Origin of the sequence: Kribbella catacumbae DSM 19601 (genome assembly GCF_000372465.1) — a bacterium.
GTDB lineage: Bacteria > Actinomycetota > Actinomycetes > Propionibacteriales > Kribbellaceae > Kribbella > Kribbella catacumbae.
Map to the genome: position 1 here is coordinate 1 of NZ_AQUZ01000019.1, position 56,932 is coordinate 56,932.

The 56,932-nt window shown below is 67.5% G+C and carries 53 protein-coding genes and 2 pseudogenes (1 of these 55 cut by a window edge); 31 read left to right on the plus strand and 24 right to left on the minus strand.

The features are described 5' to 3' along the window. Window positions 1-255: MFS transporter (locus tag A3ES_RS47735; RefSeq protein WP_040455113.1), on the minus strand; the 255-nt coding region annotated here is incomplete at its 3' end. A 266-nt stretch (window positions 256-521) separates the two neighbouring features. On the opposite strand from A3ES_RS47735, the gene A3ES_RS56775 reads away from it, so the two are divergent. The 4 genes from A3ES_RS56775 to A3ES_RS51375 all read left to right on the plus strand — a co-directional run bounded on the left by A3ES_RS56775 (window position 522) and on the right by A3ES_RS51375 (window position 5,507). Further along, the gene (locus A3ES_RS56775) at window positions 522-803 is read left to right on the plus strand and encodes a heavy-metal-associated domain-containing protein (RefSeq protein ID WP_020388680.1); all 282 of its coding nucleotides are present in this window, start codon (window positions 522-524) and stop codon (window positions 801-803) included. 47 nt (window positions 804-850) lie between these two features. Continuing rightward, window positions 851-1,813, plus strand: a complete 963-nt coding sequence (locus A3ES_RS0120315) for a hypothetical protein (protein WP_020388681.1) — start codon at window positions 851-853, stop codon at window positions 1,811-1,813. Window positions 1,814-1,870: 57 nt separating this feature from the next. Then, window positions 1,871-4,171 (plus strand): heavy metal translocating P-type ATPase, encoded by a 2,301-nt coding sequence (locus tag A3ES_RS0120320; RefSeq protein ID WP_020388682.1) that lies wholly within the window; start codon window positions 1,871-1,873, stop codon window positions 4,169-4,171. Window positions 4,172-4,433: 262 nt separating this feature from the next. Further along, window positions 4,434-5,507 (plus strand): hypothetical protein, encoded by a 1,074-nt coding sequence (locus A3ES_RS51375; protein ID WP_020388683.1) that lies wholly within the window; start codon window positions 4,434-4,436, stop codon window positions 5,505-5,507. Window positions 5,508-5,692: 185 nt separating this feature from the next. Here the strand turns inward: A3ES_RS51375 and A3ES_RS0120330 are convergent, their stop codons facing one another. Continuing rightward, entirely contained in the window at window positions 5,693-7,243 is a 1,551-nt protein-coding gene (locus A3ES_RS0120330; RefSeq protein WP_202806549.1) for a plasmid pRiA4b ORF-3 family protein, read from the minus strand. 486 nt (window positions 7,244-7,729) lie between these two features. Here A3ES_RS0120330 and A3ES_RS47745 point away from each other — a divergent pair, with 486 nt between their 5' ends. Next, on the plus strand, window positions 7,730-8,314 hold the full coding sequence (locus tag A3ES_RS47745; protein ID WP_020388685.1) for a GAF domain-containing protein: 585 nt from the start codon (window positions 7,730-7,732) through the stop codon (window positions 8,312-8,314). 300 nt (window positions 8,315-8,614) lie between these two features. On the opposite strand, the gene A3ES_RS54130 is transcribed toward A3ES_RS47745, so the two are convergent. The 3 genes from A3ES_RS54130 to A3ES_RS0120355 are packed head-to-tail and all read right to left on the minus strand — an operon-like array spanning window position 8,615 to window position 11,053. After that, window positions 8,615-8,803, minus strand: coding sequence for a hypothetical protein (locus tag A3ES_RS54130; protein WP_157630637.1), 189 nt, complete (start codon window positions 8,801-8,803; stop codon window positions 8,615-8,617). Between the two features lie 16 nt (window positions 8,804-8,819). Further along, entirely contained in the window at window positions 8,820-9,806 is a 987-nt protein-coding gene (gene nrtS / locus A3ES_RS0120345) for a nitrate/nitrite transporter NrtS (protein WP_169501785.1), read from the minus strand. 53 nt (window positions 9,807-9,859) lie between these two features. Beyond that, window positions 9,860-11,053 carry a DUF3179 domain-containing protein gene (locus A3ES_RS0120355; protein WP_157630638.1) on the minus strand — a complete coding sequence of 398 codons (1,194 nt, stop codon included), beginning with the start codon at window positions 11,051-11,053 and terminating at the stop codon, window positions 9,860-9,862. Between the two features lie 83 nt (window positions 11,054-11,136). Here A3ES_RS0120355 and A3ES_RS0120360 point away from each other — a divergent pair, with 83 nt between their 5' ends. Continuing rightward, complete coding sequence (locus A3ES_RS0120360; RefSeq protein ID WP_020388689.1) at window positions 11,137-11,694, plus strand: redoxin domain-containing protein; 558 nt, start codon at window positions 11,137-11,139, stop codon at window positions 11,692-11,694. 5 nt (window positions 11,695-11,699) lie between these two features. After that, on the plus strand, window positions 11,700-12,575 hold the full coding sequence (locus A3ES_RS0120365) for a cytochrome c biogenesis CcdA family protein (protein ID WP_020388690.1): 876 nt from the start codon (window positions 11,700-11,702) through the stop codon (window positions 12,573-12,575). 646 nt (window positions 12,576-13,221) lie between these two features. Here A3ES_RS0120365 and A3ES_RS0120370 read toward each other — a convergent pair. Beyond that, on the minus strand, window positions 13,222-13,869 hold the full coding sequence (locus A3ES_RS0120370; RefSeq protein ID WP_026163043.1) for a winged helix-turn-helix transcriptional regulator: 648 nt from the start codon (window positions 13,867-13,869) through the stop codon (window positions 13,222-13,224). Between the two features lie 242 nt (window positions 13,870-14,111). Between A3ES_RS0120370 and A3ES_RS51380 the strand changes: the two genes are divergently transcribed. From A3ES_RS51380 to A3ES_RS0120425, 11 genes and pseudogenes are all read left to right on the plus strand, one after another. Beyond that, complete coding sequence (locus tag A3ES_RS51380; protein WP_020388692.1) at window positions 14,112-14,339, plus strand: hypothetical protein; 228 nt, start codon at window positions 14,112-14,114, stop codon at window positions 14,337-14,339. After that, window positions 14,302-14,700, plus strand: coding sequence for a tautomerase family protein (locus tag A3ES_RS47760; protein ID WP_157630639.1), 399 nt, complete (start codon window positions 14,302-14,304; stop codon window positions 14,698-14,700). Before A3ES_RS51380 ends, A3ES_RS47760 begins: the two co-directional genes overlap by 38 nt. 116 nt (window positions 14,701-14,816) lie before the next feature. Beyond that, window positions 14,817-15,827 carry a hypothetical protein gene (locus tag A3ES_RS0120385; RefSeq protein ID WP_020388694.1) on the plus strand — a complete coding sequence of 337 codons (1,011 nt, stop codon included), beginning with the start codon at window positions 14,817-14,819 and terminating at the stop codon, window positions 15,825-15,827. 204 nt (window positions 15,828-16,031) lie between these two features. Then, window positions 16,032-16,274 (plus strand): annotated as a pseudogene (locus A3ES_RS47765) (cupredoxin domain-containing protein); the annotation flags it as partial. 30 nt (window positions 16,275-16,304) lie between these two features. Beyond that, on the plus strand, window positions 16,305-16,994 hold the full coding sequence (locus tag A3ES_RS0120395) for a response regulator transcription factor (RefSeq protein WP_020388696.1): 690 nt from the start codon (window positions 16,305-16,307) through the stop codon (window positions 16,992-16,994). Window positions 16,995-17,398: 404 nt separating this feature from the next. Beyond that, window positions 17,399-18,363, plus strand: a pseudogene (locus tag A3ES_RS57115) (HAMP domain-containing sensor histidine kinase). A gap of 168 nt (window positions 18,364-18,531) precedes the next feature. Beyond that, window positions 18,532-20,112 (plus strand): radical SAM protein, encoded by a 1,581-nt coding sequence (locus tag A3ES_RS0120405; RefSeq protein ID WP_020388697.1) that lies wholly within the window; start codon window positions 18,532-18,534, stop codon window positions 20,110-20,112. After that, window positions 20,099-20,890 (plus strand): class I SAM-dependent methyltransferase, encoded by a 792-nt coding sequence (locus A3ES_RS0120410; RefSeq protein WP_020388698.1) that lies wholly within the window; start codon window positions 20,099-20,101, stop codon window positions 20,888-20,890. The genes A3ES_RS0120405 and A3ES_RS0120410 overlap by 14 nt, the downstream gene beginning before the upstream one ends. 104 nt (window positions 20,891-20,994) lie before the next feature. Next, window positions 20,995-22,356: a dihydrolipoyl dehydrogenase family protein gene (locus tag A3ES_RS47770; protein ID WP_020388699.1), complete on the plus strand. Its 1,362-nt coding sequence runs from the start codon at window positions 20,995-20,997 to the stop codon at window positions 22,354-22,356. Window positions 22,357-22,401: 45 nt separating this feature from the next. Continuing rightward, window positions 22,402-22,887: a hypothetical protein gene (locus A3ES_RS0120420; protein ID WP_026163046.1), complete on the plus strand. Its 486-nt coding sequence runs from the start codon at window positions 22,402-22,404 to the stop codon at window positions 22,885-22,887. 9 nt (window positions 22,888-22,896) lie between these two features. Continuing rightward, on the plus strand, window positions 22,897-23,703 hold the full coding sequence (locus tag A3ES_RS0120425; protein ID WP_020388701.1) for a Crp/Fnr family transcriptional regulator: 807 nt from the start codon (window positions 22,897-22,899) through the stop codon (window positions 23,701-23,703). Here A3ES_RS0120425 and A3ES_RS0120430 read toward each other — a convergent pair. The 3 genes from A3ES_RS0120430 to A3ES_RS0120440 form a co-directional block, all read right to left on the minus strand. Next, window positions 23,681-23,947 (minus strand): hypothetical protein, encoded by a 267-nt coding sequence (locus A3ES_RS0120430; protein ID WP_020388702.1) that lies wholly within the window; start codon window positions 23,945-23,947, stop codon window positions 23,681-23,683. The two genes, A3ES_RS0120425 and A3ES_RS0120430, sit on opposite strands and share 23 nt — an antisense overlap. Before the next feature lie 564 nt (window positions 23,948-24,511). Next, entirely contained in the window at window positions 24,512-26,425 is a 1,914-nt protein-coding gene (locus A3ES_RS47775; RefSeq protein ID WP_020388703.1) for an ABC transporter ATP-binding protein, read from the minus strand. 354 nt (window positions 26,426-26,779) lie between these two features. Beyond that, window positions 26,780-27,142: an ArsR/SmtB family transcription factor gene (locus A3ES_RS0120440; protein ID WP_020388704.1), complete on the minus strand. Its 363-nt coding sequence runs from the start codon at window positions 27,140-27,142 to the stop codon at window positions 26,780-26,782. Window positions 27,143-27,257: 115 nt separating this feature from the next. Here A3ES_RS0120440 and merA point away from each other — a divergent pair, with 115 nt between their 5' ends. From merA to A3ES_RS0120470, 6 genes are all read left to right on the plus strand, one after another. Next, window positions 27,258-28,697, plus strand: a complete 1,440-nt coding sequence (merA, locus tag A3ES_RS0120445) for a mercury(II) reductase (RefSeq protein ID WP_020388705.1) — start codon at window positions 27,258-27,260, stop codon at window positions 28,695-28,697. A gap of 15 nt (window positions 28,698-28,712) precedes the next feature. Further along, a complete protein-coding gene (locus tag A3ES_RS0120450; RefSeq protein ID WP_020388706.1) occupies window positions 28,713-29,159 on the plus strand; it encodes a MerR family transcriptional regulator in 447 nt (148 codons plus the stop codon). Window positions 29,160-29,238: 79 nt separating this feature from the next. Next, on the plus strand, window positions 29,239-29,910 hold the full coding sequence (locus A3ES_RS51385; RefSeq protein ID WP_020388707.1) for an alkylmercury lyase family protein: 672 nt from the start codon (window positions 29,239-29,241) through the stop codon (window positions 29,908-29,910). 11 nt (window positions 29,911-29,921) lie between these two features. Next, a complete protein-coding gene (locus A3ES_RS0120460) occupies window positions 29,922-30,914 on the plus strand; it encodes an ABC transporter ATP-binding protein (protein WP_020388708.1) in 993 nt (330 codons plus the stop codon). After that, on the plus strand, window positions 30,898-31,725 hold the full coding sequence (locus A3ES_RS0120465; protein WP_026163048.1) for an ABC transporter permease: 828 nt from the start codon (window positions 30,898-30,900) through the stop codon (window positions 31,723-31,725). The genes A3ES_RS0120460 and A3ES_RS0120465 overlap by 17 nt, the downstream gene beginning before the upstream one ends. Next, entirely contained in the window at window positions 31,722-32,570 is an 849-nt protein-coding gene (locus A3ES_RS0120470; protein WP_020388710.1) for an ABC transporter permease, read from the plus strand. The genes A3ES_RS0120465 and A3ES_RS0120470 overlap by 4 nt, the downstream gene beginning before the upstream one ends. Before the next feature lie 4 nt (window positions 32,571-32,574). Here A3ES_RS0120470 and A3ES_RS51390 read toward each other — a convergent pair whose 3' ends face one another. Then, the gene (locus tag A3ES_RS51390; protein ID WP_020388711.1) at window positions 32,575-36,141 is read right to left on the minus strand and encodes a M36 family metallopeptidase; all 3,567 of its coding nucleotides are present in this window, start codon (window positions 36,139-36,141) and stop codon (window positions 32,575-32,577) included. Between the two features lie 170 nt (window positions 36,142-36,311). Beyond that, on the minus strand, window positions 36,312-37,955 hold the full coding sequence (locus A3ES_RS0120480) for a hypothetical protein (RefSeq protein WP_020388712.1): 1,644 nt from the start codon (window positions 37,953-37,955) through the stop codon (window positions 36,312-36,314). 85 nt (window positions 37,956-38,040) lie between these two features. Between A3ES_RS0120480 and A3ES_RS0120485 the strand changes: the two genes are divergently transcribed. Beyond that, window positions 38,041-39,258, plus strand: a complete 1,218-nt coding sequence (locus A3ES_RS0120485; protein WP_020388713.1) for a hypothetical protein — start codon at window positions 38,041-38,043, stop codon at window positions 39,256-39,258. A gap of 8 nt (window positions 39,259-39,266) precedes the next feature. On the opposite strand, the gene A3ES_RS0120490 is transcribed toward A3ES_RS0120485, so the two are convergent. From A3ES_RS0120490 to A3ES_RS0120505, 4 genes are all read right to left on the minus strand, one after another. Then, a complete protein-coding gene (locus A3ES_RS0120490) occupies window positions 39,267-39,620 on the minus strand; it encodes an AMP-binding enzyme (protein ID WP_169501786.1) in 354 nt (117 codons plus the stop codon). A gap of 220 nt (window positions 39,621-39,840) precedes the next feature. Beyond that, the gene (locus A3ES_RS0120495) at window positions 39,841-41,730 is read right to left on the minus strand and encodes a copper resistance CopC/CopD family protein (RefSeq protein ID WP_083933562.1); all 1,890 of its coding nucleotides are present in this window, start codon (window positions 41,728-41,730) and stop codon (window positions 39,841-39,843) included. Between the two features lie 2 nt (window positions 41,731-41,732). Next, the gene (locus A3ES_RS47790) at window positions 41,733-42,554 is read right to left on the minus strand and encodes a M56 family metallopeptidase (RefSeq protein ID WP_237745003.1); all 822 of its coding nucleotides are present in this window, start codon (window positions 42,552-42,554) and stop codon (window positions 41,733-41,735) included. A gap of 101 nt (window positions 42,555-42,655) precedes the next feature. Then, window positions 42,656-43,027, minus strand: a complete 372-nt coding sequence (locus A3ES_RS0120505) for a BlaI/MecI/CopY family transcriptional regulator (protein ID WP_020388717.1) — start codon at window positions 43,025-43,027, stop codon at window positions 42,656-42,658. Window positions 43,028-43,206: 179 nt separating this feature from the next. Between A3ES_RS0120505 and A3ES_RS0120510 the strand changes: the two genes are divergently transcribed. The 3 genes from A3ES_RS0120510 (at window position 43,207) to A3ES_RS56135 (ending at window position 45,057) form a co-directional block, all read left to right on the plus strand. Continuing rightward, window positions 43,207-43,425, plus strand: coding sequence for a hypothetical protein (locus A3ES_RS0120510; protein WP_020388718.1), 219 nt, complete (start codon window positions 43,207-43,209; stop codon window positions 43,423-43,425). Continuing rightward, complete coding sequence (locus A3ES_RS0120515) at window positions 43,422-44,312, plus strand: F510_1955 family glycosylhydrolase (RefSeq protein WP_202806551.1); 891 nt, start codon at window positions 43,422-43,424, stop codon at window positions 44,310-44,312. The genes A3ES_RS0120510 and A3ES_RS0120515 overlap by 4 nt, the downstream gene beginning before the upstream one ends. 178 nt (window positions 44,313-44,490) lie before the next feature. Beyond that, entirely contained in the window at window positions 44,491-45,057 is a 567-nt protein-coding gene (locus A3ES_RS56135) for a YciI family protein (protein WP_237745004.1), read from the plus strand. 73 nt (window positions 45,058-45,130) lie between these two features. On the opposite strand, the gene A3ES_RS0120525 is transcribed toward A3ES_RS56135, so the two are convergent. Next, on the minus strand, window positions 45,131-46,111 hold the full coding sequence (locus A3ES_RS0120525; protein ID WP_020388721.1) for a calcium/sodium antiporter: 981 nt from the start codon (window positions 46,109-46,111) through the stop codon (window positions 45,131-45,133). Between the two features lie 127 nt (window positions 46,112-46,238). Between A3ES_RS0120525 and A3ES_RS0120530 the strand changes: the two genes are divergently transcribed. Both A3ES_RS0120530 and A3ES_RS47800 read left to right on the plus strand, forming a co-directional pair. Beyond that, window positions 46,239-46,541 (plus strand): Kelch repeat-containing protein, encoded by a 303-nt coding sequence (locus tag A3ES_RS0120530; protein WP_157630640.1) that lies wholly within the window; start codon window positions 46,239-46,241, stop codon window positions 46,539-46,541. Between the two features lie 202 nt (window positions 46,542-46,743). Next, the gene (locus A3ES_RS47800) at window positions 46,744-47,517 is read left to right on the plus strand and encodes a GAF and ANTAR domain-containing protein (RefSeq protein ID WP_157630641.1); all 774 of its coding nucleotides are present in this window, start codon (window positions 46,744-46,746) and stop codon (window positions 47,515-47,517) included. Between the two features lie 181 nt (window positions 47,518-47,698). Here A3ES_RS47800 and A3ES_RS54135 read toward each other — a convergent pair whose 3' ends face one another. Continuing rightward, complete coding sequence (locus tag A3ES_RS54135; RefSeq protein WP_157630642.1) at window positions 47,699-47,902, minus strand: hypothetical protein; 204 nt, start codon at window positions 47,900-47,902, stop codon at window positions 47,699-47,701. Window positions 47,903-48,694: 792 nt separating this feature from the next. Here A3ES_RS54135 and A3ES_RS47805 point away from each other — a divergent pair. Then, window positions 48,695-49,672, plus strand: coding sequence for a DUF1444 domain-containing protein (locus A3ES_RS47805; protein WP_157630643.1), 978 nt, complete (start codon window positions 48,695-48,697; stop codon window positions 49,670-49,672). A 95-nt stretch (window positions 49,673-49,767) separates the two neighbouring features. Here the strand turns inward: A3ES_RS47805 and A3ES_RS0120550 are convergent, their stop codons facing one another. The 7 genes from A3ES_RS0120550 to A3ES_RS0120580 all read right to left on the minus strand — a co-directional run. Beyond that, window positions 49,768-50,493 (minus strand): ABC transporter ATP-binding protein, encoded by a 726-nt coding sequence (locus A3ES_RS0120550; protein WP_020388726.1) that lies wholly within the window; start codon window positions 50,491-50,493, stop codon window positions 49,768-49,770. Beyond that, complete coding sequence (locus A3ES_RS0120555) at window positions 50,490-51,272, minus strand: ABC transporter ATP-binding protein (RefSeq protein ID WP_026163050.1); 783 nt, start codon at window positions 51,270-51,272, stop codon at window positions 50,490-50,492. The genes A3ES_RS0120550 and A3ES_RS0120555 overlap by 4 nt, the downstream gene beginning before the upstream one ends. An 11-nt stretch (window positions 51,273-51,283) precedes the next feature. Next, window positions 51,284-53,095 carry a branched-chain amino acid ABC transporter permease gene (locus A3ES_RS51395; RefSeq protein WP_020388728.1) on the minus strand — a complete coding sequence of 604 codons (1,812 nt, stop codon included), beginning with the start codon at window positions 53,093-53,095 and terminating at the stop codon, window positions 51,284-51,286. Continuing rightward, window positions 53,092-54,186 (minus strand): branched-chain amino acid ABC transporter permease, encoded by a 1,095-nt coding sequence (locus tag A3ES_RS0120565; protein WP_020388729.1) that lies wholly within the window; start codon window positions 54,184-54,186, stop codon window positions 53,092-53,094. The genes A3ES_RS51395 and A3ES_RS0120565 overlap by 4 nt, the downstream gene beginning before the upstream one ends. 66 nt (window positions 54,187-54,252) lie before the next feature. Further along, complete coding sequence (locus A3ES_RS0120570; protein ID WP_020388730.1) at window positions 54,253-55,527, minus strand: branched-chain amino acid ABC transporter substrate-binding protein; 1,275 nt, start codon at window positions 55,525-55,527, stop codon at window positions 54,253-54,255. A gap of 112 nt (window positions 55,528-55,639) precedes the next feature. Beyond that, on the minus strand, window positions 55,640-56,053 hold the full coding sequence (locus tag A3ES_RS47810) for an aconitase X swivel domain-containing protein (RefSeq protein ID WP_020388731.1): 414 nt from the start codon (window positions 56,051-56,053) through the stop codon (window positions 55,640-55,642). Next, on the minus strand, window positions 56,050-56,932 hold the 3' portion of the coding sequence (locus A3ES_RS0120580) for an aconitase X (protein WP_020388732.1). The gene runs 416 nt beyond the window's last position; only the last 883 of its 1,299 coding nucleotides appear in the window; its start codon lies beyond the right edge, outside the window — the gene reads right to left on this strand; its stop codon occupies window positions 56,050-56,052. The genes A3ES_RS47810 and A3ES_RS0120580 overlap by 4 nt, the downstream gene beginning before the upstream one ends.

Consider the following 56,932-nt stretch of genomic DNA (forward strand, 5'->3'; position numbering starts at 1 on the left):
CGAGAAGATCCGGCGTGCGCCGAAGAGGTCGGACAGCCGCCCGCCAAGGAGCAGCAGGCCGCCGAACGCGACCACATAGGCATTGAACACCCACGACAACGCCTGTGGGGAGAAGCCAAGATCCGCCCGTATCTCAGGGAGCGCGACTCCGATGATCGACGTGTCCATGATGACCATGAACTGCGCCGCGGCGATCAGACCGAGCGCCCACCAGCGACGCGACGCCGAACGCGTGACTCCAGCTGTAGTACTCATGACAATCCATCCCTTTCTAGTACCCCCCGGGGGTACCGAGGTCGAGACAGAACATAGCACGCCGGCCTTGATACGCAAAGGGGGTATATGTATCGGCCCATCTAGCGGAGCTCATCCCCAGCCGGAGCGCGACTAGCCTCAAGACTCGTTCCCTGTAGAGCATTCTGGCTCCCGAGTCGCTCACCAGGCGGCTCGGTGGCCAGACTTGCGCAATACCCATAGGGGGTATATGTTCTGTCGCATCAGCCAAACGAAAGGAAACGAAAATGTGCAACGCCTGCAGCTGCGGCACCACCGACGCGACCACGACCGAGGCCACGACGGAGTCACTCGCCGCCGCGGAGACGGCCGTCTTCTCGGTAACCGGCATGACCTGTGGCCACTGCGTCAGCTCCGTCACGAGTGAGGTCAGCCGGATCGACGGCGTCAGCGCCGTCAACGTCGACCTGGCGAGCGGCTCCGTGACGGTGACCAGCGAGCAGCCGGTCGGCCGCGACGCAGTACGGGTAGCGGTCGAAGAGGCGGGCTACCAGCTCGCCGACGCCTGACCGGCCGCCTGAATCCCGACCACCACCGACCTGACGAGGACTGACCGGTGAAGACCACCACCAAGATCGCGACCTTCGTCGCCGGCCTCGCCGCCGTTTTCGGCGGCGCGGTTGGCGTCGGCACCCTCGTCGGGCCGGTGGGCTCGGCCGGACAAGAGGTGCACCACTCATCGCCGGCGGCGACAACCGCCGGCCCCGAAAAGATTCCTGGAGGACTGATGATCTCCGACCAAGGCTTCACGCTGGCACTCGCGAACGACGAGCTACCGGCAGGGCCCGCAACCAACCTTCGATTCTCTGTACTCGGCCCGGATGGCCGACCGGTCACCGCCTATGAGCGCAGCCACGACAAAGATCTGCACCTGATTGCGGTACGCCGCGATCTTTCCGGCTTCCAGCACCTCCACCCTCAACTGGACAACAGCGGCAACTGGAGCGTGCCGGTGGCCCTGACCTCCGGGCAGTGGCGGGTGTTCGCCGACTTCGTCCCGGCCGGCGGCAAGAACCTCACCCTCGGCGCCGACCTCGCAGTGGCCGGTGTCTCAGAACCAAAACCGCTCCCACCTCAGAGCAGCACCGCTCAGGTCGACGGCTACACCATCACGCTGACCGGCGACCTCGAACCCGGCCGCGAATCCGAACTCAAACTCTCGGTCGCCAGAGAAGGCAAGTCGATCACCGACCTCCAGCCGTACCTCGGCGCCTACGGCCACCTGGTCGCACTGCGCGACGGCGACCTCGCCTACCTCCACGTGCACCCCGCAGGTGCACCAGGCGACGGAAAGACCAGCCCCGGACCCGACATCACCTTCTACGCCACCACCCCGAGCACCGGCAGCTACCGGCTCTACCTGGACTTCAAACACGACGGGAAGGTCCGGACGGCCGAGTTCACCGTCAACACCACAACCGGCAGTACTACGACACCGTCACCTGCGCCATCCACCACACTGCCGTCACCCACCGCATCGGCCAGTACCGGCCACGGACACGACGGCGACCACGGCTGAGCAACTCTCACTCCCCTGCTCAACCACAACTCGTTACGTAGTAAGGAGATCTCCATCATGAGTTCCGTCGGTAACACCTCGGCCCCGCCGCTCGGCGGCGAGGAGAAGATCGAGTTGGCGATCGGCGGCATGACCTGCGCCTCGTGCGCGTCGCGGATCGAGAAGAAGCTCAACAGGCTTGAAGGCGTCACTGCTTCGGTCAACTACGCGACCGAGAAGGCCCTTGTCCGGTTCACCGGTGACATCGGCGTCGACGATCTGGTGGCCGAGGTCGAGAAGACCGGCTACAGCGCCACCCCTCCGGCTCCGGGCGGTGGGGAGAAGACGGACGGCGGACCCGATGAAGTCGACCCGATCCGTTCGCTGCGGCAGCGGTTGCTGATCTCGCTGGCGCTGACCGTGCCAGTAATCGCCATGGCGATGATCCCGGCGCTGCAGTTCACTTCCTGGCAGTGGCTCTCCCTGACGCTGGCCGCGCCCGTCGTGGCCTGGGGCGCCTGGCCGTTCCACAAGGCTGCCTTCACCAACCTGCGCCACGGCGCGTCGACGATGGACACCTTGATCTCGGTCGGCACGCTCGCCGCCCTCGGTTGGTCGCTGTACGCCCTGTTCTTCGGTACCGCCGGCGAACCCGGTATGACGCACCCGTTCGAGCTCTCCGTCGGACGCAGCGATGGCTCGGGCAACATCTATCTCGAGGCGGCCGCCGGGGTAACGACGTTCATCCTGGCGGGCCGCTACTTCGAGGCTCGCTCCAAGCGCCGCGCCGGAGCTGCCTTGCGAGCGCTGCTGGAGCTGGGCGCCAAGGAAGTCTCAGTACTACGAGACGGCCAAGAGGTGCGGGTCGCCACCGATCAACTCGCCGCTGGGGATCTGTTCGTCGTCCGTCCGGGAGAGAAGATCGCCACCGACGGCGTCATTGCGGAAGGCTCGTCCGCTGTCGACGCGTCGATGCTCACCGGAGAATCAGTACCGGTCGAGGTCGGGCCGGGCGACACCGTCACCGGCGCCACCATCAACGCCGGCGGCCGGATCGTCGTCCGAGCCACCCGGATCGGCGCCGACACCCAACTCGCTCAGATGGCCAAACTCGTCGAGGCAGCACAGACCGGCAAAGCGCAGGTGCAACGCCTCGCCGACCGCATCTCGGGAGTGTTCGTCCCGATCGTGATCGCGCTGGCCATCGGCACCCTCGGATTCTGGATCGGCACCGGCTCCGGCCTGGCTGCAGCCTTCACTGCCGCAGTGGCAGTCCTGATCATCGCCTGCCCCTGCGCCCTCGGGCTGGCGACCCCGACCGCGCTCATGGTCGGCACCGGCCGCGGCGCGCAACTCGGCATCCTGATCAAGGGACCAGAGGTACTCGAATCCACCCGCCAGATCGACACCGTCGTCCTGGACAAGACCGGCACCGTAACGACTGGAAAGATGACCCTCACCGAGGTCATGCCCGCCAGCGGCGAAGACGCCGACCAGGTACTGCGGCTAGCGGGCGCCCTCGAGCACGCCTCCGAGCACCCAATCGCCCAGGCCATCGCCACCGCGGCCACCGCAAAGACCGGCTCACTACCTGCGGTGGAAGGATTCACCAACCTCGAAGGCCTCGGCGTACAGGGCGTCGTCCTGGTCGACGACAACTCCCACGCCGTACTAGTCGGGCGCCCCCGCCTGCTGGAGGAGTGGTCCCAGTACCTGCCCTCCGAACTCGCAGACGCCAAGGCAAAGGCCGAAACAGCCGGGGGTACGGTGGTCGCGGTCGGCTGGGACGGCGCCGCGCGCGGCCTCATCGTCGTCGCCGACACCGTGAAACCGACCTCACCACAGGCCATCCGGCAACTGCGCGCCCTAGGATTGACGCCAGTTCTGCTCACCGGCGACAACGCGGCAGTAGCCGGCACAGTCGCCGCAGAGGTGGGTATCGACGAGGTCATCTCCGAGGTACTGCCGAAAGACAAGGTCGATGTCGTTCGCAGGCTGCAGGCCGAAGGCCGGGTCGTCGCGATGGTCGGCGACGGCGTCAACGACGCGCCCGCGCTTGCCCAAGCCGATCTCGGCCTGGCCATGGGCACCGGAACGGATGTTGCCATCGAAGCGGCCGACCTCACGCTGGTCAGCGGAGACCTGCGCGCAGCACCCGACGCCATCCGGCTGTCACGCCGCACCCTGGCCACGATCAAGGGCAACCTGTTCTGGGCCTTCGCCTACAACGTTGCCGCTCTACCACTAGCGGCAGCAGGACTGCTGAACCCGATGCTGGCCGGCGCCGCAATGGCGTTCAGTTCGGTGTTCGTGGTCAGCAACAGCCTGCGACTCCGCCGGTTCCGACCCCTCACCGATCACTCCGCGCCGCGGCGCTGACGTCGGCCCGGCTCGCCGTGTTCCTCCTGGAGGCCGGATCTCCAGGAGGGAACGGTCTCCTGCTCGTTGGACAGTCAGCCGGGGCGGGCAGCCGGAGCGCTGCCGGCCGAGCCGGGATTCGACACAGGCAATGTCGGCTCTCCATTTGAGCCGCCAAGCCCGCGCTCGGCCGGAGCGGACCGGCCGCGCTGGCTGGAGATGCACGCAGACGCCCCCGGCGCAAGCACAAGCAGTAGATCTGTCCCGGCTACCATCGGCTGGCATGCAGATGCGACGGATGAACCGCGAGCAGTTCTTCGGCAAGCTGGCGCCGCTCGACGAGGATCGCCTCGCGAAGGTGTTGTGGAACCTGTACTGGCGCGGCTCGGCACCGATGAGGGCACGCATCGAAGCCGCGATCGATCCCGACCAGCACGATCGTGGCAAGGACGCCTCGATCGCATCTGCTGATCCTGAGGGCGTGCTGGCCGAGGTTCGTGACTTCGTTTCGCTGGCGCGCTCGGGCGCGTACCTCGGCGGTGACCGGCGCGTGTCGCCGAAAGAACGGACACGCTGGCGGTTCACTTTCCGGCGCCTGGTCACCGGGGCCCAGGACGCCTTACGCACAGACGATTCCGATGCCGCTGCGGCGGCGGTGGCGGAGTTGATCGATCTGGCCTGCGCGACCCGGGAGTACGACTACTTCCGCTCCGAGGATCCGGTTGAGGCGGCACGGTTCGTCGTCTCGGACGCCGCAGCGCTGCTGTGGAGCGCTGTGCGAGACCGGCATGGGTTGTCCGTATTCGCCCAACGATCGGCGCCGCAGCTCATCCGATGGGCGTCGCGGCATGGCTGGACCCGCAGCGGGTGGGGTCCGCTCAGCGAAAAGGAGACCTCGCTCGCCAGCGTGCTCGCCGGAATGCTGCGAACGCCCGAGATGTGGATCGAGTTCGCCGACCGCTACCTCGACGCACTCGACGATGCGGCACACGCCCCAGCACGTCCGCGGAACACGTGGCGGCGCGAAGGGTGGGCCCAGGAGCAGCGGACCGCCGCACTCGCCGATTGGCATCTCCTGCTACTCAACAAGCTGACGGACTATGAGGGCGACGACCAGCTCACCAGCCTGGCCACACATCCAGCACTCGCCGGGCCCGAGCTGACCTATCTACAGGCGCGCCTCGCGCATCGGCACGGCGATACCAGCCGGGCCCGCGGGCTGGTGCACGACTGCCTGCAGAAGCTGCCCGGTCATCAGCAGTTCCTCGACCTCGCCACAGAGATCGGCGCACAACTCCCGCCCCGCGCACAGGAGATCAGCAAGCAGCGGCAGACCGCTCAAGCGTCGACGTCATAGCCGATGCGCCCCTCGGCCGGCGCGCCAACACTGGGATGAACCGACCCGACGAGCATCAGCGCCTCGCCGTAGTACGACGCTGACAGGCCCAGGCCGCCTGTACTCCGTCGGGATCTTGACGCTGAACACCTTGAGCGCGCCAATCCCGGCCGCGCGCGCGTTGGCTGGGCGTTGGTCGTCGGGCGTCAGCGCAGACTGGACAGTGCCTTGGTGGTCGCTTCGGCATCGAAGCTGGCGGGGTTGAAATCGGCGGCGGAGTCGAGCCCCAGCCACTCCAGTCGTTCCTGGTGTTCCAGGTGGTCCGGATCGCTGAGGATCTCCACAAGGTCGGCGTAGCCCCAAACTCCGCCGCAGTCTTCGGGCGGAGCGGCGCGCCGTCCACCCGTGCACCGCGGATAGGCCGCTGTCTCGCGGTTGTGCACCTTCTCCACCAGGATGTCGTGCTCCCAATCGTCACCGAAGTCATAGGTGTAGCGCAGTTTGGAGTTGAGCGTGGGGGCGACCTGTTCCAAGGTCACTGGCGCCTCCGCGCGATGACCGAGCTCCGCGTCGGCCATCCCGAACTCGCCGTACGGCGTTTCGAACACATGCAGGTGACTGTCGTACCACCCGAACGCGACCTGAATCACCCGGTGAAGTCGAGCGAGGCTGATGTCGCCGGGCACCTCCAGGCGCCGCCAGATCGGTGGCTTCGCGCCCCGCAGCCCCACCTTGATCTGATAGACGGGTGCCGGGCGCCCGGACCGCTTGGGTTTCGCCGGCAGCTCGGCCACCATCGGCCGGCCGCGCCGCGCGACCGGTCCCCCGGCGCCGAACGGGCTGCCGTTGCCGACGAACTGCGCCAGCATCTGCAGCGTCGTGAGCCCAGTCTCCCCATCCCCGTGCGACGCCGGAGACTTGCTCGGTGTCGGCAGGGCCGTCATCCGGGCCCGCATCAGCATCGCCAGGACCGGGTATCCTGGGCCGTCCTCGTCGTCCGGTACTCCGTCGAGGTCGTCCAGCTCACTGCCATGCACCGCCCGCGCGTCCAGCGCCCGCTCAACCTGCCAGCGGAACTCCGCCGCGTCCAGCACCTCCGTCGTCAGCTCGACGCCACTGTCCAGAGCGTCGGCTCGCGTCATCTCCAGCGCCGCGGGCAACTGGTCGGAGTCAAGCAGAAGAATATCGCCGGCGGCTCCGCAGTCGAGATTGTCGACGCTGACCATGACGGCGTGCGAGCGTCCCGCTCGATGAAAAACGCATGCCAGCATCGCCTCGGCGCCCTGCGCATCCTGAAGGCGCCAGCAGTCTGCGACCTTCACCGGCTCCGCCAGCTCAGCCGCCCACCCGGGCGGTTCGACGCCGGCTTCGACGAGCCGGTCAGCAGCCGCAGACGCCGCCTTGCCGGCCTGGCCCGGGGCGACCGAACGAATCGCCAGCAGCATCGCCAGCGCCCCGGTGGAAGCCTCGTCCTCGAACCGCGGGACAAAGCCCTCGATCAGCGCCTGCTCGAACGCCTCCCAGTCAAGCGCGCCGATCGACACGAACGCCGCGCCCAGCATTTCCGCGTCCAGCGGGTCGTCGGCCTCGGCGAGCTCCGCAGCGCCCGCGACCACTCCATCGATCAGTTCCCGCGGGTCGAAGTCCGCACCCGAGCACACCGGGCAATCACACTCATCCGGTCCGCCGAGAAGGTCAGGCCGGGCCGGCCGCTGGGTGGACTTCTTGTTCTTCTTGGTTTTCCTCGCACGGCTCACTGGACTCACCTGGCCAGTCTGCCCGACCCTGACCCCGGTACCGGCACCGAGTACCGGAGTGTCGCCGATCTGCCGGATTGCTCCATGAGCAGCTTCCGGGCCGGGCCACAAACCGCGATCCGATCCACTGTGTCTCTCGGCTGGTGTTGCCGGAACTGCTCGACGATCTGACCGCACTGGCGGAAGCGAGTAGGTGCGAGCGAACACCACGCACGCCCGGCCCATCCTTCCTCGGGGACTCCAAAGCTGTCGAGCACTCTCGAGCTGTCGGTCCTGACGGATCGTTCGGGAACTCCTGGTCGATGCTGAGCCCTGAGCGGCCGCACCTCGTGGGTTCGGCGTTCCCCTCAATGGCTGCTTCCGTGCGACAGCCGACGGCCGGTGGACCGCGATCGAGGGGCTTTCCTCCTGAGTTGCTCGGGTAGATGATGAAATGTTGGCGGTCAGCCAGACCGCGCAGGGGGCTACAGAGGTGGAGATGGCGCCATGCATGGTCAGCTGGCCCGGGAATTCGCCGAGATGGCGCTTCGGCTACATGACAGCGTCGATCCCGAGCAAGCCGCAGCGCAGGTGCTGAGGTTGGCACTCTGCGGGACCAAGTGCGGACATGTCGGTGTGATGCTCTGCCCAGGTGGGGCACGGTTGGAAGCGGCCGTCGCAACGGACTACCTGGCGGAGATCGCCGACAAGCTGCAGGTTGAGCTCAGCGAGGGTCCATGCGTTGCGACCAGCCCCGCCTCGTGTCGCATCGACGACACCGCGACCGACCGGCGCTGGACCCACTGGAATGCGAGCCTCGCCGAGATGGGGCTGCGCAGCGTGCTGAGCATCCCGTTGAGCACCGAATCGTCGACCGTCGGAAGGCTGAACCTGTACGACGAAGTCCCCTACCGATTCAGCCATCAGGACATGGCGATCGCGGGCGTCGTGGCCCTCCACGCGGTCGGCGCCCTGACCCGATCCGCAGGTCGACCCGACCGCTCCGCATTGGTCCACCAGCCGACCGCCGGGTGCGAGTCGCCTGTGCGCAGACTCTCCCGCCACGCTCGCCGGGCATCGACGGCGCGTTGATCCGCCTCAGATGCCGGCACCGCCGTTCGGGCGCATACGGGCGGCGGCGAGGATCTGGGGGAGATGGGTAGTCGCCCAGGGTCTTGCCGCGGTAGAGGAACCGAACCGTTCGACTGGTGTCGATGATGGCGAGGCCGGGTGCCTGCAGGGGATGGTCGGTAACGCCCACACCGATTGCCTCCAGCTCCTCACGAACCTCGTCAAGCTCATGGAGGAAGCTCTACAACCGCTGCACTTCCAGTGCCCCGCCTGCAGCATCACGGGCTCGGTTCCTGGCGAGATGCACGATGGCGCGGGCTGTCAGGATCGCCTGCAGCGCCGTCGTACGACGGTGGGGCGTGGCACGTCGACCATCCTGCCCTTCTTCAGGCTGGCGGCGGTCACGGCGGCCACGGGTACGACCCAGACGAGGGCAGCGGACCGGCGGTAGCGGCGTATGCGCGAAGCACTGCCAGCAGTGTCGTGTGGCATCGACGGCAGATACGACATTCAGCACTCCTTCGGCTCAACGGTCGGGCAGGCGGGCGACGACCCGGCGCAACGGCAGGGGCAGCCTGCGCCCCGGTCGTGCCCACGACGCGAGAACATGCTTGGCCTGATCAACGCGGCCGGCGTCCACACCGGGCAGGTACAGTCCATCGATGAGCAGCGCGGCCTCGGCCGGGTCTGCGATCTCAACGTGGAACACGCGGCGTTGGTCGGAGTCGACGACGTAGCCGTGCGAGCGCAACAGCCGGGCAAGGCCGTCTCGGGCGTGCGGGTTGGGCCATGGCTGAGAGCGGATGCCGAGGGCCCGCATCACCCGAACCCAGCCGAGTATCCCGAGCGGGTCCAGACCGGGCCTGGAGGGGACCAGCGCCACGACCATCCCGCCCGGCCGCAGAACCCGCCTTACCTCGGCCAGCACGAGGTCCAACGGCGTCAGTACCTGCAGGCACATCGCCGCGCACACCGAGTCGATCGCCCCATCGGCCACCGGCAGGGCTCCCGCGTCGCCGCGCACCAGCGGCCCGCGACCGGCGACGGCTGCGACAGCCAGCTCGTTCGCCGACGCGTCGATACCGATCCATCGCGCCGTGCGCAGCAACGGCCGGGTGGGCGCGGATCCGCACGCGAGGTCGAGGATCGGACCATCGCGCAACGGCTCCACCAGCCAGGGATAGGGCCCTGTGCCCCTACCGGCCGCCGCGCGGGTTAGCAGCCGCTCGGTGATGCCGGGTCGGTCCCGGTGATAGCCGGCCAGGTAGCGCGGCCAGTCAAGCGCGGGGGCCCGGACACGGCGTCCCGACAGGTACCCGATGCTGGCGACAAGGAGCGGCACTAGGTAGTTCACCGCCACCCGAACCCAGGTACCTAGCGTGGCGGCCCCGCCCGCGATGACTGAGCCTTGGTTCACCAGCGACAGCACCGTGCCGACCACCGCCGCCACCGGCAGAGACTTCCTGGCGGTGCGGCCGCGCACGACAAGCAGCACCGCATCGCGTGGTCGCACCCACGAGCACCGCGCGCAGCTCTGGCCGCCCGTGTGCTGGCACGTTTCGACAGTCACCGGATCATCCGGGTCTCGGGATGGAAGGCCACCCAGGCGAACCAGAAGGTGTCCAGGTGCTGGTGGGGNGCGAGCCGTTGTCCCTTCAGCTGGCCGGTGGTTGCCTGCCCGAGAATGTTCCACTGCGAACCGGTCTCCCGGTCACGGAAGCCTTCACCAGCAGCAACGAAATGCAGCCGCCGACCCTTCACGACGGGATCGAACACGGAGACGGTGCCGACGTCGCGGCCGCGGACGATGCGTTCGTCGTCGAGGGCGGAGGCCTGGCCCGGCCGGTGCCACACGATCAAATCCTTCCCCTCGACGGCCACCTCGAGGACGCCGGTCCGGGCGATCGCCGACCGCACCACGGCGACCGTGTCGCGGCCGCGGGCGACGCCGACGACGCGTTCTTTCACCGGCAACCGGGCGTCGGTGCTGGGCAGCTCGAACAACACGTCTCCGGACGGATCGTCGTACCCGGTGTAAGGGTTGCGTCCGTACGGGCGCTTGTGGCCGGTGTCGCGGGTCAGCACCCATGCCTCGGGGTGCGCGGCGCGGAAGTCGCGCCACGCCACGGTCCCCATCGGGATCGCCTGCAGAGTCGTGCCGGTGAGCTTGCCGAGCGCGGCCTGCCCGGTGAGCTGGGGCCACAGCGACTCGGTCTGCCGGTCGTACATCACCAGATTGTCGGCATACAGGCGTCCCGACGTACCGAACGACAGCACCCGGGGCGCGGCCCGCCGCTCGAACGCCACCCCGGAGTTACACAGCGGGCAGTACGTGACCGCGACCGGCACGCCGCCGACGGTGTCGTTGACGATCTCGTGCCAGGTCATGATCTGCAGCGGATACCCACGTGTCTCACCACCGACCGTGAGTGACAGCAGCGGCTCAGTGTCGGCCAGCCAGCCGACCGTCCGGGCGAGGGAGAACCGCGGCTCATCGATCGGCGGGATCCCGTCCGGTGGCGGTCCACCGGACAAGATCTTGCCTGGGTCGAGCAACGGCTTCGGCAGGCGCTGGTCACGCATGTCGTCCAGCGCGGACGGGCCGTCCTCCCGCGGACCGGCAGCGACCTGAGGCAGCTCGACGTGCTCGATCTCCTCCGGAGGGGTCTCGCTGTGCCGGTCCGTCGTGTCCGCCGACGACGAGCACGCCGTGACGACAAGTACCGTCACGGCCAGGAGCCTGACGATCCGTCCGCGCATGACCCCAGCATCACCCCGGAGCGACGCCTGTTCGGTGATCGCGCTCACGGTTCTCGGCTCTCAGCCCGCGGCATCATGGAGTGGTGACGACCACCGGCGGGCGTTTGGAGCTGCCTCGGCGGCGGAGCGTAACGGCATCGGGTCTGCTGCTCACCGCCGTCGTGGTCAGTGGCTGCGCCGGCACGCCGTCGACGGGAAACACACAGACAGCGCCGGAGGTGACCGCCGGCCAGACCGCGGCGCCCGCTGACCTGCTGGACTTCACCGCGCGAACTGTGACCGGGGCGACCTTCGACGGCAGGCGTCTGGCCGGGAAACCGGTGGTGCTGTGGTTCTGGTCGCCGTGGTGCGCGACCTGCCGAGCCCAGGCAGGCTGGGTGAGCGCGCTGGCCGACAAGTACGCCGGCCAGGTCAGCGTCGTGGGCGTCGGCGGCCTCGACGAGAGCGCCGCGGTCCGCGACTACGGCGCCACTCTCCGCGGCTTCCCGCAGTTGGATGACGCGAAAGGCAAAATCTGGACCCGGTTCGGTGTGGTCGTCCAAAGCTCGTACGTCGTACTCGACGCGGCCGGCCGCGTCCAGCACCAGGGCTACCTGGACAGCGACGAACTGGACCGCCGCGTCGCCCAACTCGTGGGCTGAGCCGAATGCCCGACGGACTGCTCGCGATCGCGCTGGGCGCGGGCATGCTCGCCGCCGTCAACCCCTGCGGATTCGCGTTGCTCCCCGCCTACCTCTCCCTGCTGGTCACCGGGGACCAGCCACCCAACCGGGCCACCGCCGTCGGACGCGCGCTGCTGCTCACCGCCGGCATGACGCTCGGCTTCGCGGCCGTGTTCGGCGTGTTCGGGCTCGCCGTCGCACCGGTCGCCTCATCGGTTCAGCGATACCTACCATGGTTCACCATCGGCCTCGGCCTCCTACTCGCCGGACTGGGCGCCTGGCTGCTGACCGGCCGGCCACTGCCCACGCTCGCGTTCCACCGCCGCGGACCGGCCAAACTGACCCGATCCCTCCGCTCGATGATCGCCTTCGGCGCGTCCTACGCCATCGCATCGCTCAGCTGCACCATCGCGCCCTTCCTGGCCGTCGTCGTCTCCAGCTTCCGAACCGACTCGATCTGGGCCGGCGCCGCTCTATTCCTCACCTACGCCGGCGGAATGGGACTCGTAGTCGCGACTGCGGCCGTCGCAGTCGCACTGGCCAGAACCTCCCTGGTCGGCCGGCTACGCCGAGCCGGCGCCGCCGTACCTCACGTCGCCGGCCTCATGCTGATCGCCTCCGGCGGCTACGTGGCCTACTACGGCTGGTGGGAGATCCGCACCCTGCAAGGTGCCGCGACCACAAACGACCCCATCATCACCAACGCAGCCGCCATCCAGCGGTACCTCGCCGACACCATCGACCGCCTCGGCCTGCCCGGCATAGCCGCACTGCTCGCACTCTGCCTGGTCGCCGTCGGCGTCACTCGGGCCCTGGGACGCCGACACCAACGAAGCGCCACATCGCGAGGGCCACAATGACTCCCGTGCGGTTACCGTCGTTTCGTCCCCGATACCGACAGCCGTCATCATGTTCGGGATCGTCGCCATGTGCCTGGGCATGCTCTCTGCGAATCGGCAATCGCTCGACGGTGAAGGGTCGGGACGGCGGATCGATTTCGGTTTCCACAAGGCTCCGGCACGGCTGGGCCGCAGGGTTCGTCTTTGTGTCGTTCTACGGAATGGCCAGCCTCGTCGAGGTCGCTGTCCGAGATCGTGGCATTCCGGCAGCAGGTCCTTGACGAGCTCGAGCGACGGAACTCCGGCGGCTTCAGTGAATGGCTCGCTGCCCGGCGCCCGTCCCCCTAGCGACCCAGCAAGATATCTCCACGATCGCCCCGACGGAAAGCGCTGACGCGGCACCGGCCTCCGTGCAGAACAAGCGACGCGACCAGGACAGCCAACTTTCGTCCGTCGGGAGCGTGGAGGGCTGCCAGCGACGACTACTTCCGGCCGCTTGATCGGGCCGATTACTCCGCCGACGACCACTCGCACGGTGTCGCGGCCGCTTCACCTTTCGTGCGGGTGATTTGGTGTCGCACAGTGTCGCGCCGGGTGGCTGATCGGCTGGTGCGCGACACCTGCTCGCAGGTGAGTGTGGGATCGACTGCCGCTCGGAAGAACTCGGTTAGCTCCGGGCGGCGCCGAAGAGGCGGTGGCCGGCCTGGTCGTCTCCGGTGATGGTGAGCCGGCCGTTGCCGATGGCCTCGGTGAGCGCCTGCTCCTCGTCGAGGACGCGGGCCAAGGTATCGGGGTCGGAGTCGATGATTGTGTCAGGCGGGTCGTGCGGTTCCCCGCGGGTCATTTCGACGAGGTTGCCGCCGGCGACCCGGGTGGTGAAGCGATAGGGGCCGAGGCGCATTTCGTAAGTAGCGGTCCATGGTCGATCTGGCTGCGGGCGGAAGAAGCTGCGCAGCCTGATCATGGCGGAGTCCGCACCCACAGGTTCATCCGACGGCTCGGGCGCATCGGCTCCCCAATGTCCTAGGGCGACGACGACGGCATCCAACCGGGCGCCCCACTCAGTCAGCTCGTATACCCGTGAGCTGGCAGGCGGAGGCAGGGTGCGACGTCGCACGACGCCGGCGGCCTCCAGTTCTCGCAGTCGCTGGGCAAGGACCTTGGGCCCCACCCCTGGCAGCCCGTCCTGCAGATCGGTGAACCGTTTCGGGCCTAGCAGGAGCTCGCGCACGACCAGCAAGGCCCACCGCTCGCCCACGTAGTCGAGCGCGGTCGCGATCGCACATCCATCACCGTATCGACGACTCCTGCTCATGGTTCCGATCATATCCATGACAACTCACTCTTGACCAGGGCATGCTTCCCTGTTAAGCATTAAGTACTTTCCAAGAGGAAGTTCCCATTACCCGAAGGAAGTCGTCCGATGAAGCGAACAGCCATCAATCCATGGCCCTTCTCGGTGAAGCTCGGCTTCGACCAAGCCCAGCTCGTCGAAGGTCAGGGTCGAGAGCTCATGACGCTGTTGACGCCAACGGAAACTCACAGCACCCGGGCGACATGGCCGCCCAGCTCGGGCACGCGCTCGACAACCTCGAGACGGTGCTCGCCTGGCGCCACCTGACACTCGGCAACGTGGTCCGGCTCAACTTCTGCACCACCGACGTCAACACCCTGCTGCTGCACTTCCCCTGGCGAAGCGAACCCCTCAACAACCGCTACAGCGCGACCCACAAGATCGGAGAAGGACATGCCTATCGGATACCTCGACGTGCCCACCGGCGCTGACCTCGACACGAAGCGAGAACTCGTGAAGGCGATGTACGACGCTCTGCGCGAGGCCTACCCGTTCCCCGACGACACTCGGATCTTCCTGCGCGAGTGGCCGATGGACTGTGTGAGCCAAAACGGGCTCCTCGGCTCGGTACCGGCCAGGCCCGCGTTCATCGCGCACGTCCCCGAGGGCGTCGATACCGAGGTCAAGCGCACGATGCTGAAAAAGATCAACACGGCGGTCGCCAACGCCTACCAGCTTCCGTGGTTCATCACGTTCCTCCACGAACACTCGCTCGAGCTGGTAGCCGTCGACGGAGTCGTACTCGCGGACGATCAACAGCGCGTAGAAGACCAGCGGAAGGCCTACAGCTGAGTACTGGCTGAGCGGAGGGCACTTCATCGAATCTTTAGGGAAGCGGCAGGTCTAACAGCGGGTACGGTCCGTAGCGTCGCGGGCGAGACCGGTTGTACCCAGCGAAGGAGCTTGCCATGCGACGTCGCCACCTCCGGAAGATCGCTATCGGCGCAGCGGCGCTGCTCACTCTGTCGGCGTGTGCCGGGAACGGCGACGGAGCTCAGCCCGGGTCGACGCCGACGGGCTCGCCTACAGCCAGTGCATCGCCGACTGAGCCGGAGCCGAAAGGTGAGCCCCTCACGAAGGCCGACATCGCGACCCTGGCGGCGGCGTTCGCGGATCAACCGTTGATCGGTGGCCAGACCGCGCCCCGGCAGTACAGGTGGGTGAACGAAAAGGTTGCCTTGTTCGTCCAGTTCGATGACAGGGATCCCGCCAAGGCCACCGCCTTGCGCTACGTCGGTATCAGCGTCAAGGGCGTGTTCTGCGCCGAGAACCAACCTGGCGGCGCCAAGGGCGGCTTCCCGCACTTCCACCGGTTGAACGCGGCCGAGTACGCCCAGGGGCACGCCGGGCCGGCCGGCACTCCCGGTTACTGGCTCAGCTGGGTCGCGGTGGACACGTTCGCCCAACGGGACGGACGGCAGGTCAAACCCGGCGTGGACTACGAATTCTCCCCCACCCCCGTTCCCCCGAAGTGCGGCGCGAAGCTGCCGAAGGCCGACTTCGCCGCGCCGGGCGCGAAAGCCCTGTCCAAGCAGGACCTCACCGCGCTCGCCGGGTTCTTCACCGACAACCCGCTCACCGGCGGCCAGACCGCCCCACGCCTGTATCGCTGGGTCAACCCTGACGTCGCGATCTTCGTCCAGCTCGACAAGTCCAACCTGGCCGAGGCGACCGCGGTCCGGCACGTCGGGATCAGCGTGCGCGGCGAGTTCTGCAAGGCGAAACAGCCATCTCCGGACTTCCCTCACTTCCACCGCACCAACGCCACGGAGTACGCCAAAGGGCACGGCCAGGCGCCAGGTGACCGCGGCTACTGGTTGTTGTGGATGGCAACGGACACCTTCAAGCAGCGAGACGGTCGCCAGGTCACACCTGGTGTGGACCGGGAGTTCTCGCCGACACCGCCACCGGGTTGTTGATCATGGCAACGGGTCGGTGCACGGCAGGGGCGCTGATCCTGGTTGCGATGCTGGCCGCGGCCGGCTGCGATGCGGAGCGGCCGGCTGCCCCGCCCACCTCCACCGCCGGAGCGTCGAGCCCGGCAACTCCGCCCCGGGCCGGCGAGCAGGTCGAGGTTCACTTGACCTGCTCGACCGGAGCCCGACGCCCCCTGTGCGTTCAGACCGGCCGAGGTGAGGATCCGGGCCGGCGGAACGGTGCGCTGGGTGAACGACGACGCGACATACCACACCGTCACCTCGACCGAGCGCCCCGACGTACGCCGACCGAGCGGCCGGTTCGACGGCGTACTGGATGCGCCGCAGGAGGTCTTCACGGTCACGTTCCCCGAGCCCGGCGAGTTCGCGTACTACTGTCAGCCACACGCCGAGTTCATGGCCGGCGTGGTCCGGGTGGCGCCGGAGTAGCGTGATCCTCAGACAACAGGTGGAGGCACGGTGGGCACCTCGGCGACCGCTCTGAAACCACAGCTCCTGGTCGTCGACGACGATCACAAGCTGGTCCCGCTGCTGGAGCGAGGACTGCGCTATGAGGGCTTCGGCGTGATCTGCGCCTACTCCGGGGCCGAAGCGCTCGCCGCCATCAGACACCACTTGCCGGATCTGGTGCTGCTCGACGTCGGCATGCCCGAGCTCGACGGCTTCGACGTACTCCGCGAGCTCCGCCGCCGCACCGACGTACCAGTCGTCATGCTGACCGCCAAGGACGAGGTGTCCGACAAGGTGGGCGCGCTGGATCTCGGTGCCGACGACTACGTGGCCAAGCCGTTCGACTTCGACGAGCTGGTCGCCCGCATTCGCGCAGTACTGCGCCGCCGTGGCGCGGACGCGCTGGATCGGTTCAGCCACGACGACCTGGTCTGCGACCTCGGTACCCGCGAGGTCGTCCGCGGCGGCAGGCGGATCGAGCTCACGGTCACGGAGTTCGACCTCCTCGGCTTCCTGTTGCGGAACCCGAGGCGGATCCACAGCCGCGAGGCACTGCTTCGAGCCATCTGGGGCTACGACGTACCGGTCGACAGCAACGTGGTCGACGTACACATCGGCCATCTTCGCCGCAAACTCGGAGAGCCTCCGCTCATCCAGACCGTACGTGGAGTCGGCTACGCCCTGCGGAGCGAGCCTTGAACCGCTGGAGACCCTCGCTGCGGGCCCGGCTCGCGATCACTTTCACCCTGCTGGTCGGCGTGATCCTCGTCCTCGTCGGGGTGGCGACCAACCAGCTGTTGCGGCAGAGTCTGCTCGCCGAGATCGAGCGAGATGTCGCTCACCGGGCGGCCGCGTTCCGCGCCACGCCGCCCGACCCGCCGTACACACTCGACACCTTCGGCGCACGCGACGTCTTCCTCCAGGTCGTCGGTCCCGACGGCGCCCCGGTCGCGAAGTCGGCCAGCCTCGGCGACCGGGTGCTGCCGATCCCGGACGCCGCCCGCCGGGGTGAAGTCGTCGAGGCCCGGGTCGGCGGCCGGCCGCTGTTCCTGACCGCCGCGCCGCTGGACGCCGGCCGCCAGATCGTCGTCGCGCGGTCACCGATGACGACGTACGGCGCCCTGCGAACGCTCCGCAACCTGCTCACCGGCATCATCGCGGGAGCCGTGCTGCTCACTGCCCTGACCAGCTGGCTGTACGCCCGCGGCGCGCTCCGCCCGATCGGCCAGGTCGTCGCCGCCGCCCGGTCGGTCCGCGACAGCCGCGACCTCAGCCGCCGGGTGCCACAACGCAGTACCGGAGACGAGGCGGGACGACTGGTCGAAACCTTCAACGAGATGCTCGCCGAACTCCAGATCGCCTACGAGTCCCTGGACAACTCCAACCAGCACCTCCGGCAGTTCCTCGCCGACTGCTCACACGAACTCAGAGCCCCGCTGGCCCGGATCCGCAGCACAGTCGACGGACTGGCCAGGCTCGACGACCCGGACACCGGCGACGCCGCCTTCCGATCCAGAGCCCTGGCCGACGTCGCCGCCGACACCGACCGGATGGCGCGGATGGTCCGACAGCTCCTGATCCTCGCCCGCGCCGACGCCGGCGCCACCATCGAGCGAAGACCCATCCGGCTGGCCGACGTGGTGCAGTCGGCCTGCCGTCAGGCCGAACGGATGTCCAACGGTGTCCAGTTGAGTCCGCCGGACGACCACCACCTCGCCGACGCAGTCGTCCTCGGCGACGCCGACCACCTCGAGCAGGCCGTCCTGATCCTCCTCGACAACGCTTTCAAGTACACCCCGCCTCCCGGCCGGGTGGAAGTTCGCGCACAGCGCCACAACAGCCAAGCCCGGATCGATGTCACCGACACCGGGCTCGGCGTACCGCCCGAGGACCGGGACAAGATCTTCGACCGGTTCTACCGCGGCCGCAACGCCAGGCCGCAACCGGTACCGGACTCGGCCTCGCCATCGCCACCTGGATCGCAGCCCAGCACGGCGGAACCATCGAGCTGCTCACCACCCCGGGCGACGGCTCCACCTTCTCCCTCCAACTCCCGCTGACGGACTGACAACAAATGGGGAATCAGCAGCCGCCAAGGGAACAGTAATCCCATCACCAGCCGCCGTCTTCTGCGAGCACCATGGGTGTCTGTTCAGTGAGCGCGGTCACCGAACCTCCGGTGGATCGCGCCTACCGTTGAGCGCGACCAGGTGCTCCTTCGAAGGGATCGAGTTCAATGCCCACGGTGGATCCGGTACAGAGGAAGCGGGATCGCGACGAGGTGTTCGTGGAGTTCACCCGGTCGATCTGCCCGGTGTGCAAGCTGGTGATCGATGCCCAGGTGAACATCCGCGACGACAAGGTGTACCTGAGGAAGCGCTGCCGTGAGCACGGCGAGTTCGAGGCACTGGTGTATGGCGACGCCCAGATGTACGTGGACTCGGCGCGATTCAACAAGCCCGGCACGATCCCGCTGACATTCCAGACCGAGGTGAAGGACGGGTGCCCGAGCGATTGTGGGCTGTGTCCGGAGCACAAGCAGCACGCCTGCCTGGGGATCATCGAGGTCAACACCGGCTGCAACCTGGACTGCCCGATCTGCTTCGCCGACTCCGGCCACCAACCTGACGGGTACTCGATCACCCTCGAACAGTGCGCGCGGATGCTGGACGTGTTCGTGGCCAGCGAGGGCGAGGCCGAGGTGGTGATGTTCTCCGGCGGCGAACCCACCATCCACAAGGAGATCCTTGACTTCATCGACCTCGCCCGGGAACGGCCGATCAAGTCGGTGAACCTGAACACCAACGGGATCCGGCTCGCCTCCGACAAGCGGTTCGTCGCCGACCTCGGCCGCCGCAACCAGCCTGCCGGAGCGGTGAACATCTACCTGCAGTTCGACGGCCTCGACGAACACACCCACCGCGCGATCCGCGGTCGCGACCTGCGAACCATCAAGCAGCGGGCCATGGACAACTGTGCCGAGGTCGGTCTGACCGTGACGCTGGTCGCGGCGATCGAACGCGGGCTCAATGAGCACGAGATCGGTCCGATCATCACGCACGGCCTCGGCCATCCCGCCGTACGATCGATCGCGTTCCAGCCGGTCACCCACTCCGGCCGGCACACTACGTTCGACCCGCTGACCCGGCTCACCAACTCCGACGTCCTGCACGCGATCGCCGACCAGCTACCCACGTGGTTCCGCGCCGAAGACTTCTTCCCGGTGCCGTGCTGCTTCCCGACCTGCCGCTCGATCACCTATCTGATCACCGACGGCGTCCCCGGCGAGCCCGACTTCGGGCTGGTGCCCATCCCACGGTTGCTGAACGTGGAGGACTACCTCGACTACGTCTCCAACCGGGTACTGCCCGACGACGGAGTACGCGAGGCACTGGAAAAGCTGTGGAGCGCGTCGGCGTTCATCGGCACCGACACCTCCAACGACCGCCTACGCCATGTCGCCGAAGCGCTCGACTGCGCAGACGCCTGCGGCATCAACCTGCCCGAAGCAGTCAAGGAGATCACCGACAAGGCGTTCATGATCGTCGTCCAGGACTTCCAAGACCCCTACACCCTCAACGTTCGGCAGCTGATGAAGTGCTGCGTGGAGGAGATCACCCCCGACGGCAGACTCATCCCGTTCTGCGCCTACAACTCGGTCGGGTACCGCGAACAGGTCCGCGCCGACATGTCCGGCGTACCGGTCGCCGACGTAGTCCCCAATGCTGTACCGCTGCAGCCGATGCTGACCGAGTCGCCGTACGGCTCCAAAGTTGCAGCACCAACGATCCGCGGAGAACGCGATGACGAAGCCTGATGAAATCAAGGCATGCTGCGCGGCGGCGTACTCGTCCGACCTGGTCGCGCTGCTACTCGGTGACTCCTATCATCCCGGCGGTCAGGCCCTGACCCGCCGACTAGCCGCCTCGATGGATCTGCACAGCGGGCAATCAGTGCTGGACGTGGCGTCCGGGCGCGGCACCTCTGCGCTGACGATCGCCCAGCAGTACGACGTGAGCGTGGTCGGCGTCGACCTGTCACCCGCCAATGTTGCCCTCAGCAACGGCGCGGTCCAGGCCGCCGGGCTGTCGGACCGAGTCAGCTTCCGGCCGGGGGACGCCGAGAAACTCCCCGTCCGCGACGGATCGGTCGACGCCGTGCTGTGCGAATGCGCGCTCTGCACCTTCCCGGATAAGCCGGCGGCCGCTCACGAGTTCGCCCGCGTACTACGCCCAGGTGGCCGCGTCGGCATCACCGACGTCACCGTCGACCGCGACCAGTTACCGCCTGAACTCAGCACGCTCGGCGCCTGGGTCGCCTGTGTCGCCGACGCTCGCCCTGCCGCCGAGTACGCCGAGATCCTCACCGACGCACGGCTGCGAGTGACCGTGATCGAGCACCACGACGCGGCTGCCGGCCGGATGATCGACCAGATCGAGGCACGCCTGCACTTCCTCCGCCTGACCTCCCGCGCAAAGCTCGACTCCTACGACCTCGACGTCAACCGCGCCGGATCCGTACTCGGCGCCGCCAGGACCGCCATCACCAATGGCGCCCTCGGCTACGCGCTGCTGGTCGCGGACAAGCCGGCGTAGTACTCGCTGCCGGCGACGGGGGCGAGGGCACCGACCGCGCTTACTGACCGACTGCGACCGGGGAGGCGTAGTGTCCTCAGACCATGAGCCGCTCACAACGTGTGATGGATGACTACGATCTGGTGGTGATCGGCGCGGGTGCGTCCGGTCTCGGCGCCGCTCGAGCCGCGGTCACCAGAGGCGCAAGGACGCTGTTGGTCTCCGACAGCGAGCCCGGCGGGGACTGCACCTTCACCGGATGCGTGCCGTCTAAGACCTTGATCGAGTCCGCCCGGTCCGGCGTCTCGTATGCGCTGGCCACACAGCGCATCCGCGACGTCATAGCCACGATCGCGGCCACCGAAGACGCCGACGCGCTGCGATCGGAAGGCATCGACGTAATCCTCGACCGGGCCAGATTCCGGTCCCCCAACCGGATCGATGTCGGCGTCCGTACGATCTCCGCCCGCCGGGTGGTGATCGCCACCGGCTCGACTCCGGCCGTACCGGACGTCCCGGGCTTGCGCGACGTGGATTTCCTGACCACCGAGACCGTCTTCGACCTCCCGACGCTGCCACAGTCGCTGGCGATCGTCGGCGGCGGCACGACCGGCTGCGAACTCGCCCAGGCGTTCCATCGGCTCGGCAGCCACGTAACCCTCATCGAGCAGGCCGACCGGCTGCTCTCCGACCAGGACCCTGACGCGTCCGCGATCATCACCGAGGTCCTCCGCCGTGACGGCATCGACGTCCACCTCTCGACCAGGCTCAAGAGCGTCGTACAAGGACCCAGACTGGAGCTGGACGACGGAACGTCACTGGCCGCCACGCACATACTGATCGCGGCCGGGCGCCGGCCACCTGCCGTGGACCTCGGGCTCGGGGCCGCGGGAGTCGACGTCGACCACCGCGGCTATATCAGGACCGACCAACACCTCGCCACCACCGCACGCGGGATCTACGCGGCCGGTGACGTCACCGGCCGCCTGCAGCTCACCCACGCCGCCCACGCGATGGGACGCCTCGCAGCCGCCAACGCACTCAGCCGTCGGCCGAACATCTACCGCGAGGATGTCGTCCCGCGAGTGACGTTCACCGACCCCGAGGTCGCGCAGGTGGGCATCCTCGCCACCAACGCCCCGCGCCGTGCAAGGATCGCCGAACTGCCGATGAGCGGGCTGGACCGGGCCCTGACCGCCGGAGCCGTCGACGGGTTCGTCAAGCTCGTCGCCGGCCGCCGACGACTCCTCGGCAACGCAGGTGGCGGCCGCATTCTCGGAGCCACGATCGTCGCCGAACGGGCCGGTGAACTGATCCACGAACCCGCACTCGCGATGGCGACCCGCATGTTCACCGGCCGCCTCGCCGCCACCAGCCACGCCTACCCGACCTGGTCGATGGCCGTGCAACTCGCCGCCGCGCAATTCTTCATGACCGTCGACGGCCGCACCGCCAGAACTGTGACCGCGATCACCGAACAAGCGTGATCACTAGGCGTAGCTTCGCCGTCGACAGCTAGAGGAGGAACTCTGATGGCTTCGACAGGCGCGACAACAAGCATGCGTGCACTACCGATGAACCTGGTCACCGGCGCCGCCGCCGGCGTGGTGGCCGGGATTCCCCTGGGCATCATCATGCAGGTCCGCGACGCCGACCCGAAGATGATGCCCGGCGTCCAGATGATCGACCAGGTCGGTGACCTGATCTCGGATCCCTCGACGGGCCTGGGCTGGCTCATCCACCTGTTCAACTCGGCACTGTTCGGCGTGGTCTTCGTCCTGCTGTTCTCGCGGCTGCTCAACCAGCGCGGCCCCGCGATGCTGGTCGGGCTGCTGTACGGCGTGGCGTGGTGGGTGATCGGCGCGCTGTGGATCATGCCGGCCTGGCTGGGCATGGATGCCATGGTCTTCGAAGTCGGCGCCAACCAGTGGTGGAGCCTGGCGGGCCACCTGATCTACGGGCTGCTCCTGGTCGCCGGCTACATCATGGGCCGCCCCATGCTGTCCAAGTCCTCGTGACGGTGTGTCGTGGCTGAGGCCGGCGAGCGGTACTGTCTGGTCGAGGGCTTCGAAGCCCTCGACCAGCAGTCTGGGGCCCTACCCCCCTGGGCGCCGGGACAACGCGAGGAGTGGGCCGACGTGGAGCGAGCCACCGGCGACGACATCTGGTGCATCGCGGAGGTCGACATCTTCACCGACCTCTCGTCCGCCGAGATGGAGGCGATCGCGGCCGCGGCCCCGATGAAGACCTACTCGGCCGGCGAGCTGCTCTACTCGCCCCACCAGCCGGTCGAAACCCTCTTCATCCTGAAGAAGGGCCGGGTCCGGATCTTCCGCGTCTCCCCCGATGGCCGGGCCCTCACCACCGCCCTGATCACCCCCGGCACGATCTTCGGGGACATGCTGCTTGTCGGGCAGCAGATGCACGACAACTTCGCCGAAGCACTCGATGACGTGACCGTCTGTGTGATGGCCCGGGCCGACGTGTACCGCTTCCTGCTGTCCGACCCCCGGATCGCCACCCGGATCTCGGAGATCCTTGGCCGCCGCGTCGCCGAACTCGAACGGCGCCTCTCCGACACCGTCTTCAAGAGCGTGCCCCAGCGCATCGCCGCTACCTTGTGCCTACTCGCCGCCGACCAGCAGAAACGCCCGCTCGGCCGCGGCGTACAACTGGCCCTGACGCACGAGCAGATCGCCGCCCTCACCGGCACCTCCCGCGAGACCGCCACCAAGGTCCTCGGCGAGTACGCCGACCGCGGCCTCCTCCACCTCGGCCGCGGCAAGATCACCATCCTCGACCCCGCCACCATCACCGCCGAAGCCGGCGACTAGAACGCTCCCCTTCGCCGCTGGATTGGCGCCGGCACACCCGGTCCCGCTGGCCGCTACGCATGGCGTGCATCTGGAGGCTGACCGTGGCCGTCCTGGTGGAATTCCCCGTGCCACCGGCAACGTTTCGCATGCCGGCCACCCAGTCCAGCAGACGGTCGTCAGCCAGCACCTCGTCAACCGCCTCGGCAGGCGCAGCGGCGATGATCACCCACAGTGCCGCCATCCGCGCGGCGGCATCGGACATTCCCCAGTCCAGCGGCTGTCGGGTGTAGCGACAACGACTCAAGGTTCCCCCAGTCTCCCCCTGGTTACATCGGAGAACCGCGCGAATTCGTTTCACCCATCAGGAGGTCGGCACCCAGCCAGCGTTGGGGAGCAGTGAGATCCTGGACTTAGCGGCAGCCCGACCTTTTGGCTGCCAAGCAGTACATCTGGGGATCCACGATGGCCCATCGAGCGCAACGGCGTACCGTGAAACACCGGAGAGAGGACGTCGCCGTGCGCCATGCCCGGTGGGCATGGCGACTGATTCTGTTGGCAGCGGCCGCTGCGGTTGCGGCGCGGACGGGTCACGAGATCACCTGGACCTGGGTGTTGGACAGGGCCGCCGCGGCCATCGTACTCGCGGGCCTCGTACTGCCGGTTGTCGTCATCAGGCCAAGCCGTCGTCTGGGGTCGCCGACCCGCCACCCCGGTCACCTGAGGCCCGGACTCCACCGCGCCGCGCGCACGGGTCGTTGCTGGAGGCAAAGAACGGCTCGCCGGTGACGGGCGAATGCGCCCGAGGTCTCCGGCATCGAGCGCGGGATCATCCGTCTCGACGGGTGATCGACCACCGAACCCGAGATGTCAGTTGGTGGTTGGGGTCGAGGTCGGTGTAGGCGGATGCCTGGAGGGTGAACAGCTCGGCGTAGTGGCCGGCTCGCGCCATCAGCTCCTCGTGGCTGCCGTGCTCGGCGATCTGCCCGTCGCGGAGCACATAGATCCGGTCCGCGTTGCGGACGGTCGAGTATCGGTGGGAGATCAGCAGCACGGTGCGGCCGGCGTACAGGGTGCGGATGCTGGTGAACAGGTCATGCTCAGCACGAGGGTCCAAAGCAGCGGTCGGCTCGTCGAGGATGACCAGTGGCGCGTCCCGGATGAACGCGCGGGCCAGAGCAACCCGCTGCCATTGCCCGATCGACAGGTCGCGGCCGCCGCTGAACTCCGGCGACAGGATCGTGCCGTATCCGTCAGGTAGCGCGCTGATCGCTGATTCGGCGCCCGAACGCCGGGCAGCGGAACGCACGGCCTCGACATCGTCGACGTGAGCGATGGACCCGAAGCCGATGTTCTCCCGCGCCGTCAGGGCGTAGTGCAGGAAGTCCTGGAAGATGACCGCGATGTATCGGCGCAGCTCGTCCGAATCGACGGTTGCGGTGTCGGTGTCGTCCCAGCGGATCTGCCCACTCTGCGGCAGGTACAGCCGGCACAGCAGCTTGGCGAGGGTGGTTTTGCCGGACCCGTTCTCGCCGACCAGGGCGATCACCTCGCCGGCGCGTATGTCGAGCGAGACGTTCGTGAGCGCCGGCGTTGTGGCCGCAGGGTAGGTGAAGGTGACGTTGTCGACGACGAGCCGGCCGAAGCTCCGCGGTGCCGGGCCTGATGCCCGGTCGGCGATCGCGGCCGGCCCGAAGGCGAGGAACGAGGTGAAGTCCTCCACGAACAAGCCGGACTCGTAGATATCGCCCACACTCATCACGCTCATCATGATCCGCTCGGCGAGGACGAGCAGCGCGGCACCGGCCGTGGCCGCGTCGGCCAGGGCGATCCGGCCTGTCAGTGCGAGGTGCAGGAGGACTGCGATGGAGCCGGCCAGGCTGATCGCGAGTGCCAGGTTACCGGCCACGGCGAGCCGGAACCGTTCGCGGGCGGTACGTCGCAGCTCGACCATATGAGCGTCGTACAAGTCGGAGTGCCGCGTCCGCAGATGGTCTGTCAGCCCGAACGCCCGCACCTCGGTGGCGGACGGCTTCCCGGTGAGCAGTTCGAACAGGTAGTTGCGGGCGCGGGTCGCCGCGGTCATTCGCAGATGGAACCCGAACAGTGACTGACCGGCCTTGAGCACTCCGGCGACGAGCGGAACCGAGGCTGCAGCCACGATCGGAACCAGCCACGGTTGGATCGCGAGCAGCGCCACGGCGATACCGGCGACGCCGGAGACGGCGCCGAGCGTGCCGATCAAGCCGTCGACTAACTGGATCGGGCGATGCTGACCGGTCGCCGCGCGCGCCAGCCGGTCATGGAAAGACGGGTTCTCGTATGCCTGCAACTCGACCGCGGCGGCCACGTCGATGATGCGTTCCCTGGCGTACCTGGCGGTCGTCTCGGACAGAACCTCGCGCACCTCCCGGCCCGCAGCCGCGATCAGGCCAAGTGCGGAGATGAGAGCAGCGACGGCGAGGACCTTCGGGAGTACGTCGACCGTGCGGGGCAGCTGCCCCTGGGTCAGCAGGGTCGCCATCAGGTTCTTGCCCATCAGGAAGACGAGTGCCAGGCCAGCGCCGCTGACCAGCTTCAGCACGATGCTGATCGACAGTTCGCGCGGTGCGGCTGCCCTGACCAACCGGATCGCGTCCCGGGTGATGCCAGGCAGTAGGCGAATCGACTTCGGCCGCGCCCGCGCCTCGTCGTACAGATCCTCGCAGGTCGGCGGCGGGGCGCCGGCGGGCGGGTTCGTCATCGCTGGCGCGGGTCTTCCGTGGCCGACCGACCTTGGGGGTCGGCGTCGGAGGGGCCGTCAGCGGGAGAGGCAGGGCGGCAGGAGGCACGGTGAGCACGGGAGGTACTGCGCTGCGCGACAGTCGCAATCACAGCGCTCCCGACGAGGGCGACCGCGGCGGCGATCACCCACGGATTGGACAGCCAGGCCCCGACCGCACCAAGAGCACCCGCAGCGAGCAGAACGGGAGCGGCGCAACAGACGATCACCAGGACAGCGGCGCCGATTCCACCGACGATACTGCCGACGCCGGACTGGTGAGGATCATGGGATGTAGGCGGAACCTCGGCAGGCATGGCCGTTTCCCTTGCCGATTCATTCCTGGCCGATACGAGGGCAGCAGTCCAGAGCGGCTGCATTGTCGGCGGCCAGTGCGCGGGCGAGCACGACCAGGTCGGCGACGCGGGGGTCACCTACGGAGTAGTGCAACTTCTTGCCGTTCCGCCGGGCGGTGACATAACCGCAGTCGACCAGGCAGGACAGGTGCACTGACACCCGCGGCTGGGAGATGCCGGCGTGCTCGACGCAATCGGCCGAGGTCCGCTCACCGCGGAGGATGAACTCCAGCAGACGCAGCCGGGTCGGGTCGGCCAGAGCCCGGAAGAACCTGGCCACGGTGCCGGTATGCGAACAGGCAGCGGCCGGTGCGGCGGACGCCAGGACTGCGGACTCGGTCATGCCCGTCGCCTCCCATCATCGGATCTATTCGCCTACCCGCATAGTATGGTTGCATTGTTGTATTCGGCAAGGCGTATAGCAATCACCTGACATCAGGTATGAGGAGGCTGCGTTCATGACCGAAGATCGATCAAGTGTCGACCTGGCGATCATCGGCTCCGGTGCGGCGGCGTTCGCCGCCGCGATCGCCGCCACCGGCAAGGGGCGGCGGGTGGTGATGGTAGAGCGCGACACCACCGGCGGCACCTGCGTGAACGTCGGCTGCGTGCCCTCCAAGGCGCTGCTGGCCGCCGCGGAAGCGCGTCACGTCGCCAGCGCGGCGGGCAGGTTCCCCGGCCTGGCACCGGCGGACCTGCCGATCGATTTCCCGACCCTGGCCGGCGGCAAGGACGCGCTGGTAGACCAGCTGCGCGCGGAGAAGTACACCGAACTGGCCGCGGACTACGGCTGGGAGATCGTCCATGGGACCGCGGCTTTCGACGGGAACGCAGACAGCCCTGTCCTGGAGATCAGCCTGCAAGCTGGCGGTAGCCGGCGCCTCGGGGCGGCGCAGTACCTGATCGCGACCGGCTCAGCCCCTTGGGCGCCGCCGATCCCGGGCCTGGACGACGTCGGCTACCTGACGTCGACCACCGCCATGGAGCTCGATCAGCTGCCGGATTCCATGATCGTTGTCGGCGGCAACGCGGTCGGGCTGGAGCAGGCGCAGCTGTTCGCCCGTCTCGGTACGACGGTCACGGTGATCGAGACGCTCGACCGGCTTGCCCCGTTCGAAGAGCCCGAGGTCTCCGACGTGATTGCACAGGTCCTCACCGACGAAGGCATCACCGTGCACACCCGGGCGACCCTGGCCGCGGTCCGCACCCAGGACGACCAGGCGATCGCGACCATCCACACCTCACAAGGCAAGGACTTCGAGATACACGCCGAGCGGCTCCTGGTCGCCACCGGCCGCCGCCCCGTCACCGCCGGCCTCAACCTGGACCAGGTCGGAGTCAAGACCGGTGAACGCGGCGAGGTTGTCGTCGATGACCACCTGTGCACCACCAACGCACGGATCTGGGCCGCCGGCGATGTCACCGGCCATCCGCAGTTCGTGTACGTCGCCGCCGCCCACGGCACCCTTGTCGCCGACAACGCACTCGATGCCGCGGAGCGGACCCTGGACTACACCGTAGTGCCGAGGGTCACTTTCACCAGTCCCGCGATCGCGTCGGTCGGCCTGACCGACGCCAAGGTCGTCGACGCCGGGATCCGATGCGACTGCCGCATCCTGCCGCTGGAGTACGTGCCCCGCGCCCTGGTCAACCGCGACACCCGCGGCCTGGTCAAGATCGTCGCCGAGGCCGGAACCCGCCGCCTGCTCGGCATCCACGTCGTCGCAGAAGGAGCGGGCGACGTGATCACCGCCGCCACCTACGCCCTCAGCGCGGGGATGACCGTCGACCAGCTCGCGAACACCTGGGCGCCGTACCTGACCATGGCCGAAGCCCTCAAGCTCACCGCCCAGACCTACACCCGAGACGTGTCGAAGCTGTCCTGCTGCGCGGCCTGAACCAAGGAGGTAACGATGACGATCACCCGGAACGGGGCCAGCCTGATGACGGTCGGCGATCTCTCCCGCAGTACCGGGGTGCCGATCAAGAACCTGCGCCAGTACACCGACACAGGCCTGATCTACACCGTCGGGCGCAGCCCGTCGAACTACCGGCTCTACAACACCGACGCCCTGTGGTGTGTGCGTTGGATCGGCACGCTGCGCGGTCTCGGCCTGACCGTCGCCGAGATCCGCGGCCTGACAGCCTCGCATGCACGCCGATCGTTCGGGCCGCACTTGGCCGAACGGCTGGACGCATCTCGCCGCCGGCTTCAGGCGCGGATCGCCCAACTGGAAGAGACAGTCCGGCGCATTGACAAGTTCGAGGCCGAGTACCGCGCGGATCTGGCAGGCGAGGGCGAAGCGTGCTGGGACAGCGACCCTCGCTGCACGATCGACCAGCGCCACGCGGACCGATGAACGCTTGACCCTCACCCCGGGGTGAGTTCCTACCGTCGCAATCGACACCGATCGAACCACTGCGACGGAGGAAACGACCATGACCAACGACAATCGGGCTGGCAGCGCGATCACTGACTTCGCCGCCAGGTTCGGCCTCACCCTGATGAACCAGGCCCAAGCCACGCTGAGTCCTGAGCTGCGCGAGCTGCACCGGGCCATCTTGTCCGCATTCGTCGGCACCGGCACCGCGCCCACCGTCGCCTGGATCACCGACCGAGCCAGCCTGCTCGGCGCCGACCCCGACGACGCGCTGGCAAGCCTGTCCGAGGCCGACCTCGTGCACACCGCCGACGGCTCCGTCACAGTGGCCTACCCGTTCTCCGGCACCCCGACGCCGCACCGGGTCGAGTTCGACGGCGGCCCCACCACCTGGGCGATGTGCGGCGCCGACGCCCTCGGCATCCCGCTGATGACCGGCCGCAACGCCGCCATCACCAGCGCCGACCCGCAGACTGGCGAGCTGATCCGGATCCGGTACCACAACCGCGTCTGGACGTGGGAACCCGACAGCACAGTCATGCTGACCGCCGCCACCCGTGGCTGCGGCACCGCCGCCGAGGCCGCCTGCCGCTACGTGCATTTCTTCACTCGCCCCGAACACGCACAGCTCTATCTGGAGACCAATCCAGCACTGTCCGGCGAGGTCTACGACCAGGCCGACTCCATCGAAGCAAGCCGGATCATCTTCGGCTCCCTACTGGGCCGTTGAGAAGGGCAACCATGTCCGAACAGTTGCTCAAGCCGCACACTACCGCCGGCACAGCTGCGGCCCCGGCCATCGAGCTGCGGCAGCTCACGAAGAAGTACGGACACCTGACAGCCGTCCTGGACGTGTCCCTCGATGTCCCGGCCGGTCAGGTCCTCGGGCTGCTCGGACCCAACGGTGCCGGCAAGACCACGATCATCAAAATGATGACCAGCCTGGTTACCCCGACCGCGGGCACCGCGCGGCTCGGCGGCTTCGACATCGGCAAGCAGCGCAGCCGGGCCGTCCAGCAGATCGGCGCCGTACTGGAAGGATCGCGCAACGTCTACTGGTCGCTGTCGGCCTGGCAGAACCTGCTCTACTTCGGCCGGCTCAAGGGCTTGTCCAAGGCCGAGATCAGACCGCGAGCGGAGCGGCTGCTGCGCGAACTCGACCTGTGGGACCGCCGCAACGAACCCGTGGGCGGGTTCTCCCGCGGGATGCAGCAGAAGGTCGCCGTCGCTGCGGCCCTGGTGACCGACCCGCCGATCGTGCTGCTCGACGAGCCCATCATCGGGCTTGACGTGGAGGCCGCTCGGACCGTGCGGCACTGGGTACGTCGAATGGCTCGCGAGGAAGGCAAGACCGTCGTTCTCACCACCCACCAACTGGCGATGGCCGAGGAACTGGCCGACCGGGTAGCCATCATCCGCGACGGCCGCATCATCACCGATCTGCCTACCCGTGAACTGCTCGACCACTACGCCGAGGACCGTTTCGAAATCGAGGTATCCGGTATGACGACCACGGTGGCCGCCGGGCTCGGGGCGAAGGTCGCGATGGAGTCCGCCAACGGCCAAGCCACCATCCAACTGCCGACATCCGATCAAGACGCGCTGCACGCCGTACTGAACGAACTGCACCACAGCTCGGTACCGGTCCTCAGGGTCAGCCGGGTCCGGCCAAGCCTCGAAGACATCTTCGTCTCGCTGCTGAAGGGAGATGTTGGCCATGGCAACGACAGTTGACCTGCCCACCTTTCGCCTAGGGCTGAGGATGCTCGGCAACGAAACAACCAAGGGCCTGCGGGTGATGTGGGTCCACAAAGCACCACTGGCGCTCGGGCTCGCCTACGTCGCCATGCTCTACTGGGTGATCCAGGTCTTCATCGGCGGCGGCCGGCTCGTCGGCGAGGTGCTCGCGATGACCTTCGTCGCGTTCCTCGGGTACGTCGTCCTCTACATCGCCTCGCTGCGGATGGTCGGCGGCGTGCTGGAGGAGATGTACACCGGGACCCTCGAACAAAGCCTCCTCAGCCCGCTCCGGCCGTGGGTCGCCTCGACCGGCCGGCTCGCCGCAGCGCTGGTCGAAGGGCTCGTGATCGCAGCGGTCGTCGCCGGGTTCAACCTTGTCATCCTGCTCGCCGTTCGGGGCGTCGAACTGTCGTTCCGCTGGTCCGCGGCGATCCCGCTGGCAGTAACGCTCGTCGACATCGCCGGCTTCGTGCTGCTGTTCGGCGGGATCGCGCTGGTCGTGAATTCGATCGGAGCGGTCATCCACGTCGTCCAGAACGTGATCATGATGCTCAACGGCGCCTTCATCCCGGTCTTCGTCTTCCCCGACTGGCTTGAGCTTGCCTCCAAGACCCTCATCCCCACGACGCTCGGGCTCGACGCCACCCGCCAGATCCTGGTCGCAGGTGCGCCCCTCGAACAGGTGTGGTCGAACGGCACGCTCCCCTGGGCCGTCGTACATGCGGCCGTGTCTCTGGTCATCGGCTGGGCGGCGTACCAGGCCGCGATCCGCCGCGGACTACGCGAAGGAAGGCTCGGCGCATGACCACCACAGCCCGCACCTGGACCGCAAGGCAGACAATGACCGCCGTCGGCAACGAGACCGTCAAGGGCCTGCGCCACGGCTGGAGCGAACGGCTGCAGATCCTCATCGAGCTACCACTGTTCATCGTCTTCCTACTGCTGATCGGCTTCACCGCCGGCAAGGCCGGCACCATCGCCGCCACCGGACAGCTCGACTGGACCCTGGATCCAGGTCACATGGCCTGGCTGCTGCTCGGCTTCGTCGCATACGCCTACACCTATCTGCACGTGGTGAAGATGTTCTGGCGGCTACTCGCCGAGATCCAGTCCGGCACCCTCGAACAGACCTACCTCAGCCCGCTACCCTCCTGGGTTCATGTCGTCGCCGGACGGATCGTCGCTGCGATCGCCGAGTCGGCCTTCGTCGTCGCAGTCATGTACGCCGTTACCGCGTCGCTGGTCCGCATCGAACTGCACTGGCGCCTCGACGCACTCCTGCCCCTGGCGCTGCTGATCGTCGGCTCCGCCGGCCTAGCAATGGCGATCGCCGGGCTCACCCTGGTCTGGAAACGCATCCCACTGCTCAACGACATGGCACTGATGCTGGTCATGTTCGTCAGCGGCGCGATCCTGCCCACCACCGAACTGCCCACCTGGGCCGAAACCGTCGCCAAACCACTGTTCCTGACGCACTCCATGGCCGGCCTTCGCAGCGTCATGCTGGACGACGCCACCATCCCGATCAGGGGAACCGGTGGCCTGACCTGGATGCTCGGCACCGCGATCGTGTGGTTCATCGCCGGCTTCGCAGTATTCCGAGTCGGAGAGCGGGTCGCACAACGCCGCGGCAGCCTCTCCCGGTACTGATCGGTCACTGCTGGGTCTTTTGGGTGGTGACGGAGACTGCTCCTCTCAGGATCTGGAGATCGGCGATGTGAACCTCGTTGTCCCGGGGGGCGAGCACCTGGGGCAGATCACCGAAGACGGTGACAGGGCCCGCGCCGGGTGAGCCTTCGCGGCAGTCGGTGCCGTTGAGCGGATCCGCGTCCTGTGAGCCCTGGAAGGCCGTGCTGCCGGTGCACTGGTTGGTCAGCACCCGGATCTGCACATGCGTCGCCGTGGTCTGCGGCACGGCGAAGCTGCGCAGGATCATCTCCGGAGCCACGGGCCGCGGGTTGAAGCCCGGGAAGGCGTCAGCGGGGCTGGTGTAGATCTTCGCGAAGCCGACGGTCGGTGCGATGCAGTTCTGCACGGCGGCGTTGCAGGCCCAGATCTCGAACTGCCGCAGCGCGGTGAAGCGGTTCTGGCCGAACAGCAGTGCGCTGACCTGCACGCGGTTGAACGTCTGCGCACCAGCGGCCAGGTCGACGGTCACCGTGCTGCCGCGCACGTCGGGCTGGGCACCCGTACGGTCCCAGCTCGTGGCCTCGGTGTCGTCGATCAGGTTGGCGTGGTTGACGCCGTCTCCAAAGGCGACCGCGCCTTTGGCGCTCGAGGCGGTGTTGGCCGGCATGGCGACGGTCACCGTCTGGTTCGCCCCGGCGGCCAGGTCGAGCGCGAACCGCACGTGACCGTAGCCCGGTGCGTTCGCGACGAACTCATACCGTCCAGGCATGAAGCGCGCCACCTCGTCGAGGTTGTTCGCCACTCCGGCGCGCGGGCTGGTCGTGGCGGGATCGGTGTCCGCGACAGGCGACACCCGCGCCTCGTAATGACCGACGTAGAAGCGCGTCTTCACCTCCTGCTTCTTGTCAGCTGCGTCGACGGCCCGGAACGTCACCGTCGCGTTCTGATGCTGTGGCGAGCCGAAGTCCGGCGTCGGGTCGGTGTCGCCTCCAGCGCCTTCAGCACTCTCGTTCGTGCTGAACGCCTGCGGGCCGAAACCACGGCGCGCGAATGACGACCACAGCTCGTTGCTGTTGGCACCGCCGAACCTCATCAGGTCGGCCGCGAGGTAGGCGTCCCGAGCCTGAAGCATCGACGGGGCGGTGGGCATGAGCACCATCGCGTCGTAGACGATCTGGATCCAGCGCCGGTTGCCCGGGCACAGCTCAGCCGGCCGCTTGCCGTCCGCACAGGCCTGCTGGAGCTGCTTGTCGCCGGCCGGGAAGGTGCCGTTGTACTTCGCGACAAGGGCCTGGCGGATGTCGAAGTTCACGGCGCTCCAGATCTCGCCGTTCGCGTGCACCTGCTGGCCGACGATGTCGTGCCCCATATCGCTGAAGTTCAGCGGGTTGACCCGCGGGGACAGGCCGGGCGCCGGGAAGGCCCCGGTGCGCGGGAAGTTCATCCCGTAGTTGCGGATGGCCCGTTCCTTGTTGCCTGTGACGTAGGCGCCGACGGCGAACGGGTTCTCGCCGTTCACCGGAACGAAGCCGTACTCGTTGAGGTACTCGGCGGCGTCGAAGTCACCGAAGCTCTCGCCCATCGCGCCGGCGTGGTGACCACCGCGCGACCCACCCTTGCCGATCATGCGGTTCTCGATCAGGTGACCGTACTCGTGCCCGATCACCGCCATGTCGTAGTCGCCGTCGACGCAGGGTGCGTAGAACGCGCCCGCCAGCGGCTGCCACAGGTACATATTCGTGATCGGCGGTACGCCGTCCGGCAGCGTGATCATGTTCGCGTTGTCGCGGCCGAGGTAGCTCGGGAAGCCGCCGGTGAGCGCACCAGCCTGGGCGTCGCCGAGCAGTGGATCACGATCGGCGGTGCCGCCCGTACCGCTGTTGGAGTCCTGGGCGTTCCAGCGCTCCTCGGTGAAGCCGAGGAAGTACGACCAGTCGTGCATCCGGTTGTGCATCCCGAACAGGTTCGTGGTCGCAGCCGCGATGTCGTGGCTCTGCCCGGGCACGAACGGGGTAAAGCAGTTCGAGGTGTGCCAGGCGTTCGACCAGCCGAAGACGTACTCGCGTTGCGGGCTGAACGGCCGGAAGCCGGTTGGGCCCGGAGTCAACGGGCTGCTCCACGCCTCCGCACTGTTCGCGTTGTTGCCACTCGTCGTAAATGTCGGCGTGTTCGTCCGCAGGTTGAAGTCCCACGGCGCACGGGACGCGGTGTTCTGCACCTCGCGATCGCACTCGGGCAGCGTCACCGGCGGATTGCCGACCGTCGAGTCCCAGCACCAGATCTCGCGCGTGTCGGTGCTCGGGTAGTTCCACGGGTGCTGCTGGTTGCCGAGCAGGGGGTTCGCCGGGAACACCTTCCACTTCGGCGGGAACGGCACACCCGCGTCGGCGGGGTTGAAGGCGATCTGGCCCGTGTAGCTGTTGGGCGTCATCCAGGCCGCGCCGTCGCCGAAGTCGCAGATGCGTACGTGGTACGTGCCCTGACCGCCGTCCGCCGGGTCATATACCAGCGCCTCGGGACTGAACACCGTGTCCTGGCTGGCGACGACCTGTCCGTCGCGGATCAGGTGGATGACGCTGTCGTTCGTGGTCAGCGTTGCCTCCACCGACACCGCGACGGAACCGATCCGCTCATCCTGGGCGACAACCCACGGCCCCTTGTCGGTGTCGCACGCGCCGTCGGTCTGCGGCACGGCGCCGGAGAACTGATCCGCCGGCTGGTGCGACTGGTGCACCAGGTTCCGGCGCACGATTACGTCGCCTGTGGCCGCGTCGATGAAGGTACTGAATGCCTCGGCGTGGCCGCCCTGGTTGTCGACGACGAGCGCCTGCCAGGCAGGGCGCACACCGTTGGTGTACGTCGGGACGGCAACGGGCCGTGCACGCTGGACGTCAGCCAGCCCGTCGACTGCGAAGACGGTCCACTCACGATCACGCTTCGCCGTACCGAGGTCCGCGGCTGAGGCGTCGACGCCAGCGTTCCGCGCGGCGGCGAGCCACGCTTCGGTGGCAGACAACTTCTGCGCCGCCGCAAGTGCGGTGTCTCCGGTGATCGAGGAGGAGACGTAGGCGATGTTCCAGCCCTTCTGCGGCGATCCGACGAGGCCCACGGTCAGCTGACCGCCCTCGGCAGCCGGGCGACCGGGGTACTCCTGCCGGAAGTGGACGGCGTGACCGTCGCTGCCTCGAAGTGGGGCGTGTGCGTAGAGCTTCAGGCCATCGAGAGAGCCGAGCCGGAACAGCGCTCTGTTGTCGTCGACCCAACTCCGGGCCGCCGTCACCGCATTGTTGCCTGCAACCCCGGTGGCAAGGAAACCACTGGACCTGATCAACGACTCCGGGGTTCCGAAGCGGTTCCACTGGACGGACGCCTCCAGGTCCGCGACGGCTCGGCGCTGGGTGTCGGACGGCTGCACGCTGCCGGCGCGCAGGTCGAGATCACCGTGGTCTGGGTCTGCCGCGGCTACTGACGCGCCGGAGGGAGGGACGGCGCCCAGCACGGCGGTCGGTGCGGCCAGGACGGCGATGGCCGAGGCGCACGCAAGTGCAAGCAGGCCTCGGGCCCGGGACGAGGAACGTAGGAACCTGGGCATAACACCCTCCACAACGTCAATACAGCTGTGGTACTCGGAGAGATGAGGTCAGCGGCCACTTGTTGCCGCTGCCGGTCAGCCGGCCTCCGGCATCGGGGACGACCGGCGTCGGTGCCCGTACAGGGCAGCTACAGGTAGTAGGAGGATCGCCAACCCGACCAGACTCATGTTCACTGCCGAAGTTCGGATCGACGGCGCAGGAGCCTGTGCGCCGATCGGGTTCGGCCGGCCCGTCCAGCTGGCGAGGTCGATGCCACGGTGGATGTCGTCCGTGGCGAGGAAGTAGGTGCGGGTGCCGTCGGGGTTGTCGACGATCTTGAAGTCCTCGGCGGCCCAGGTGTTGGCGTTCGGCAGGGTGAACGAGGAGGTCTCCCGGAACTGCACATGCCCTTGGGCGTCGACGAACCAGTCGACGATCTTGATGCCCTGGCGGTAGTACGCCGCCACGAACCGCTGCTCACCCGGGACCTGCTCGATGACGTGGATGTCGCAGAACGTCTCGGCCGGTACGACGGATCGCTGATGTCGAACGCGTGCGCCCCGCCGTTGCCGAACGGGTTGTCGATACCCGGCGCGCACGACGAACCGGGCGGTACGACGCCGCCGCCGCGCTCGTCGGTGACGAACATCAGCCGCCGGTCGGCCGTCGGGTCGGCTTCGTGCGAGACCGAGACGCCCTCGTCGGAGCGGACCTGGTTGTTGGAGTTGCAGGTCCGGACATCAGTACCCGGCGGCCCGCAGTCGCGGCCCGGGTGCTGGAACGTGCCGAGGAATCGCCAACCGGTGGCGCGTTCCGTCCGGGTCGGGCCCATGCCACCGCAGTCGGTGACCTTCGCGCCGGTCCGCGTCCCGTCGATCACGGGACAGGCGAACGGCGTACCCGACACCCTCCCGCCGTTGCCGAACAGCCCTGACACGTCGAGGATCAGCGTCGCGTTCACGCCGGCGCAGAACAGGCGGTCGTTGGCGAAGGTGATGTCGTGACACGCTGCAGATCCCGGTTCGAGCTGGCCGGTGTTCTGGTCGCGCTGCATCGTCCACTCGGGCTGGAACGCGATCCGGTAGACCAACGGCCGGCAGTCACCGCGGCGCTTGGCCAGGGTCCAGTTGTGGTTGCCGAAGCACGAGCGGATATCGACCACGTCGATCCAGTTGCCGCCGGAGAAGTCCGAGCTGCTGTTATAGACGATCCAGGGCCGCTTGGTGTCCACCGTGTGGGTGTGCGAGAAGCCGAACAGCCGGACGAGGCCCACTTCGCGGGGCGCGAAGGCCGGGTCGGCGATGCCGGTGACGTCGACGATCTCGAGCCCGCCGCCGTTCGGGTCGTGACAGCGCCCAGTCGCATCCGTCGTGTCGGTGAGCAGCCGAACCTTGCCCACGGCACCGATCTGCGAGTCGTGCTGCAGACCGAGAGTGCCTGCCGGGTTGGAGGTCGAGCAGTGCGCCGAGCCGTGGTCGGCGACCCACCGCGGCGCGACCGCGTCCCCCGCTGTCAGCTGGACGATCCGCTGCCCGACGCTGCCGGCCTCGTCTTGACCCAGCGTGCCGAAGGCTCCGTACACGTCCCTGCTGCCGGCGGGTGAGAAGAACTCCAGATCCGTGCCACCGCCGGTCAGCGCCGGGCTGGCCAGTCCCGGGAGGTTCGCCAAGTGCCTCCACGTGCCTTCACCACGAACGATCCCGGTCACCGTCGCACCGTCGGTCGGAGCAAGCGGGGTTCGGGGATCCGTGTGGTCGGCAAGAGCCGGCGGCGCGACCGAGACCCCGAACAGCGTCAACGACGTCGCCAGAACCAACCGGGTGACCAAGCGCATGATTGCCACCTCCGCATCTGCCAACGTAGGCACGTCTCAGCGCTGTCGTCAATCGCTCAACAGCATGCCGGAATAACATGAGCAGGTGTTCCCAGGCCTGGCCATCACGGTGGCGAACGCGCCGGCTCATCCGATCACGCAGCGGTACGACCTTCCGGTCTCGCCGTTCATCACCGGGTGCATCACCGCTGCGCTTGTCCTGCTGGTAGCGCTCGCCTGGCCCGGCGTGCGACGGGGACCACGGGCGGGCGCGCCGCCCATGGTCGAGTCCTGGCGCGACGAACTCCCAGCACTTGCCGTGATCTCCCGGCTACTGACCGTACTGCTGCTCGGCGTTGCGATCACCGCCGGGCGGCTCGGCGCGGATGACGACCTGGAGAACCTCGCTCCCGCGCTCGTCGTGGGAGTCGCCTGGCCGGTGCTCGTGCTCGCCAGCATTCTGCTTGGCCCGGTGTGGCGCTGGGCCGACCCGTGGGACAGCACTGCCAGGGTGCTCACCCGCGGTCAACCCGGTGACGGTACCGGCAGCGTTCGGCCCGCAGCAGTCCTCGCGCTCCCCTGGCTCTGGTACCTCAGCGCGTACCAGTACCCGCTGGCGCCCCGGTCAGTCGGTCTGATGCTGGCCGTGTACTCGTTGCTGACCGTCGCAGGGTGCCTGGCCGTCGGACGGGTGAGGTGGCTCTCCACCTGCGAGCCGCTCGGCATCGGGCTCGCCTGGATGGCACGACTCCCCCGTGGCCGGCTCGCCGACTGGGATCCACCCCGCGGTGCCACAGCGCTCCTGGGAGTCCTTGCTGGCGGCACCCTTTTCGCCGCAGTACGGCGGTCGGAGATCTGGGCCGCTCCGAACAGCGCCCAGCAGGCGACACTTCTGGCAACGTTGGGGTTGCTGGCGTCCTGCGCCGTCGCCACCTGCGCCATCTGGTGGATGGCGGCCGCCGCCGGCAGGCGAAGCGTGCGAGCTGCTGCAGCCCGGGCCGTCGTACCGGCCGTCGCCGGCATCATCGTCGCGGTTGCCATGGACCGGAACCGTCTCACCACCAGCCTCCAACTGCTTCCCGGCCTGCTCGGCGACCCGTTCGGCCTGGGGTGGGACCTCCTCGGCGAGCCAGGGGCCGGCCTGAACCCTGCTCCGCTGGGGATTACCGGTCTCATAGCAACCCAGGTCGCCGTCGTAACCGCTGGGCACCTGGCAGGAGCGATCGGGCTGTCCCGTTCAGTACGACCAGTGGAGAGGGCGCCCGTCGCCCTCGGACTATCACTACTCTGCGGAGCATCCGTAGTCGCCCTCGCCTCCCACTGACCGCGCAATCAGGGTTTTGTCACGGCCGATGCCGTGAGCAACTGATCCCAGGTGAGATGCAGCGGCTCCTCCGCAGCCCCGGCAGTGAGCAGGGCCAAGGCCTGGCGGAGCGATTCTGTGGCCAGCTCGTCGCCGAAACGATCGACGAACGCGAGCGCCCGCGGGCGCGACAACCCACCCAGCACCTCGCGCACCGCATCCAGCAGATCGCGCGCCACCGCATCATCGGGGTGCGCGTCCGGCGTCAGCACAACGGCTGCGGCTATTGATCGGCCGAGCTGAGGGTCGGCTCGCTCGAAGACCTCAGCCGCCTCGACGAACGGCTGTTCGAGCAGTACCTCGCGCACCTCGCCGAGCGACACCACTGCCCCGACACGCTGACCACCTTGTCGATCCGCCCCAGGAACTCCAGCGTTCCGTCCGGCCGGCGCCGAGCCCGGTCATACGTCGAGTACGCACCTGGGCGGTGCCAGTGCCGTCGTACCACCTCGTCGGCTCCGGAACCCTCGATGCTGCGTAAGGTGCCCGCCCAAGGTGCTCGCATGATCAGCTCGCCGCCGCTGGGACTGACCTGCTACCCGGCTAGCCCGGGTAGCTGAAGGTGCGTTGGGTGAGGTGTTTGGGGGCCGCGAGGGTCTCCCGGATGATGCGGTACGACGCGTCGACCTCGAGCTCGACGTGGACACCCTCGGCGGGTAGCCCGAAGGTGAGAACACCTCCACCCGCGGGCCGGGGACGCAGTACGACGTCCGGGTCTGGCGGGCTGCCGTATGGGTCGCTGTCGAGGAACTGGCGACCGGTCAACGTCACGGTCTGCGGTTTGGGCGCGGGGCGAGAGGTGTCGCTGGTGACGGTCTCCACGACGCGGATCAATGGTTGTGCCAGCATTGCCGCGCGGACCCGAGGCAACGCGTCCCCACTGACAACCGGCGCCCAGTGGATCGGGAACACGGCCGCACCGCCGGTCCAGCCGGGCGCATCGACCCGCAGGTCGGCGTACCCGGTTCCAGGTCGCCAGGGCACCGGGCCGACGAAGCAGCCAGGTCCGCAGGGTCGAAGTGACACGGCTTCTGCAGCGTGGCCCGGGGCGTTGGCGCGGGCCGCAACGCGGTAGTCGGGCGGCCTGGTCTCGCCGAGTTGGTTCTGGTCGTCGGGCACCCGTAGCCGGACTTCGAGCTGGTTCTCGCTCGCCGCGATGCCGACCGCGATCTGTCCGGCCAGCGTGCCGAGCCGGATCACCGGGCCGTTGACGGGCGGCGGGTAGCCGATGTCAGCGGTGGCGGGTGCTGGCGTCGGTAGGGAAACAAGGATGGCGCTAGCCGCCAGGACAATGACCAGCGCCGCGGCCTCGCGTCTGGCGGCGCGGGTCAGTGAAGCCGGTGATCCACTCAAGCGACGCCGGCCGAACCAGGCCAGTACTGCGACACCGATGACGAGCCCCAGCTTCGCCAGCAGCGTCAGCCCGTACGTCGTACCGGTGAGCGCTGAGAGGCTCGGCACCAGCAACAACGCGGAGACGGTGCCGGTCGTCGCAACAAGAACGAACAGGCCGAGCGCCAGCCGTGAGTACGCCGCGAACGCGCGACCCACCCCGGTGCCACCTCGGTTGGCGAGGGCGACCCGGACGAGGTGTACGAGTGAGCCGACCCAGACAGCGATCGCGACCAGGTGTACGGCGATCAGCACAACCCCGACCGCGCCGCGCTGGGTCCCCAGGTGGTTGCGCAACGACTCAGCCGCAACGACCAGCAGGATCGGCGGAGCGGCGAGCCACCACCGGGTACGGCCACCGAGCGCCGCCACCACTGCGAGGCCCAGCGTCTCCAGACCGAGCAGGTATCCGGCACGGTTCATGCCGCCCGACGAGACCACCAGCTGAACCAGCAGACCCGAGGTGGCGAGCATGCCGAGCAATGCTGCCGGCCTGACCAGTGACCTCGGCGCGACGGCCTCGGGCGCCGTCCGACGAGCGATCCGCTCGCCCACCAGCCCACCCAGCAGCCCGACCAGGCCGAGGAAGAACAGCCAGCGCAGGATGCTGACCACCGGGAAGGCCGCAGTACTAGCCGTTTCTCGGCCGCGCAGACTGCTCGGGTCCGTGGCCACTGCGAAGTCGAAGTCCGCGTCGACCACGTCGCCGTCCTGCGCGGTGACCCGCCAGCGCACCACGTACCGCCCGGCCTGCAGGTCATCCAGAACACGGACCACGAGCCGACGACCGCCCTGCTCGCTGACCACCTCGTCGGTGCTGACCTGCTCGCCATGATCGTTTTCGATCCGTACTCCGCGGGCTTCGACGCTGACAGCCTCGTCGAAGACCATCGTGACCTGGTCCGGCGCGGAGCTCACCGAGTAGCCCGCTTCCGGCGTCGTACTCAACAAGGTCGGGTGCGCTCTCGCCGGCAGCGCAGTACCGAACAACACCAGCGGCACCACACACGCAACAACCGCGACCCGAACAGCTACTCGCATACTCAGCCGAACATGAACGGACAAGCCGCAAGACCCAGTGCCAGGCTGGCGGGAAGGGCGACCACCAGCGCGGGCAGCGCCACCATCGTGAGCGCTGCCCCGGCGCCACCGATCCGCGTCGCCACGGGGAGCGGCTTCGGAGGCTCGAGCAACCGCTGGACCCGGGCCAGCACAGACCCGCCCGCGGCGGCCAGGCCCGAGGACAACCCAACAGCTCTGCTTCCACCCAACGTGGCGATGGCCGTGGCGAGGCTGTCCCCTCGCTCCCGTCGTAACGCAAGGTCATCAGCCAGTAGCTCGACAAGGTCGACAGTCGCGTTCCCAAGAGCATGAAAGACCGGCACGCCTGGAAAGGCCCGAGCCAAAGTGATGGCCCAGGTGACGAGCAAGTGGTGCCGCCCGGCGAGGTGTGCACGCTCATGTGCGAGCACGGCTCGCAGCTCGGTTGGGTCCAGTGCCCGGAGCGCGCTGTCGGTGACCACGATCCGGTCGGTACCAGGAACGCAGTAGGCCGCCGGTGTTGCTGCGGCGATAACAGTCACACCCAGAACTGGATCGTGGCAGCCGAGCAACTCGAGAAGGTCGAGATGCCGGCCGCGGTCGACGCGCTGCGCGCGCAGCAGCCGCATCGCGACGACCGCCAACCTGGCAACCAACAGAGTCGGCACCAGGAGACCGACTCCGACGGTCACCACACCCGCCGCATCACCCCGGCCGATCAGCGCCTCCAGACAGGCCTCCACCAACCCGGGCGTGGCCACGCAGCTGATCCCGGCCAGGACGACGGCCACCAGAACCGAGGAACCGGCAGCGTGCCAGAGCATCACAGCCAACCTTGGAGACCGGTGCTGCCACAAACCCCCGAGCAACCGGGGCGCGAGCACGGCCACCGCAGCGCCATACCCGAAAAGGAGGATCGTGACGGTCATCGGCGACCCGATCCACCGCGCCGGCCCCGGAGCGCCTTCCGTACTGCGTCGGCTTCCTCGGAGGTCATCTTGCCGACGAACCGAAGCAGCGTTGTCGTGTGGTCGCCGCTCTGCTCGAGCGCCTGCCGCATCAACTCGGCGCTGTACTCCTGCCTCGACGAGGCCGGGCTGTACCGATACGCGCGGCCGTCGAGCTCCCGCGTCACGAACCCCTTGCGGTGCAGGTTGTCCAGCACGGTCATCACCGTGGTGTAGGCGAAGTCGCGGTCCTTGCGCAGATCGGCGAGCACCTCCCGCACCGAGGCCGGCTGCTCCCACGCCCACAGCCGATCCATCACGGCCGCCTCAAGATCACCGAACCCGCGCATGCACCGATCCTCCCCTATTCAGCCGCAGCCCGGAACTCCTGCCGGCGACGCCATGTATATACTACCGTCGATAGTACTATTGCGTGTCGGATTGACTGAAGTGACGCAGGGCCACCGCCGCTGATGCGAAGGGCGACGACCGAGAGGTAACCGCAGCAGATCTCGTCGAGGAGTTCACCATGGAACAGTCGCTGTTGGCACTGGCCGTGCTGGCCTGCCCAGTCGGGATGGGCCTGATGATGTGGCTGATGATGCGCGGCAAGAAAGGCCCCGCCCCACCACAGGAGGGCGCGAGTCCATCACGAGCAGATGCCGAGATCGCCAGCCTGCGGGCCGAACTCGACCAATTGCGCGCCGAGACACGGGACCGCCAGACACCGCCGAGCAACCGCACATGACGCGACCCGCGCCCGACCGGCGCCGCATGAGGGCGGGGCTGCTGCTCGTTCTCGGCATCGCCTTGGTCGTCGTCGCGGTTGTCCGCCTAGCCGGCGACGGTGGCGACTCGGGGTCGGCGTCCGGTGGCGGTACCGATGTTCGGGTAGCCCACGTTCACGGTCTCGGCATCGATCCGAGCGACAAGACGCTGTACGCCGCGACCCATTTCGGGGTCTTCCGGATTCCCGCGGAAGGCCCGCCGACCAAGATCGCCGACCGTAACCAAGACACCATGGGTTTCACCGTGGTGGGTCCGCGCCACTTCCTCGGCAGTGGCCACCCCGACCCGATCGAGGGCAAACCGCCGAACCTGGGCCTGATCGAGTCCACCGACGGCGGTGAAACCTGGCGCGACCTGTCACTGTCCGGTCAGGCCGACTTCCACTCACTCGAACTCGCCCACGACCAGGTCTTCGGCTACAACAGTTCCAGCGGCACGCTGATGGTCAGCAAGGACAAGCTGACCTGGGACCAACGCGCCACCCTCCCGCTCGCCGACTTCGCGGTCAGCCCAGCAAGTCCTCAGGTCCTCATCGCCACCACCGAAAACGGCCCGGCCAGGAGCGACGACGGCGGCCGCACGTTCACCGTCCTCGACGGCGCTCCCCCACTGCTGTTCGCATCCTGGCCTGAACCAACCGCGCTCTACGGCCTGGCTCCATCAGGAGCGATCCTCCTCAGCCCCGACCAAGGCAAGACCTGGCAGCAGCAAGGCTCACTCGACGGCCGCCCCGCCGCGATCACGGCAACCGACGCCAAAACCGTCTACGCAGCCACCGACACCGGCATCTACCAGTCGACAGACGCAGGCAAGACCTTCACCCCCCGCCTCCACATCAACCAGTAGCACCTGCCCCCGTCGATCACTGCGCTGCAGGACCCCTTCGACGCCCCCAGGGGAATGCGGTACGCCACCGTGACCGACCCGGCCGGCAACGGCGTCGACTTGTACGCAACCTGGCCGCCGGCTGAGCACCGATCCGGCAGACTGATTCTTGGAGGTGACGCACGTGCAGTACGTCTTGATGTTCGTCGAGACCGAACAGTTCGCCAAAGACCTCGAAGCAATGAACCCCGACGAGCGCGAGCAGGCCTACCAGCGCGTCAATCGGTGGTTCATCGACTATGCGGACAAGATCCGCGGCGGCCACAAACTCCAGGGCGCACACACTGCGACCACGCTGCGCCTGGACGGTCCGAGCCCGATCACCACCGACGGCCCGTTCGTCGAAGGCAAGGAAGTCGTCAGCGGCTACACCGAGCTCGAGGTCGACGACTCCGCTCCGAACACCGCCACAAGTTCGAGAACTACCACTCAACTCCACTGCGTTCCCCGGCCATGTGCCCACACCCCCCGGAACTCGTCCATGCCTCCCCATCCAACATGCCGGACGACCACCAGATCCGGCAACAGAACGAGCCAGCATCACGGCCATGCATCGATGAAAGAGGCGACGCCCATGTCACCCGAAGAGAACAAAGTGATCTTGCGCGACTCATACGGCGTGATCTTCAACCAGCGCCGTGGTCTCTACGACGTCAATGGCCGCACAGTGACCATGGTCGTGATCCACGCCGGTCGACTCGGCTGAGGCAGCACCGGCCGGAGAGGCCTCTGGCTGTTCCGCGCAGCTGGGGTTTCGACGGGTTCGGCAACCGGGCAGGTCACGCTGATAGCAGCAGCGGCATGGTCAGCGCATACGCGGCCAGCAGCGCCAAGGCTTCGACCCGGGTCAAAACCAGCCCTCGGCGCAACAGCGCCCACGCCAGCCCGGCGGTGAGGATCATCGCGATGCTCAGCGCAACGGCTGCCTTGCCGGGCGAGACCGAGCCGGACGCGAATCCCACCACCGCGCCGCCGATGAGGCTGTTGAACAGGTTGCTGCCAAACAGATTCCCGACGACCAGATCCGACTCGCCGCGGCGCTGTGCCTGGACAGTGGTGACCAGCTCCGGCAGCGACGTACCGAGGGCGACCAAGGTGAACCCGATGATGACCTGCGGCACGCCCAGCTCCGTGGCAATCGCGGAAGCATTGGCAACCAGCAGCTGTGCGCCGGCAAGCACGCCGGCCAAGCCGAGAATCGCCCGGACAGGCTCGAACCAACCCGGCAGTCTTGACCGGGTGACCGGCACATCCACCGTTGCGGTCGCCTGCGTGAACTCCACAGCGTCTTCGGCGAGCTCCTGGTTACCGCGACCCTGCCTGGCCCAACGCAGCAGCAGGAACAGCGCGCCCACCCCCGCAGCGGCCAGCACCGCCCCGGTGACAGGGCTCAGCCCCGCCCAGGCCAGAAACGCGAACAGGACGACCGCGCCGACCGCGAGCGGCACCTCGCGACGAATCACCTGCGAGGTCACCGCCACCGAACCAGCCAGCGCAGCGATGCCAAGGATGAGGGTCAGGTTCAAGATGTTCGACCCGGCGATGTTACCCACCGCGAGATCGGTATCCCCCCGCGCCGCGGCAACGCCGGAGACCAGGAACTCAGGCGCGGACGTGCCCAGTCCGATGACGACGACACCGACCACGACCGGGCTGATCCGAATCCGCTCCGCCAGCCGCGACGAGCCGAGCACCAGATGGTCGGCAGCGAAAGTCAACAGCACCAAGCCCGCGGCGGCAAGAAGAATCTGAAACACCATCGCGTGCTCCCCCAACGGTCGGCAAGATCGCCCTGCAGCCGTCCAGGCCACGCGACACCGTACCCCAGCAGTAGGTCCCCTCAAATGATCTTCAGAAGTAGTTCATCCAGGTCGAGGCGGTGTGTTCGTGGCACCTGTGCAGGCATCCGCGGCCGAGAGCAACACCTGGAGTGTCACCGGTGCGCCGGTTCAGGCGACCGGTTGTCAGACCGCGACGACCCTGCCCGACGGACGTGTGCTTGCCGTCAGTGGCCAGGGGGCACTCACCGAGCTCTACCGGCCCGCCAGTGGCACCTGGCAGGCCACGGCGAACATGAACCGGAGTCGTACGTCGGCAACCGCGACCCTGCTGCCGAACGGCAAGGTGCTCGTCGCCGGGGGCTTCAGCGGCACAACGGTCGAGGAGTCCGCCGAGCTGTCGGCATGGTGACGCCCGGCCTGGCTCTGGGCACTGTCGCCCAGACGTCAGCACAACAGCACCGACTCCGCGGGAGCACCCGCACCTCGTAATCGCCACCAGGCGGCGTAGGGTTTGAATTGCCGTCGCTGTTCATCTGTTGCTGTCCACCCTCCGCCCCAGGGCCCAGCCTGCGGCGGGGAGCAGGTCGGTCCGGGCAGGAGCGGGTGGCGCCGTGGCTACAGATCGTCAAAGTGACGAGCCTCTTGTGGATGTGCTGGGCTCAGTGCATTCGTTGCTGCTCGACGGTCCCGGACTTGAGGACTTGCTCGTCAAGCTGGCAGGCATGGCGGTGAAGGTGGTGGAGCCGCCGGCCTCGTGCAGCGTGAACACTAGGTACGACGGGCAGCCTCACACGATCGTGACCAGCGATCCACGGGCCGCGTTGATCGACGAGCAGCAGTACAGCCTCGGCGAAGGGCCCTGCCTGGACGCCTTGAACGGCAAGGTGGTCGATGTCGCGGACCAGGCGAGCGAGTACCGGTGGAGCCGTTACCGTGAGTCGGCGCTCGAACTCGGGGTGACAGCATCTCTCAGCTTCCCGCTGATCGTCGACGACCAGATCATCGGCGCCTTGAATCTCTACGGATATGACCGGTCGAGCTCGTTCAGCGAGGCCGATCGGGAGCGGGCCGCGGCCGTCGCCGACCATGCCGCCACCACATTGGCGTTCGCGGCGCGAGCGGTGCGGCAGTCACAGCTGAGCGAGCAACTGGAGCGGGCGTTGGCCTCGCGATCGGTGATCGACCAGGCACTCGGCCTGCTGATGGGCCAGCAGAAATGCGATGCCAGAACGGCCTTCGAACTGTTGCGCCGCCATTCGCAGAACACCAACCGCAAACTGCGGGACGTCGCCGCCGACCTCATCACCAGACTCACCGGACAAGCGCCGGTCGACAGTCGCACCTTTGATCTTGACGATGACTCCAACGGCTCACCGAGCGGCTGACTCGCCCGTGGATGATCCGCTCCGGGAGGAACGCCAGGACGTGACCCGGCCCGCGTTTCTGGCCGCACACGTCCTGACGCCTGTGTGTACCTCGCAGAGAGGGGTAGAACGCTCGATGTGACCCGGCCCGCCGTTCTGGCCGCACACAACGTGGCGCCTGTGACAATCACCCCTACGCCGGTCACAAGTTCCCTGTGACGTCCTCCTCCGCGAACCCGCCGCGGCGAGTGGTCAGCTCGGCAACGATCTGCTCATGGCCGGCCTGTGCCTCCACCAGGCTCGTCCAAGCCCATCGACCCGGTCGGCTGCTCCCAGCGCAGTGGACCAAGGTCTCGAAGACCGGTGGCACCGGCGTCGGCAGCAGCAGCCCCAACCAGATCGTCATGATCTGAACGTGGTGGCCACCCCCGCCCACGCGGTCGCACTCGATCACCACGTACTCACGCCGGGCGGACAAGGCCAGCCAAGTACTGCGGTTGATCGGGCGCCCGTGCCTGTCGACATACGTGAGTCTCGTTCGCGGCGCCATCACCGCCGTGCCCGTCAGCCCGCCCGACCGATCAGTTCGTCGTTGCCTCTGCGCCGATCACCGCAGCAATGAATCATCCACGCCACTGTTCTCACCCCTGATCGTTCGCGTACCGGCTCGGCGGTGGGATCTGCACGGTGTGGCGATGGCGAATCCGGACCACAACTGATCAGGCCGAGCGCGGGCACAGCGCAGTACAGCAGATGACCTGGAGGCGGTGGGATCCTCGATCTCCGTCGACACCGGCGGCACCCCTGGCCGCCTGGCTGTTCTCCCAACCAGGCGCCACGATAGACAACACCACGCCCGCTGACAACCCTTCAGCCGCCCACCGGGCATGTACGCGGCAGTTCTGGGCTCGATCGGCTCGGCGGCCGCCCCTCCAAGTGCACAGTGACAACGACCGACCAGTCAAAGTTGCCCACGGCAAGAACGCGCCTTGGTGCGGGGTGATGGTCGGCAGGCTTTGTGCGACAGGCTTCCTACTCGGCGAAAACGCCGCCATCAGGGACGGTCAACGCCCATGGGCTCGGTCATGCCGCTCCAGACAGGCTGCGATTGCCTCGAGCACCGGTTGTCCACAGGTTGCGAAGTCGTCCGTTCCGGGTCTCTGAAAGCCCATATGTTCTTGGGTAAAGGAGGTGCTCGATGAGTGCTGGCAAGGCCAAAGACGGCCGTCGGAGTGGATGTGGAAGCCGTCGGCGGCGCAAGCAATTGGACGGGTGGCAGCTACATCCGGTGTTGAGCCCGCTGACGACGAGTCAGGCGGAGCGGCTGGTGCGCCTGTCCGAGGAGGCGGTCGCGAAGCGCGGACTCTCGATGCGGTACGACGGTGCGGGGGCGTTCGTGCCGGTTGGAAGCAACGGCGTTCAGGTGCGGGACGGCGCGTCGGCAGGTCTCATAAACCTCGCACGGACCGTTGCCGACCTGCCACGCCAGCAATGGCGCTCGGCGGTGGCGGCGCACTTCGACCAGATGACCTCTCCGCACGGGCCGCCACCGATCCCGGACGATCTGGAGAACGAACTCTACCTCCGACTGGTGTGCGCGGCGACGATCGACCCGGAGATGAGCAGAGGTGTGCCCGAGTTCGCGCCAGGCGTGCTCACAGTGCCGGCGACGTACGTCGGGCGTGGGGTGGCCATGCATTTCAACATCGACAGCCTCGGCGTGCCACCGGAGGAAGCCACCAGGATCGGGCTGGCGAACCTACGCAGCCTCCGGGATGACATCGAGACCGTGCGTTTCGACGGTGCCGAGCTCACCTTGCTCACCGGCAGCATGTTCACCGCGTCCCGGGCACTGGTGTTCGACACTGTGCTGCGCGAATCATTGCAGGTCGAGAACCCTCCGTTCGGCTGCCTGGTCGCGATGCCGGCCAGAGACATGCTGTTCGTGCACGTACTGCGAGATCAGACGATGCTCAAAGCACTACAGGTGCTGATAACAACCGCCAGCAGCATGTTCAGCACTCGGCCAGGCCCGGTCAGCCCACACGTCTATTACGTGACCGACCACGAATGGCACCAAGTCACCGACTACAGCACCGGCGAGCTCCGTCTCCGCGCCATCGGCCAGCTCGAAGACGCCGCGCAACGCCTCGGAGTCAGCGACACAGCCGCCTGAATTCGCCACCTCGGCGGCTTGGCTGGGCGAGGCAGCGGGCCGGGCCAGGCATCGTGGCGGAGTGGCGGAAGGAGTTACCTCATGAAGACTCGGGCTTACAGCTTTCCGAGGTAGGCCTCCTGCATCCGGGGGTTGCTCATCAGCCTCTCGGCCGTGTCTGCGAGCACGATCTTGCCCGTTTGCAGAACGTAGCCGCGGTCGGCGATCGAGAGGGCCATTCTGGCGTTCTGCTCGACTACGAAGACTGTGGTCCCTTGCTGGTTGACCTCGCGGATGATGTCGAAGTTCTGCTCGACCAGCACGGGAGCCAGCCCCATCGACGGCTCGTCCATCAGGAGCAGCTTCGGACGTGCCATCAGCGCCCGGGCCATCGCCACCATCTGTTGCTCGCCACCGGACAGCGTCCCGGCCCGTTGGCTCAGCCGTTGTTTCACCTTGGGAAACAGGGTGAAGACTCGCTCGAAGTCTTTGGCGATCTCCCCGGAGTCCTGTCGCAGATAGCAGCCGAGTTCGAGGTTCTCGCGCACCGTCATGCGTTTGAACAGCCGGCGGTTCTCCGGAACCATCGACACCCCGAGGCCGACCAGTCGCTGCGTCGGCAGTCCGGTGATGCGCCGGCCGTCGAGCACGACGTCGCCTTGGGTCGGGACGACATAACCGAGGATCGTCTTCAACATCGTCGTCTTGCCGCTGGCGTTGCCGCCCAGAAGACACACCACCTCGCCGCGGCGGATCTCGACATCGACACCGCGGAGGATCTGGATCGCCCCGTAATGGGTGCTGACATTGCGCAACTCCAGAAGCGGCTTGGTGTCAGTCATGCCGTGGTCGCCTTCCGGCCGAGGTAGGCCTCGATCACTCGGTCGTTGCTCGCCACCTCGTCGTAGCGACCCTGGGCGATCAGCTGCCCGTAGTCCAGTACGACGACCCGCTCCGACACCCCTTTCACCAGCCGCATGTCGTGCTCGATCAGGGCGATCGTGACGCCGAGATCGTCCCGCATCCGCCGGATCAGCTCGATGAGTTCCTCCGTCTCCCGCGGGTTCATGCCCGCGGTCGGCTCGTCCAGCAGCAGCAGTTTCGGATCCGAGGCCAGGGCCCGGGCGATCTCCAGCCGCCGGCGATTGGCGTACGACAGCGAGCGCGCCGGGGTGTCGAACCGCCAGCCGACCAGCCTGCTGCCGAAGAACTCGAGTGCTCGCTCGGCTCGCTGGCGGGTCTCCTTCTCCTCCCGCCGGAATGACGGCGGCCGCAGGACCGCCTTGAGCATTCCCGATCGGGTCCGGCAGTGACGGGCGACCATGACGTTCTCCCGTACGGTCATCTCCGGGAACAGGCGGACGTTCTGGAACGTCCGCGCTATCCCCAGCGCCAGGATCTGGCTCGGTCGAAGGCCGGCGATGGCACGGCCCTGGAAGTTCACTGCGCCCTGGTCGGCGGTGACCATCCCGGTCACGAGGTTGAACAGGGTCGTCTTACCGGCACCGTTCGGACCGATGACGCTGACGATCTCGCCCTCGTCGATGTCGAGATCCAGGCCGTCGACGGCGCGGACTCCACCGAAGTCCTTGGTGAGCCCCCGGATCTCGAACAGTGCCATGCTGACCCCGATCAGTTCGGCTCGTCGCGGTCGGCATCGGTCGCGCCGGTCTCGGGCGCCCCGGCCACCAGCCACTCGTCCTGGGCGACCTCCTGCTCGTGCAGCTCCTCGGCCCGGCGTCCGCTCGGGATGAAGCCCTCCGGCCGTTTCAGCATCATGAAGATCAGCAAAGCTCCATAGATGAGGAAGCGATATTCCTCGAACTCGCGCAGCAGTTCCGGTAGACCGACAAGTACCAGGGTGCCGAGTACGACGCCTGGCACGCTGGCCATCCCGCCCACGATGATCACTACGAGGACGGTGATCGAGACGATCACGTTGAAGCTGTGCGGGAACACCGAGCCGATCTTCGTGGCGAACAGGGCACCCCCGAAACCTGCCAGCACGGCACCGACGATGAACGCCGAGAGTTTGGCGGTGACGATGTTGACGCCCATCGCCTCGGCGACCGCCTCGTCCTCGCGCATCGCCATCCACGCCCGGCCGATCCGTGAGTCCTGCAGGGCGTAGGTCGCGTAAGCCGCGAGTAGCACGAAGACGAAGAGGACATAGAAGAACGCCTCCGGCGTCCGGATCTGGACCGGCCCGAGGCTGATGTCACCGACCTGGATGATCCCCTGTGCCCCGCCGAACCAGGGTTTGAGCCAGTCGGAGATGAACAGCAGCCTCGCGATCTCGCCGAACCCGAGGGTGACGATGGCGAGGTAGTCGCCGCGCATCCGCAGTACCGGTGTGCCGACCATCAGGCCGGAGACCGCGGCGGCAAGGATCACGAACGGCACGGCGAGCCAGAAGACCCACCCGACACCGACGCTCGACTGCGGCGACGTCAAGAGCGCGGTCGTGTAGGCGCCTACTGCGAAGAACGCTACATAGCCGAGGTCCAGCAGCCCGGCGAACCCCACCACGATGTTCAGGCCGAGCGCCATCAGCAGGAAGATGCCGGCGATGTTGAGCACTTCGCTGAGGAACGGCCCGATCACCTGCGGGAGCAAGCCGAGGAGCAACAGGACAGCGGCGAGGATAGCGACTCTGAGAATGCGACGGGATCGGTCGGGCAACTGCTCGAGCCGAGTCCGGACGGGCTTGCGATGCTGGCGCGACGCAAGCAGCTGAAGGCAGAACGCCGCTGCCGCGATGGTGGCGATCCCGGGGACGCTCAGTGCGCCGCTGGCGTCGTACAGGAAGTCGGTGAGCGGCGCGGTCCAGATCCGCAACTCCTGTTGGATCCCGCGGAGCACCTGGGCGACGGCGGGCTGCATCAACGCCAGCCCGGCCACCCATCCCAGCGCGGTCAGGACCGCACGGCGGAACCTGCCGGGGAGCACCTGGAGTACGCCGCCGGCACCGCCCAGCGCGACGTAGAGGCCGAGCAACAACCCCAATCCCGCTCCGAGCTCCAGACCGAAGGTCAGGATCCGGGGACCATCACGGACGAGTTCGGGCGTGGCATTCAGGAAGACGCCGCGGATATCGAAGCTCGCGACCAACACCACGAACAGCGCTAACGTCACGCCACTCGCGAGCCCGGCCACCAGCCCGGCGAGGACATTCCGCCAGCCAGGACGCCGGGCGGTGAACCCCTCGAGCACCGGCTCGGGCCGGCCCGCCAGGTAGCCGATGAGCAGCGGGACAGACAGCAGCAACGCTTCACCAAGGGCCAGGGAACCGAGCAACAACCGCCCGGAGAACGCCTCGACCATGCCGTTGACCGACACGAAAACAGCGACTGCTCCCCCAACGAGCCCGAGCCGGATAGCCCTCGGTCCGGCCTTGGGGGCGGGGACGAAGTCGATGGCGGCAAGCTCGCCGGTCGCCGTCATCCTCGATCCTCACTCACCCGCTCGCCGAGGATGCCGGTGGGACGGAAGATCAGTACAAGAACAAGCGTCACGAAGGCCACCACATCCTTGAGTTGATGGGCAGCGGGGATCCCGAGCCCGACGAGGACGAGGCTCGGCCCCATCGACTCGACCATCCCAAGGGTGAGCCCGCCGACCGCGGCGCCGGGGATGTTGCCGATGCCACCGAGAACCGCGGCGGTGAAGGCCTTGATGCCGGGCAGGAACCCACTGAGGAAGAACACGTTCTGGAACACCAGCCCGAACAGCAGACCGGCCGCGCCGGCCATCGCGCCGCCGACTCCGAAGACCCTCGCGATGGTGCGGTCGACGTTGATTCCCATCAGCTTGGCGGTCTCCTGATCCTCGGAGACAGCACGCATCGCCTTGCCCGCCTTGGTCTTCTCGACGTACAGGTACAAGCCGGCCATGATCACCAGCGCCGCGACGATCACCAGGAGATGAACCCTGAGGACCCGGAAGCCGAGCAACGTAAAGGATCCGGTCAGTACCTCCACCTCCGGGTAGGACTTCACCGACGTGCCGAACAGACTCGCCATCGTGTACTGCAGGAAGAACGACGCGCCGATCGCGGTAATGAAAGGGATCAGCCGCGGTGCACCTCGCAGCGGCCGGTAGGCAACCCGCTCGAGTAGCAGGGCAACGAGCGCCGACACGGTCATACAACAGATCAGCGCGATGAACAGCGACAGGAACGGGGCTGCCTCCCAGAGCGCCGTTCGCGCGAGTCCGTCGGTGACGAAGTAGCCGGTCATCGCGCCGATCATGAACACCTCGCCGTGGGCGAAGTTGATGAACCGGAGCACCCCGTAGACCATCGTGTAGCCGAGGGCAACCAGCGCGTAGACGGAACCTTGCGCGATCCCGAACACAACAAGGTCGCGCCACTGCTGACCACTCAGGCGGGCGCTGGCGATGCTGCGGGTGGCGCCGACCAGGATCAGCGCGATCGCTGCGATCCGTACCAGCCAGAGGAAGCCGTCGACGATCGGGAGCTGGAATGCCCGCTTGCCGACGACAGGTCCGGGCGGCACGAGGTTGGTTCTGGCCATGTGCCTCCTCGAGCCGTCAGTCAGGCGCCGGGCACCCGGTGTGCCCGGGTGCCCGGTCGCCCGCGGTCAACCGGTTTCCGGCGGGTCGAACGTGAACAGCACGTTGCCCCGGACCTGGTCGATCGTCTTCTCCGTCGGGGTGTTCTGGACGACGTCGATCTTCGCGTCGGCACAGTCGCCGAACTTGTCACACGTCAGAGTCCCGGTCAGGCCTTGGTAGTCCTTGGTCGCGTGCATCGCATCGATCAACTTCTGCCGATCGATGTGCACGGTGCCGTTACTCTCCTTCACCGCCGATTTCTCAATGGCCGCGAAGATCATGTTGACAGCGTCGTACGCGTGCGCGTGGAAAGCCTGAATGGGCTTCTCCCCGAACTTCTTCTCGTACTTGGCGACCAACTCCTGGTACGTCGCCCCGGTCGGCGTCGCGGGCCCGGAGAAGTACATCCCCTCCGTCTGGCCGATGACGATGAACGTATCGGAGAGCAGACCGTCGGCACCGAACAGCTTCTTCGTGTCGGCCAGCAGCGGGAACCCCTTGGCCTGCTTGACGATGAAGTCCGCCTCCGGCTGGAAGATGGGGAAGAACACCACATCGGGTTTACTGGCCGCGACCTCGGTCAGCACAGGCCGCATGTCGGTGTCGCCCTTGCTGATCGCGGTGGCCAGCGAGATGGTGCCACCCAACTCCTTGAAGGAGGAGCCGAAGGCGTTCGCCAGGCCCTCCGTGTACGGGTCACCATCGTGGATCGTGGCCGCCCGCTTCGCCCCGAGCTTCTGGAAGGCGAAGTTGGCCGCCGCGAGGCCCTGGATGATGTCATTGTGCGCGGTCCGGAGGTAGCCCAACTTGTAGGCATCGCCCTGCTTGCCGCGCAAGTCGGACGTCAGCCTCGGGGAGGTGTTCGACCCGGAGATCATCACGATGCCCTTGCCCGAGAGGATCTCCATGGCCGGCACTGCCGCGCCCGAACAACTGCTCCCTACGACTGCGACGATCTGGGGGTCAGCCGCGAGCTTCTGACCGGCGGTGGTCCCGCCCTCGGCCTTGCACAGGTCGTCCTCCACCTGCGTCCGGATCGGGTGCTGCTCGAGTAGGTTGCCGCCCTTGTCTTCGATGGCGATCTCGACCGCTCGCACCTGGTCCTGCCCCAGGCTCGCAGTGTCGCCGCTGATCGCTTGGATGAGCCCGATCTTGATCGGTGCCCCTGGTTCGACGGTGACGGCGCCCAGCGGGCCCGGCGTGAATTCTGCGGCCTTCTGCTCCTCAGGAGCGCAAGCGGCGCCGACCAGCGCCAACGCACCGACGAGACAGGCCACGAACTGATATCTGCGTGTACCCATCGCACCTCCTCCAGGAGGTTCTGTGCTGCGCCACGAAGCCGGTGGCGACTCAATCGATGCTACTCCGAGGAGAGACAGCAGGACCCAACTACTACTCCACGTGCCCAGGCGGCTACCAGGTGACCGTGGCGCCGCTTGACGAGGCTCGGACCCGGACCACGAGATCACCCGGAATGTCTGCGTGCCGCTGTGGTTCGACCACGAGGATCGGAACGGCGATGCCGTACAGCTCGGCGGCGACGATCGCACCGAGGACGAGGATCCCGTCTGCCCTGGCCAGCACGATCGCGGCCGGGGCCGCTCCCGACCTGATCTGCTCTGCCAGCACGCTCGAACTCGAGCTTGATCCTCGTCCCGACTCCAGCAGGAGTACGCGGCCCACCAGGACTGCGCCGTACTGCGGGTGGTGCGGGTCGACGATGCGTCCGCTGTCGTCCGTGCCGCCCCAGAAGGAGAGCGGTTCGGTCAGCCGAATGGTGCTGCCCACTGCGGCACCGTTGGTGAGCGCCTCGGCCTGAACCATCATGGCGGTCCCTCCACAAAGAGAGAGTTGTCCAGAGCGATGTGTCCGAGCCGGGCGGATGCCACGCACTCGTGGATCGAGCCGACCACGACATCGACGTTGATGTTGCCGGGCGCGTAATGGGCCCATTTCGCCGAATTGGTCATCACGTTCTTCAAGCCGGGAGCCAGGATCGACGTCACGTACGTGCAGGTGTCGACGACCACGGTTACGCCGGCGGACTCGAGGATCCGCAGTACGCCGCTCTGCTCGGCCTGTGCCATCGTCGCCCTGCCGGTGGACAGGTAGAACGCCACGTCGCGGTGGAGCGGAGGACCCTCGCGGAGTAGGTCGGCGAGCAGTTCGCATTCGGCGTACGACGCGTGTGGTGTCCCGACGCTCACCGCGTCCAGGCGACCCGACGAGAACGTCGACAGCTCGGCCCGGGTCGCCCTGAGGACCTCCCGGCTGACTTCGTTCGTGCTGTGCGGAGGCCTGCCCTGGAGCGCAAGCTCCAGGGTGGCTGCCTCCGGCGTCACACCGACGACATGGAACATCGCAACGCCACCGGACGATGCCGCCGCCGCCCCGAAGGCCTTGAGCCTGTCCTCACTGACATCGGTGGGTATGCCGACCAGGACTGGATTCTCAGTACCGGCCACCGAGCCGACGTAGTGACCGAGGAGTGGGTAGGCCAACTCGGTCCGGAGGAAATCGCGACCGAGGAGACCACAGTCGAACACGACCGTTCCTCTCCTGGCCTCGTCCGTCTGCAGTCCGGAGAACGGTGCCCGTCCCGTGATCGCGGCACAGATGTCCAGGAAGTCTCCGTACCGGTCCGTGCGTGCACCGAGCACCGAGTTCGCGAACACGATGGCATTCGACTCCGCCCACGCGATGTGC

Bases quoted from the DNA above. Each gene is read 5' to 3' on its own strand.
- A3ES_RS47745 (WP_020388685.1), top strand. From the start codon at position 7,730: ATGCATGGTCAGCTGGCCCGGGAATTCGCCGAGATGGCGCTTCGGCTA.
- A3ES_RS56775 (WP_020388680.1), top strand. From the start codon at position 522: ATGTGCAACGCCTGCAGCTGCGGCACCACCGACGCGACCACGACCGAG.
- A3ES_RS51380 (WP_020388692.1), top strand. From the start codon at position 14,112: ATGGCCGCCCAGCTCGGGCACGCGCTCGACAACCTCGAGACGGTGCTC.
- A3ES_RS0120440 (WP_020388704.1), bottom strand. From the start codon at position 27,142: ATGACCGAGTCCGCAGTCCTGGCGTCCGCCGCACCGGCCGCTGCCTGT.
- A3ES_RS0120465 (WP_026163048.1), top strand. From the start codon at position 30,898: ATGGCAACGACAGTTGACCTGCCCACCTTTCGCCTAGGGCTGAGGATG.
- A3ES_RS47770 (WP_020388699.1), top strand. From the start codon at position 20,995: ATGGATGACTACGATCTGGTGGTGATCGGCGCGGGTGCGTCCGGTCTC.
- A3ES_RS51385 (WP_020388707.1), top strand. From the start codon at position 29,239: ATGACCAACGACAATCGGGCTGGCAGCGCGATCACTGACTTCGCCGCC.
- A3ES_RS56135 (WP_237745004.1), top strand. From the start codon at position 44,491: ATGTTCGTCGAGACCGAACAGTTCGCCAAAGACCTCGAAGCAATGAAC.
- A3ES_RS0120410 (WP_020388698.1), top strand. From the start codon at position 20,099: ATGACGAAGCCTGATGAAATCAAGGCATGCTGCGCGGCGGCGTACTCG.
- A3ES_RS0120405 (WP_020388697.1), top strand. From the start codon at position 18,532: ATGCCCACGGTGGATCCGGTACAGAGGAAGCGGGATCGCGACGAGGTG.
- A3ES_RS0120565 (WP_020388729.1), bottom strand. From the start codon at position 54,186: ATGGCCAGAACCAACCTCGTGCCGCCCGGACCTGTCGTCGGCAAGCGG.
- A3ES_RS0120370 (WP_026163043.1), bottom strand. From the start codon at position 13,869: ATGAGCAGGAGTCGTCGATACGGTGATGGATGTGCGATCGCGACCGCG.
- A3ES_RS0120555 (WP_026163050.1), bottom strand. From the start codon at position 51,272: ATGGCACTGTTCGAGATCCGGGGGCTCACCAAGGACTTCGGTGGAGTC.
- A3ES_RS47790 (WP_237745003.1), bottom strand. From the start codon at position 42,554: ATGCTCTGGCACGCTGCCGGTTCCTCGGTTCTGGTGGCCGTCGTCCTG.
- A3ES_RS0120510 (WP_020388718.1), top strand. From the start codon at position 43,207: ATGGAACAGTCGCTGTTGGCACTGGCCGTGCTGGCCTGCCCAGTCGGG.
- A3ES_RS0120365 (WP_020388690.1), top strand. From the start codon at position 11,700: ATGCCCGACGGACTGCTCGCGATCGCGCTGGGCGCGGGCATGCTCGCC.
- A3ES_RS0120430 (WP_020388702.1), bottom strand. From the start codon at position 23,947: ATGTCCGATGCCGCCGCGCGGATGGCGGCACTGTGGGTGATCATCGCC.
- A3ES_RS0120385 (WP_020388694.1), top strand. From the start codon at position 14,817: ATGCGACGTCGCCACCTCCGGAAGATCGCTATCGGCGCAGCGGCGCTG.
- A3ES_RS0120460 (WP_020388708.1), top strand. From the start codon at position 29,922: ATGTCCGAACAGTTGCTCAAGCCGCACACTACCGCCGGCACAGCTGCG.
- A3ES_RS0120550 (WP_020388726.1), bottom strand. From the start codon at position 50,493: ATGACTGACACCAAGCCGCTTCTGGAGTTGCGCAATGTCAGCACCCAT.
- A3ES_RS0120480 (WP_020388712.1), bottom strand. From the start codon at position 37,955: ATGCGCTTGGTCACCCGGTTGGTTCTGGCGACGTCGTTGACGCTGTTC.
- A3ES_RS51375 (WP_020388683.1), top strand. From the start codon at position 4,434: ATGCAGATGCGACGGATGAACCGCGAGCAGTTCTTCGGCAAGCTGGCG.
- A3ES_RS54135 (WP_157630642.1), bottom strand. From the start codon at position 47,902: ATGACGATCTGGTTGGGGCTGCTGCTGCCGACGCCGGTGCCACCGGTC.
- A3ES_RS47805 (WP_157630643.1), top strand. From the start codon at position 48,695: ATGAGTGCTGGCAAGGCCAAAGACGGCCGTCGGAGTGGATGTGGAAGC.
- A3ES_RS54130 (WP_157630637.1), bottom strand. From the start codon at position 8,803: ATGTCGTATCTGCCGTCGATGCCACACGACACTGCTGGCAGTGCTTCG.
- A3ES_RS0120495 (WP_083933562.1), bottom strand. From the start codon at position 41,730: ATGCGAGTAGCTGTTCGGGTCGCGGTTGTTGCGTGTGTGGTGCCGCTG.
- A3ES_RS47775 (WP_020388703.1), bottom strand. From the start codon at position 26,425: ATGACGAACCCGCCCGCCGGCGCCCCGCCGCCGACCTGCGAGGATCTG.
- A3ES_RS0120420 (WP_026163046.1), top strand. From the start codon at position 22,402: ATGGCTTCGACAGGCGCGACAACAAGCATGCGTGCACTACCGATGAAC.
- A3ES_RS0120515 (WP_202806551.1), top strand. From the start codon at position 43,422: ATGACGCGACCCGCGCCCGACCGGCGCCGCATGAGGGCGGGGCTGCTG.
- A3ES_RS47810 (WP_020388731.1), bottom strand. From the start codon at position 56,053: ATGATGGTTCAGGCCGAGGCGCTCACCAACGGTGCCGCAGTGGGCAGC.
- A3ES_RS0120470 (WP_020388710.1), top strand. From the start codon at position 31,722: ATGACCACCACAGCCCGCACCTGGACCGCAAGGCAGACAATGACCGCC.
- A3ES_RS0120525 (WP_020388721.1), bottom strand. From the start codon at position 46,111: ATGGTGTTTCAGATTCTTCTTGCCGCCGCGGGCTTGGTGCTGTTGACT.
- A3ES_RS0120505 (WP_020388717.1), bottom strand. From the start codon at position 43,027: ATGCGCGGGTTCGGTGATCTTGAGGCGGCCGTGATGGATCGGCTGTGG.
- A3ES_RS47760 (WP_157630639.1), top strand. From the start codon at position 14,302: ATGCCTATCGGATACCTCGACGTGCCCACCGGCGCTGACCTCGACACG.
- A3ES_RS0120570 (WP_020388730.1), bottom strand. From the start codon at position 55,527: ATGGGTACACGCAGATATCAGTTCGTGGCCTGTCTCGTCGGTGCGTTG.
- A3ES_RS51395 (WP_020388728.1), bottom strand. From the start codon at position 53,095: ATGACGGCGACCGGCGAGCTTGCCGCCATCGACTTCGTCCCCGCCCCC.
- A3ES_RS0120320 (WP_020388682.1), top strand. From the start codon at position 1,871: ATGAGTTCCGTCGGTAACACCTCGGCCCCGCCGCTCGGCGGCGAGGAG.
- merA (WP_020388705.1), top strand. From the start codon at position 27,258: ATGACCGAAGATCGATCAAGTGTCGACCTGGCGATCATCGGCTCCGGT.
- A3ES_RS0120450 (WP_020388706.1), top strand. From the start codon at position 28,713: ATGACGATCACCCGGAACGGGGCCAGCCTGATGACGGTCGGCGATCTC.
- A3ES_RS51390 (WP_020388711.1), bottom strand. From the start codon at position 36,141: ATGCCCAGGTTCCTACGTTCCTCGTCCCGGGCCCGAGGCCTGCTTGCA.